The sequence below is a fragment of the Bacillus sp. GC_Bacil_1 genome, assembly GCF_026540675.1.
Lineage (GTDB): Bacteria > Bacillota > Bacilli > Bacillales > Bacillaceae_G > Bacillus_A > Bacillus_A cereus.
Map to the genome: position 1 here is coordinate 1 of NZ_JALNUG010000012.1, position 56,120 is coordinate 56,120.

The window sequence follows — 56,120 nt, forward strand, 5'->3', positions numbered from 1 at the left end:
ATGTTGGCTCGGTAGCTCAGTCGGTAGAGCAGAGGACTGAAAATCCTCGTGTCGGCGGTTCGATTCCGTCCCGAGCCACCATTTTTTTTATGCCGGCTTAGCTCAATTGGTAGAGCAACTGACTTGTAATCAGTAGGTTGGGGGTTCAAGTCCTCTAGCCGGCATCATTTAGGGGCATAGTTTAAAGGTAGAACTGAGGTCTCCAAAACCTCCAGTGTGGGTTCGATTCCTACTGCCCCTGTAAAGTATATGGGCCTATAGCTCAGCTGGTTAGAGCGCACGCCTGATAAGCGTGAGGTCGATGGTTCGAGTCCATTTAGGCCCACCATATATTATTCCGCAGTAGCTCAGTGGTAGAGCTATCGGCTGTTAACCGATCGGTCGTAGGTTCGAGTCCTACCTGCGGAGCCATGGCCCGTTGGTCAAGTGGTTAAGACACCGCCCTTTCACGGCGGTAACACGGGTTCGAATCCCGTACGGGTCATACAAAAAAGAGTCAGCATTATGCTGGCTCTTTTTTATTTTGTTGATCCTTTTTATCATGTTACTTTCCAGAAATAAATAAAGGAATTTTGGAAAAGCTATGGTATGTATAAAAAGGAGGAAATAAATAATGACACGAGTTAGAGACTTAATGAGTACCCATATTGTACATTGTACACCGCTAGACAATGTATATGAGGCAGCTGTAAAAATGAAGGAAGAATCGGTTGGGTTAATTCCTGTTGTTGAAAATGAGCAAGTTATTGGGCTTGTTACTGATCGAGATTTAGTTGTTCGAGGGATTGCTGAAAAACATCCTGGATCTAATAAAATTACAAATGTAATGACAACAAATATTATCTCAGTTTCTCCAAATGATTCTATTGAAAAAGCTACAGAGCTAATGGCACAGTATCAAATTAGACGGTTACCAGTAGTTGATAGTGGTCAGCTTATTGGCATGTTAGCACTAGGGGATTTAGCTATAAGGGAATCGGCAGATGATCAAGCTGGATTTGCCTTGAGCGAAATCTCAGAGCGGACAGAGTAAATTGAAACTTTAATTAACCGAGAGTTTAATGGTCAATCATAAAGAGCTAAATTATATATAAAGTTCAGATACATTATTCTAGTATATATGGATTAAACTAATATGTTAGCGTGATGTATCTGAGACATTATATAATAAGGATATGGTTAATAATTTCCACAGTTTTTTTAAATTTGTTATTCTTCATTTTTAATAAGAGAAAAGATGATATACTGATAGATATAAGTATTATGAGAGATTTTGAATATAACAATATTAATTTTTAGTGGTACGATAATAAATTAATATTTCCTACATAGATGAAAAGGGAAGGGGAATTATATGAAGGCTGTACAGGGCGATCCAAATTGGAATTTGGTTACAGATACATATATAGAACCAAATAATTTTGCTGAATTATTTTCTTTGCTTGTACCTTGTCACCCAAAAGGTGAGGGGAAAGAACGAACTATATTAGTATGGAAAGAGAAAGAATTTTATAAAGAAGAAAATTTAGCGGCATTTATCGTATATGGCATGAATAAAGTAAAGAATTTACCGCAGTTTCATAAAGATGAAATTCCAACTTTAGTGCGTATTCTTCGCTTATGCCAAGAGATTGGTTGGTATGAAGAGGCAAATGCTTTTATGATAGCACAAGGATTAGCTGAGTTTGTTCATACTTCATTGGAATATGAAACATGGGATCTTTTGACGCAATCAGTTGCTTTAAACTATTTAATTATTAAATATCGTATAGGTGAATTGACAGATAGGGATATTGAAATTTGGGATAGAGTTAAATTTAATGAGAAATGTATAACCGATTGTAAACATTTATTATCTCATAAAGAAGTATTGGAATTTACATTCTTTTATATGTGCAAGAGAGCGAAATCATTATCAAAAGAGCAATTAAATAGTGATATGATGAGTTTAGCAATGTATTGTAATACTTTCGTATATGATTTATATACACATGATTTATTACGGAAATATCGTAAGTGTACAGATTTCCTATCATATTATGGACCTAGTCAGGCAGTTTTAGCATGTCAAAGAGCTGTATTATCTCAAATTTCCGATCGCTTAGACCCATTAAAGACAACACATGTAGATGATTATTTATATGTAATGAAAGAAATGATGGAGCATATGACGATAGGAGTAATGGATCGATACGGTCATTTTATTGGAAAGCTACTATCTTATGTGCCATTTTTCGAGATGATACAAGTTCCACAGCATGCATATTATTGTGAAGAATTACTGTATATTTGTAAGGGCATTGAATATAAAGAAGAAACACTACGCAATTATATATTTATACAATTACATGATTGTTTACCATCATTCTTTAGGCTATTTCTTAAAAATAAGCGTTACGCAACGATTCATGATATTCTTTTCTATTGGTGCGATGACGAACAACGAATGAGCTTAGAGAAAAAATATAATCTGAGCTTTATTTATGAAAAATATGCTTGTGGATAAACAATATTTTCGATATGAAAAATTAATATAAATTAAAAAGGATCTCCAGTTTATGTGAGATCCTTTTTTGTTAGTAAAACAAGGAGAAAGTGATTAAAACAAGAAACAACATTCCATATAGGAGAAGTTGTGCAGTATAACTTCCTTGTATACCAAAAAAAGTATTGGCTTTCTTATACAAATGCAATATGTATTTTATTGGAGCATCTTTGAAAGATTGGTACACAGTGTCTCCTCTTTCTAAGCTTCTTGTTCTTGTTTTTGTTTTTGGTTATAAGGGACATTAATATATCTAGCTACAAATAATAAAACAGCCATAAAGAATACTGGAAATACAGTAGATAAATAAAAGCCATTACTAATTATATTTGTTATGAGAGCACTCAAAAGAAATATAGCGTTATAAATATGGGCAATTTTTTGTTTTAGTTGCACTTGAAATGATTCCATCATAATTTCTAATGCAACAAAAGCAATAATAATAGATAAAAATACAATGTTTGTATTGTAAATGATTAAACAACAGATTAAACCTAAAAAGGCTGCGTATTCAATTATAAGAGGTATATTGCGTGGCATACAATTTACCTAACTAAATATGGCAGTGGATTTACTGCATTTGTTTTTTCAAAATTCCATTCTCCATTATGTAATTCAAAATGAAGATGTTGCCCGTATGAATGACCTGTGTTGCCCATATGACCTACTAATTGTCCAGCTTGTACTTGATCACCAGTTTGTACAGTGCGATCCTTCATATGAGCATAAACAGTTGTATATAATTTCCCATTGATTTGATGCGCAATGAACACAACATTGCCATAGCTAGCTGAATAATAAGATTTCACAACTTTACCTGCAGCAGCAGCTTGGATAGAGACGTTCCCTGGAGCAGCAATATCTATACCATAATGCATTTGTTCCCAGCGTATATCAAAGGTTGAGCTAATTCTTCCTTGAGCAGGGAATTTGAAAGCAGCTGGAATAGATGAAGGCTGATCTGTTTTAGTCTGTGGTTGATTTTGTACTACATAGTGTTTTGCTACATATCCGTATCCTGTGCCAAAACGAATTTTATACCAAGTTCCTACAGTTTCTACTACTTGTACTTGTGTACCGTTTTGTAATGAACCGAGTAGAGCGCTACTTGTACTAGTGTTGCTACGTACATTCAGATTAGGTGTTGCAACAGTATATTTTGTATTATTTTGAACGGTGATTCCTTTTACTAAGGGTTGTGAACCATTAGTGATGAATGCTTTTTGTACGTAACCCGTTTGGCCATTATGTGATATTTTATACCATTCGCCTTGATCTTCTTGAATGGTAATAAACTTGCCATTTGGTAATACATCTAAAATGGAAGATTCTAAATTAGGTTCAGAGCGAACGTTTAATGCATTAGCATTGACGATGTATTGATCATTAGATTGAAGTTTGTTTTTTAGTAAAATAGCATCTTTTTGTACATAACCTACTTTATTATGAACAGATACTTTATACCAACCATTAGTTGTTTCAAGGATGTTCACTTTTGTATTAAAGCGAATTGTATCAATTGATGTGCTCTTTACGTTATCTTCTGTATGTAATGCTACTTGATCGACTTTGACATACCCAGTTTTAACATTAGATAATTGTTCAGCGTTTGCTTTTTGTACATTTGTTTCACCCATAGAAGGAAGTAAAGAAGCAATCGCTACAGTAGTTGCTGTTAAAGCAGTAGCTTTCATATTCATGGAATAGAGACCTCCTCTAGTTGTATAGTTGTAATTTTATTATAGTATAAAGATATAATATAGTGGGTGTATTCACATAAATGTAATATGAAATCAATATAAAAATAAATTTTTTGAGGATAATGATTCCTTTTTAAACAATTAATTGGAGTTTTATTTTCTAAAATAGAATGTATATATTGTATAACTTTAATTTTTTGTTGATAATTAAGAAAATTAAAATAGTTGATGATGTCTTATTAGGGTGTTATACTGACAGTGATAATTTTATAGTTTGCTAGGAGAGCTGGTGTTGCCAGCTGAGAGTAGGCCGTAAGCCTTTGATCCTTTTTATTACCTGATCTAGATTATGCTAGCGTAGGGAAGCAATTCGGACACTAACAATGAGTCCCCGTTTCTTTGCGTATAGAAACGGGGCTTTTTTATTTGAAAATTTCATATTGAAACCACTAGGGGTGCTTGATTTGCTGAGAGAGGAATAATCCTTAACCCTTATAACACCTGATCTAGGTAATACTAGCGAAGGGAAGTGGAACATCGAATAAATGTATAATTTTATTTGCTGTAACCACTTCTTATATATAGAAGTGGTTTTTTATTTAGATACATATATTGAAAGGGGATAGAGAAATGAAATTTTGCGATAGATTATTAGAAACTGTGCAACCGGTTTGGGAGATGAGTCATAATCATCCGTTTGTAGTGGGTATGGGAGATGGCACGTTAGAAAAAGATAAATTTCAGTATTATATTATTCAAGATTATTTATATCTACTAGATTATGCAAAATTATATGCGATTGGTGTTGTAAAAGCAACGAATCCACAAGTAATGGGAAAGTTCGCTGAACAAATTGATGGAATATTAAATGGCGAAATGACAATCCATAAACAATATGCAAAAAGACTTGGAATTTCTATAGAGGAGATAGAGTCTGCAAAACCGTCTGCTAAAAATTTAGCTTATACAAATTACATGATGTCTGTATCTCAAAATGGCACACTTGCAGAATTAATAGCAGCGCTTCTTCCATGTATGTGGAGCTACTGGGAAATTGGAAAGCGTTTAAATGATATTCCTGGAGCAAGAGATCATGAGTTTTTTGGTGAGTGGATTCAAGGATATAGTTCGGAAGAATACGGTAATCTTTGTATTTGGTTAATAGATTTATTAAATGAAATGGCAGTTGGAAAGTCTGAGAAAGAACTAGATAGATTAGAGGAGATTTTCTTATATTCCAGTCGATTTGAATATTTATTCTGGGATATGTCCTATCGTAAGGAGATGTGGGGATTTGAGGAGCAAGAACATACTACAGTTTCATAATGTTTCTTTTCATTACGATGAGAAATCAATCATCCATGAATTAAATGCTTCTATACATGAGAAAGAGTTTGTCAGTATTATCGGACCGAGTGGATGTGGGAAAAGTACTTTATTTCGCCTTATTACAGGCCTAGAGAAGGTAAGTACTGGAAAGATAGAACTGACAGAAACAAAGCACCATCTTGTAGGATATATGCCGCAAAAAGATATGCTTTTGCCGTGGAGAACAATTATTGAGAATGCTGCTCTGCCGCTAGAGTGCCAAGGTGTACAGAAGAAAGAAGCACAAGTAAAGGCAAAGGAACTGTTATATAAATTTGGTTTACAAGGATATGAGACAAAACATCCGAAAGATTTATCTGGTGGTATGAGGCAACGCGTATCTTTTATCCGAACTTTGTTAACGGGCGGGGAGATATTGTTATTAGATGAACCGTTTAGCGCGTTAGATGCTTTAACGAAGGCCTCTTTGCAAGAATGGCTGTTTGAACAATGGCAAGAGTGGGAAAAAACAATTTTATTCATTACTCATGATGTTGAAGAAGCGTTATTTCTTTCGAACCGAGTTTTAGTAGTGGAACAGCAGCCGATAACGACTTTGACTGAGCGGATTGTACCACTTGATCATAACAGAACACGAAAAGATTTATATAAACCGGAAGTATTAGCGCTGAAAGATGAGCTTCTTAGTATGTTACAAAGGCAGGTACTTGTGTGATGAACCGATTGAAAGAATTAGTTCCTGCTATTACACTTTCTAGTATTTTACTAGCTGTGTGGGAAATAGGAGCAAGAATTGTAGATGAGATGTACATTTTACCGTCACCGTCTGCGATTGTAATGAAGATATGGAAACTAAAAGACATATTATTTACGGTTCATTTACCTGCAACGTTATACGTCGTTTTAATAGGTGTTGTTATTTCTATCGTATTAGGTGTAGGGCTAGCGATGTTAATGAATGCGAGTACATGGATGGAAAGAGCATTTTATCCATTATTAGTTGCTTCACAAACGATTCCGATTACTGCGCTTGCTCCGCTATTTGTTTTATGGTTTGGATACACAATTTGGAGTAAGGTTGTTGTCACAGTTTTAATTACGTTTTTCCCGATTGCGGTCAATACGTATGATGGACTGCGTAGTACAAAAAAAGAATGGGAGGAGCTCTTAGTTACATATGGAGCAACGAAAAGAAATATTTTTCTTAAATTAAAGTTGCCGTCTGCTCTTCCTTATTTTTTCTCAGCTTTAAAAATTGCAGTTCCGCTTAGTGTTATCGGAGCAGCAATTGGAGAATGGCTCGGTGCACAAGCTGGACTTGGATATTTCAGTAAGAGAATGATGACGCAGTTAGATGGAGCTGGCGTATTTGCACCCATTGTATTGTTATCATTATTAGCTATTTTCTTCGTCGTACTTATTTCCATATTAGAAAAGAAATTCATTAGTTGGAGGAAGCATTCATGAAATTTTTAAAGCGCATCTTTGTGTTTACATTATTAATTGCAATGATTACAGGATGTTCAAGTAATTCAGCATCAGAAAAAAGTAAAAAAGAGAAAGAAATAACAGTCATGTTAGATTGGTATCCAAATGCGGTACATAGCTTTATTTATGCAGCAATTGAAAAAGGATACTTTAAAGAAGAAGGTGTAAAGGTAAATATTAAATTCCCTTCTAATCCGACTGATCCATTAACATTGGCAGCAGCAGGGAAGGTGACAGTTGGCTTGTATTATCAGCCAGATGTTGTTATGGCAAGAGCAAATGAGCAAATTCCAGTGAAATCAATTGGGGCTGTCGTACGTTCACCATTAAATCATGTCGTATCGCTGAAAGCAGCGGGTATTCAATCACCGAAAGATTTAGAAGGAAAAACAGTAGGATATTCTGGAACACCTTTAAGTGAGATGTATTTAAAAACGATGGTAAAAGAAGCTGGTGGTAATCCTGATACAGTGAAAGTAGTTGATGTTGGATTTGATTTAGTGCCAGCCTTAATTACGAAAAAAGTGGATGCGGTAACAGGGGCATACATTAATCATGAAGTACCGGTTATGCGTCATGAAGGCCATGAACCAGCTTACTTTAATCCAGCTGATTACGGAGTACCGAACTATCATGAACTTGTGTTTGTAACAGGTGATAAAACGTTGAAAAAAGATAAAGAAGCGTTGCAAGCTTTCTTACGTGGTACGAAAAAAGGCTATGATTTCATGAAGAAAAACCCAGATGAAGCATTGAATATTTTATTAAATCATCAAGAAAAAGAAAACTTCCCACTTGTGCCAGAAGTTGAAAAGGAAAGTATGAAAATTTTATTAGAGAAGATGGAAACGAAAGATGAGCCATTTTTATCAGATTCAAAAGAATCTTGGGAGAAACAAAATAAATGGCTGAAGGACAAAGGAATGACGAAAGAAACCGTTCCAGCCGATGAACTATTCGAAAATATTTTAAAGTAGGCGAATGAATATGAAAAATGAGCTCCACGTAATCTCAAATGGCCATATGCCATTCGAAGAGTTAGTGAATGTAGCGATGCAAATTGAGAGTGAGATTGATTATTTGCATATTCGTGAGCGTGAGAAGAGTACGAAGGAGTTATATGAAGGTGTGGAAAGTCTTTTAATGGAAGGCTTTCCGGCTTCTAAAATTGTCATAAATGATCGAATTGATATTGCAATTTTATTAAATATTCCTCGTGTTCAACTAGGGTATCGAAGCACAGATGTAAAGTCAGTGAAAGAAAAGTTTTCGTATTTGCATGTCGGTTATTCTGTGCATTCGCTAGATGAAGCGATAGTAGCATTTAAAAATGGAGCAGATTCACTTGTTTATGGTCATGTATTTCCGACAGATTGTAAAAAAGGTGTGCCAGCGAGAGGGCTTGAAGAAATTTCTGACATTGCAAGGTGTTTATCTATACCGATTACAGCAATTGGAGGAATTACTCCAGAAAACGCAGTGGATGTCCTTACTAACGGTGTAAGCGGTATAGCAGTTATGTCCGGAATTGTAAGTAGTAGTGACCCGTATAGCAAAGCTAAATCTTATAAGGAATCAATAAGAAAGTGGGCGGAAAAACATGTGTGAGAAGTATGATGTAGCGATTATTGGTGGTGGTGTAATTGGTAGTTCAGTTGCACATTTTCTAGCAGAAAGAGGACATAAAGTAGCGATTGTAGAGAAGCAAAGAATTGCATCGGAAGCTTCGAAAGCAGCTGCTGGTTTACTTGGTGTTCAAGCAGAATGGGATGCGTATGATCCGCTATTTGAACTTGCTAGAGAAAGCCGAGCTATATTTCCACAACTTGCAGCAGTTTTACGTGAAAAGACGGGTATTGATATTGGATATGAAGAAAAAGGAATTTATCGTATTGCTCAAAATGAAGATGAGAAGGAAAGAATTCTTCACATTATGGATTGGCAGCAAAAAACAGGTGAAAATTCCTACTTTCTAACGGGAGACCATGTGCGGGAAAAAGAGCCGTATCTATCGGAATCCATTATAGGAGCAGTATATTATCCGAAAGACGGTCATGTTATTGCACCAGAGCTTACGAAAGCATTCGCACATTCTGCGGCAATGTCAGGTGCTGATATATATGAACAGACAGAAGTGTTTGATATTCGTATTGAAAATAATAAAGTGACTGGAATTTTTACGAGCGAAGGTATTGTCACATGTGAGAAAGTCGTTATTGCAGGAGGTTCATGGAGCACGAAGTTACTCAGTTATTTTCACCGCGATTGGGGTACATATCCAGTTAAAGGAGAAGTGGTTGCGGTAAAGAGTAGAAAACAACTTTTAAAAGCACCTATTTTTCAAGAAAGATTTTACATTGCTCCAAAGCGCGGTGGGCTTTACGTAATTGGGGCAACAATGAAGCCCCATACGTTCAATAAAACTGTGCAGCCAGAAAGTATAACTTCTATATTGGAGCGTGCTTATACAATATTGCCAGCTTTAAAAGAAGCAGAATGGGAAAGTACATGGGCAGGATTAAGACCACAATCGAATCATGAAGCTCCTTATATGGGAGAGCATGAAGAAATAAAAGGTTTATATGCTTGTACTGGGCATTATCGAAACGGTATTTTATTAAGTCCTGTTTCTGGTCAGTATATGGCTGATTTAATAGAAGGAAAGCAAGAAAATCATTTGCTAGATTCATTGCTTTCTAGAAGAGTTTAGAAAGGGGATGGAAGTTTGAAGTTAAAAATTAATGGTAACCAACTTGAAGTGCCAGCGAGTGTAAAAACAGTAGCTGAGCTACTTACACATTTAGAACTAGATAACAGAATTGTTGTAGTAGAGCGTAATAAAGATATTTTACAAAAAGATGATCATACAGATACATCTGTTTTTGATGGAGACCAAATTGAGATTGTAACTTTCGTAGGAGGCGGTTGATTATGTTAAACATTGGACCATTTTCATTTCATTCTAGACTTTTATTAGGAACAGGTAAATTCCCTGATTTTGACGTACAGCAAAAGGCAATTGACGTTTCTGAAGCTGAAATTTTAACGTTTGCGGTACGTCGTATGGATATCTTTGATGCAAAGCAACCTAATTTATTAGAGAAACTTGATGTGAAAAAATATACGTTATTACCAAATACAGCAGGGGCAAAAAATGCTGAAGAGGCTGTTCGTATTGCAAAATTAGCAAAAGCGTCTGGGCTTTGTGACATGATAAAGGTAGAAGTTATTGGTGATGATAGAACGTTATTACCGGATCCGGTAGAAACGTTAAAGGCATCTGAAATGTTACTGGAAGAAGGATTTATCGTACTTCCGTACACATCTGATGATGTTGTATTAGCACGTAAATTACAAGAGCTTGGCGTGCATGCGATTATGCCAGGAGCATCTCCAATCGGATCCGGACTTGGTATTGTAAATCCATTAAATTTGAGCTTCATTATTGAACAAGCGACAGTACCAGTTATCATCGATGCCGGTATTGGTAGCCCAGCTGATGCGGCATTTGCAATGGAATTAGGAGCAGATGGCGTGTTATTAAATACAGCTGTATCAGGAGCGAAAGATCCTATTAAAATGGCGCAGGCAATGAAATTAAGTATTGAAGCAGGCCGTTTAGGATTTGAAGCAGGTCGTATTGCACGTAAGCGTTGTGCAACTGCAAGTAGTCCTTTAGAAGGAATGAGCGTAGTTGAATAATCGATATTCTCGCCAAGAACTATTTTCTCCAATTGGAGAAGAAGGACAGCAAAAGATAAGAGAAAAGCATGTGCTTATTATCGGTGCAGGTGCATTAGGTAGTGCAAATGCAGAGATGTTTGTAAGAGCAGGTGTTGGCAAGATAACAATTGTTGACCGTGATTATGTAGATTGGAGTAATTTACAAAGACAACAATTGTATGCAGAGAGCGACGTAAAGAATAATCTTCCAAAAGCTATAGCGGCTAAAAAACGTTTAGAAGAGATTAATAGCGATGTAACAATAGAAGCTCTCGTTCAAGATGTAACAGCTGAAGAGCTAGAAGAACTTGTTACAAACGTTGATGTAATGATTGATGCGACTGATAATTTCGAAACACGCTTTATTGTGAATGATATAGCACAAAAATATTCTATTCCATGGATTTACGGTGCATGTGTAGGTAGTTACGGTCTTTCTTACACAATCCTTCCTAGTAAAACACCATGTTTATCATGTTTATTACAGTCGATTCCGCTTGGCGGGGCAACATGTGATACAGCGGGTATTATATCACCTGCTGTATCTCTTGTCGTTTCTCATCAAGTAACAGAAGCTCTTAAACTGTTAGTAGAAGATTACGAATCACTTCGAGATGGGCTTGTATCGTTTGATATGTGGAAGAATGAGTATTCATGTATGAATGTACAAAAGCTTCGCCAGCATAATTGTCCTTCATGTGGAGAGAATGCATTGTATCCGTATTTAAATAAAGAGAACACATCAAAAACAGCAGTTTTATGCGGGCGAAATACAGTTCAAATTAGACCACCTCATAAAGAAGAAATGAATTTTGAACAATATAAAGAGTTGCTGGAAGGTCGCGTGAATGATTTAAATGTAAATCCATATTTATTATCATTTTCTGTTGAAGACAAGAGGTTAGTCGTCTTTAAAGATGGCCGTGTGCTCGTACATGGAACGAAACATATAAGCGAAGCAAAAACGATTTATCATCGCTATTTTGGATAGAAAAGGATGAGTGGGATGAAAGTGAATAAAGCTTTAACAATTGCAGGATCTGATAGCGGCGGCGGTGCTGGAATTCAGGCAGATTTAAAAACATTCCAAGAGCTTGGTGTATACGGAATGACGGCTATTACGGCAATTACTGCTCAAAACACGCTTGGCGTTCAAGGGGTATATCCTGTTCCGTTAGAAGGTATTACAGAACAGCTGAATTCAATTGGTACGGATTTAACACCAGATGCAGTGAAACTAGGAATGTTATTTAGTAGTGAAATAATTCAAATTGTTGCAGAACAAATTAAAAAATTTGGCTGGAATAATATTGTGCTAGATCCCGTTATGATCGCAAAAGGTGGTGCATCATTATTACAGCAAGAAGCAGTTCATGCATTAAAAGAATATTTATTACCAGTAGCAACCGTTATAACACCGAATGTTCCAGAAGCAGAAGTGTTAACTGGGATGGAGATTCATAATGTTGAAGATAGTAAGGAAGCTGCAAAAGTATTGCACGAATTAGGTGCTAAATATGTGCTTATGAAGGGCGGACATGCAGAATATCAAGGTAATGAAGTAATTGATTTCCTCTTTGATGGAGAAGAATTTATTGAGTTTAGAAGCGAGCGAATTCCTTCAAAGCAAACGCACGGAAGTGGGTGTACATTTGCTTCAGCGGTTACAGCAGGACTTGCGAAAGGATACTCAATTGAAGATGCTGTTCAAGAAGCAAAACGATTTATTAGTATAGCAATTGAAGAGCCATTGAATATTGGTAGTGGTCATGGACCGACGAATCATTTTGCGTATAAAGTGAATAGAACGCGTGTATAGGTAAGTGAAAAGCCAGTTTTATAACTGGCTTTTTTTCTGTTTACTTTTTCAAAATACAGGAGTAATATATCAGCCAGAATATATTTTTTTGTAAACGCTGAGTCCAATTATATGGAGCGGAGGAACCAATTTGTGCAGTGTCACTAGGGGTGAATCTTTCAAATTTGAAAGTAGGGCTACTCTCAAAGCCCGAATCCGACAGCTAACTTCGTAAGCGTCTTGAGAGAGGACGGTGCCATGATGGATACATCACTTCATCGATCTGATTAGTATAGGGGAATATCAATCTATGTTTGATTTCTTTTATACTAAGGAGGATGAGGTACATGGAACTAACACTTATTTGTGTTGGAGAAGAAAGCAAGGTTAAGAGTTTAAGAGAGCTAGTAGCATTTCAGCATGAGTTAATTATTTTTACAGCAAATGAAGAGGTAGCGGCTGAAGTTAGGAATTGTGGGTTTGATTGGACTTATAGTTGTAGTAAGGAGCAGGATTTTACTAGTATTTGTGAGTGCATTAAGAAGGTGATTTTACTAGGGGATGAGCTTCCAATCGTTAGTTTCTTCACAGAACACATTCGTTTTTCTTTTCAAGCACCTATTACTGTTGTTACAAGGAATAAACGATATCCAGCGAGGCTCTATGAAACAATTGGAGCTAAGTTTGTCGTGTTTACAAATTGTGATAATATTTCTTTTTTATTTTTTGAATAGGGCGGGGGAAGAAATGATGAAGGTACTATTACTTGGAGATATAGCAAATCGTTGGGCAGTATCGGTAGAGCGAGTTCAAGAATTGGTTCAGATTGATCCCCTTTTTCCCGGGCCATATATTATATTACCGTCAAAAGATGCTTTGTATTTAGAGATGGATATTACCGAGTATGAGCAGCTACATGCAGAATTGACACAAGTTTATATTCGTGGGAGAAATTTACGTGCATTTTTACGAGGAGAATAAAGGTTGAATAAAAAAGAGCGAATGCTGAGTGCAACAAGCTATGCACTTCATGTCATTCGCTCTTTTTATTTCATATTTAAAAGGTCATTTTTAAGAAAAGAGAAGAGAAATAAAGAAAATAGATGAAATAATAGTAATAATCTTCAATGTAAGCGTTTAAACGAATGTAAATATTATTATTTTCAGAAATTTAGCCCTTTACAAGTGAAATATAGAGGAGTATATTTACTCTCATAAATCATTCATAAAATTTCCAAAAAAACCTAAAATCGCTGAGTTCCAGAAATGGAGCGGGGGAACCAATTTTGTGCATCGTCACTTGGGGTGAATCTTTCAGTTTTGAAAGTAGGGCTACTCTTTAGGCCCGAATCCGACAGCTAACCTCGTAAGCGTTTAGAGAGGAGGTTTACTTTTTGTTGTTCATTTTTTGAACACTGAGTAGAGCTCAGTGTTCTTTTTTAATATTTTAATGGTAAATTTTTACAAAAAGAAGAGAGGGATAGTTATGTTAGATGTTGTAATGGTCGGGATTTTTATTTTATTAGTTGCATCGATGGCAAGTCTTGCAAGTTGGTCAGATAAAGTTGTGAAAGAAGGAAAGCAATCATGATGATTGTCTTATCGGTTATTGTCGCAGCAATTACAGTGTATTTAGTGTATGCATTATTAAATCCAGAGAAGTTTTAATTAGGGGGAATCATTCATTATGATTTGGGTTGCAGTCATTATTACAATGCTCTTGTTTATTTTAGTAGCAAAGCCAACGGGGATTTATTTAGAAAAAGCTTTTCAAGGTAGCAAAACGTTAGATAAAGTATTCGGGCCTTTTGAAAAACTTATTTTTAAAATTACGGGTGTAAAAGCATACAATCAAACGTGGAAACAGTACGCATTATCATTAGTTTTATTAAATGGATTTATGATCGTTGTCGTATACTTCATTTTCAGATTACAAGGTGTGCTGCCACTAAATCCAGCGCATATTGAAGGGATGGAGCCTACGCTCGCTTTTAATACAGCAATTAGTTTTATGGCTGATACAAACTTACAGCATTATAGCGGTGAAAATGGTTTATCTTATTTATCACAATTAATCGGAATTACATTTTTAATGTTTGCGGCACCAGCAACGACATTAGCGCTCGTTATGGCTTTTATAAGAGGACTTGCTGGAAAAGAACTTGGTAACTTTTTCGTTGATTTTACGAGAGCGTTAACGAGAGTGTTTCTTCCTATCGCATTTATTGCGGCACTAGTTTTTGTCGCACTTGGTGTACCACAAACGTTAGATGGGGCGGTTACAGCACAAACGATTGAAGGTGCAAAGCAAAGTATTTTACGTGGACCTGTTGCATCATTCGTTTCCATTAAGGAACTTGGGAATAACGGCGGTGGATTTTTCGGAGCAAACTCTACGCATCCTTTCGAAAATCCAGGACAAATGAGTAATATTTTGCAAATGATGCTTATGATGTTATTACCAACAGCACTTCCATTTACGTACGGACGAATGGTCGGAAATAAAAAACAAGGTCGCATCCTTTTCGTGTCACTATTTATGGTGTTTTTACTAGGATTTATAACGATTACGACATCTGAACTAAACGGGAATCCGGCATTAAATGGAATGGGTATCGAACATGTACAAGGAAGTACAGAAGGGAAAGAAGTACGATTTGGAACAGTATTTTCTTCACTATACGCAACAGTAACGACAGCTGCTGAAACTGGTGCTGTTAATACGATGCATGATACGTTAACACCAATTGGCGGTCTAGTTCCACTTGTAAATATGATGTTAAATACAGTGTATGGCGGCGTTGGAGCAGGCTTTGTAAATATTATTATGTATGCAATTATCGCGGTGTTTATATCTGGGTTAATGGTTGGACGGACACCAGAGTTTTTAGGTAAAAAGATTGAAGGTAAGGAAATGAAATTAATCGCGGTCACGATTTTATTTCATCCATTGCTCATTTTAGGATTTTCGGCATTAGCTCTTTCAACAAATTTAGGGACGGATGCTATTTCTCATTCTGGTTTCCACGGTTTAACGCAAGTTGTATATGAGTATACATCGTCAGCTGCGAATAACGGATCTGGATTTGAAGGATTAGGAGATAATACACCGTTTTGGAATATTACGACTGGTTTAGTTATGTTTTTAGGACGCTACTTTAGTTTAATTACGATGCTAGCTGTGGCAGCTTCGCTGAAAGAAAAAACGGTAGTGCCAGAAACAGTCGGAACGTTCCGCACAGATAATAGTTTATTTGGTGGTATCTTCATCGGAACAATTGTAATTGTCGGTGCATTAACATTCTTCCCGATGTTAGTACTCGGACCAATTGCAGAATTTCTTACATTGAAGTAATGGAGGGTAAATGATGAGACCGGTAGTAGTAAAAGAAAAACAATTAAATGAGTCACAAATACATGCTGTAGAAGATGAAGTTAGACAAGCGAAAACGATGGATCGTGATATCGTAACACATGCGATGAAACAATCCGTTGCGAAATTGAATCCGAAAGTCATGATAAAGAATCCGATTATGTTCGTTGTGGAAATTGGGTTTATCATTACGTTCATTTTATCTTTTCTTCCAAGCAGTTCTAGTAGTATACCAGGATGGTTTAATATAACAGTTTCTCTCATTCTATTATTTACAGTTTTATTTGCGAATTTTGCAGAAGCATTAGCAGAGGGTCGTGGTAAAGCGCAAGCCGATTCTTTAAAGCAGTCGAAGAAAGATGTGTTTGCAAATGTTGTAAAAGAAAATGGAGACATTGTCCAAGTTTCAGCAACTGATCTTAGAAAAGGTGACGTTGTTATCGTAAAACAAGGAGAAATGATTCCGAATGATGGCGAAGTAATCAAAGGATTAGCATCTGTAGATGAATCTGCAATTACAGGGGAATCAGCTCCTGTTATAAAAGAAGCAGGCGGTGATTTTTGTTCCGTAACAGGTGGAACGATGGTCGTAAGTGATGAAATTACAATTGTCATTACGAGTAATCCTGGTGAATCATTTATCGACAAAATGATTTCTTTAGTAGAAGGAGCTGCTCGTCAAAAAACGCCAAATGAAATTGCTTTAAATACAGTATTAACGAGCTTAACTCTTATTTTCTTGATCGTCGTTGTGACGTTGCCGATTTTTACAAATTATTTAGGGTTTCAAATTGATACAGCTGTACTCGTAGCATTGTTAGTATGTTTAATTCCAACGACAATTGGTGGTTTGCTATCAGCGATTGGTATTGCTGGGATGGACCGGGTGACAAAATTTAACGTGCTAGCGATGTCAGGGAAAGCAGTAGAAGCTGCGGGCGATATTAATACAATTATTTTAGATAAAACAGGTACAATTACTTTTGGGAATCGGATGGCTCATACATTATTGCCTGTAGGAAATGAAACGATTGAGCAAGTTGGAAAGTGGGCCGCTATTAGTTCTGTTTTAGATGAAACGCCAGAAGGTCGATCTGTTATCGAGTATGTGCAGGGAAAATCTATATCATATAATAGAGAACTTGCAGAACAAGGGGAGTTTGTTCCGTTTAAAGCAGAAACGAGAATGAGTGGTGTTGATTTACAAGACGGAACGAAAGTGAGAAAAGGTGCTGTCGGTGCCGTTATTGAATGGGTTGGGTCACAAGGTGGAACAATTCCGAAAGATGTAAATCAAAAAGCAGACTTAATTTCAAAAGAGGGCGGAACACCACTTGTAGTTGCAGTAGATAATCGTATTTACGGTTTAATTTATTTAAAGGATACAGTAAAACCGGGTATGCGTGAGCGTTTTGAACAGTTGCGCCAAATGGGGATTAAAACGGTCATGTGTACAGGTGATAATCCGTTAACAGCAGCAACGATTGCAAAAGAAGCAGGGGTAGATGAATTCGTTGCCGAGTGTAAACCAGAAGATAAGATTGCTGTTATTAAAGCAGAGCAAGATAAAGGGAAACTTGTAGCGATGACAGGTGATGGCACAAATGATGCTCCGGCATTAGCACAGGCTGACGTTGGATTAGCGATGAATAGTGGTACGACAGCTGCGAAAGAAGCAGCAAATATGATTGATTTAGACTCGAATCCAACGAAAATTATTGAGGTTGTAGGAATTGGGAAGCAATTGTTAATGACACGTGGTGCGTTGACGACATTTAGTATTGCGAATGATATAGCGAAATATTTTGCAATTATTCCAGCAATGTTTACACTTGCGATTCCGCAAATGGAAGCACTAAACATAATGAAGTTAACATCACCACTGTCAGCGATTTTATCAGCATTAATATTTAACGCTGTTATTATTCCACTACTCATTCCGTTAGCGATGAAAGGTATCGCATATAAACCGATGAGTTCTAATGCATTGCTTAGCCGAAACTTACTTATTTATGGACTTGGCGGAGTGATTGTTCCATTCATTGGAATTAAGGTAATTGATATAATTGTCGGTTTGTTCATATAAGGAAGAGGGGAAAAAGATGGAGAAGAAACAAAGTATACTATCACCAATTATCCGTATTACTTTTACATTTCTAGTGTTGTGTGGACTTGTATACCCACTTATTGTTACTGGTATTGCACAAGCCGTGATGAAGGATAATGCGGATGGAAGTCTAATATATAATGATAAAAATGAAGTGATTGGTTCTAAATTAATCGGGCAAAACTTCACGGATCCACGTTATTTTCAAGGGCGTGTTTCTAGTATTGAATATAAGGCAGAAGCATCTGGTTCAAATAACTATGCACCATCTAATCCAGATTTAGAGAAACGAGTAGAGAAAAGTATTGAAGAGTGGAAGAAACAAAATCCGAGCGTTCCAGTAACAGAAGTACCGATAGATTTAGTGACAAATTCAGGTTCAGGGCTTGATCCTGATATTAGTCCAAAGGCGGCCTCGGTGCAGGTGGATCGCATTTCGAAATTAACGAATATTCCGAAAGAAAAACTTAATCAATTGATTAAAGATCAAACAGAAGGTGCTGCACTTGGTTTATTTGGAGAAGATCGAGTGAATGTCTTAAAGCTAAATTTAGCATTACAAAAATTAATGAAATAGTAACAGTGCTACCTCAATCTAATGGATTGAGGTAGCGTTGTTTCGAATGAAAGGCAGTGTTTATTTTGTATGCGGATGATTATGAACCGAAGTTTCAAAGGCGAACGCCAGAGGAATATTTAGAATATATTCGGCAACAAAATCGGGGAAAGTTAAAGTTATATGTAGGGGCAGCTCCAGGCGTAGGAAAAAGTTATAAAATGCTCTTTGATGCAAGGGAAATGAAAAAAGATGGAATTGATATTGTAATTGGTTTAATTGAAACGCATGGAAGAAAAGAGACGGAAGAAGCAATTGCTGATTTAGAAAAAGTTCCTTTGAAAGAAATACAGTATAAAGGAAAGGTATTTTATGAGCTTGATGTGGAAGGAATAAAAAAACGCGCGCCTCAAGTAGTCGTAGTGGATGAACTTGCGCATAGTAATGTTCCTGGTTCTAAACATAAGAAACGTTATATGGATGTGCAGGAATTGTTAGAGGCTGGTATATCGGTATTATCAGCTTTTAATATTCAACATTTAGAAAGTGTTCATGATATTGTAGCTCAAATTACGAATGTAAAAGTAAGAGAACGAGTTCCAGATTTTATTTTACAAAAAGCAAATGAAATTCAGCTCGTTGATGCAACACCGGAAGTACTTCGGAAGAGGTTAATAGACGGAAAGATATATAAAGAAGAAAAAATTCAGCAAAGTTTACAAAATTTCTTTACGCTTAATAATTTAGGAGCACTTAGGGAATTATCACTTCGCGAGGTTGCCGATGATATGGACGAGAAAATTAGCCAAACAGTAATAGAACCAATTGGCGTAAAAGAAAAAATTCTTGTTTGTGTACAATACAGTTCAACAGCGGAGAAATTAATAAGACGGGGATGGCGCATGGCTGATCGGTTAAACGCTGAATTGTACGTATTAAACGTTGAGAGGGAAAATATAGATTCTATTTCAGCTAGAAAAAAGCAGACGATTGAAGAGTGGAAGTTGCTAACGAATCAATTTGATGCAAGTTTTGTATTAGAAGAAGCAAAGGGAAGAAAGCCAGCAGATGTTATTATTGAAGCCGCAAAAAGATTACAGGTAACGCAAATTTTACTTGGGCAATCGGCAAGAACTCGTTGGGAAGAAATACGAAAAGGTTCGATTGTAAATGAGATTATGAGGCAAACGAGGTATATTGATATTCATATTGTTGCGGATCAAAGAGGATAAATAGAGCCGACCTTTTTGGGGGCTCTATTTTGCTTTTTGTACAGAATGAAAACTTAGCATTTTCATTGCATATAAGATTACAAGTAAAAACATAATTGCGCCTAGGAAGAAAATCCAAAAGTAATTTTGGTTAAATAAAAGAAATCCACCTACAAGTGGCCCTGTGCTCATACCGAGATAGCGGATGAAGTTGTACATACCGATAGCTGTTGCACGTTCTTGCACGAATTCTTCTGTTAATAAAGTAGTGTGAGTTGGCATAGAAAGTCCCATACTAAAACCGTACAAAGATGTAACGATAATGATGAATGGGATATTGATGCTATATGTGAAAGAGAATAAAACGACACATATAATATTGAAGAAACTCGTAATAAATAAAGTTTGCTTTGTTGTGAGGCGTTTTTGCAAAAACTTGTAGCAAAAACTTCCTAGCATGATAGAAAGAGACATTGGTACAAACATAAGACCAATTTCATTTGCAGCTTGATGAAATGAATTTGCTAAAATGCTCGGTAAAAAAACGAGAAAGCAAAAGTAAATACAAAATTGAATGAAGCCAATAAGAGTAATAGAAAATCCAGTTTTATTTTTTAAGATAAGAGAGTAATTCTTTTGTGCTTTAGACTGCTTAATTACATTTGGCTTTGTTTCTGGAAGTAGTGAAATGTTTATAATTAATAAGATAATGCCAAGTGTAGATAAAAAGAGAAATACAGATAAGTGACCATTTATACTGCCAAGAAATCCACCTATGAGAGGAGCCATTGCAGGTGCGAGGGCAAGTAACATTTGGTATAGGCTCATCGCTTCTCCGCGTTCTTTTCCTTCAAATAAATCGCCGATAATCGTTGCTGAAACTACAGGTATAGCTTGAACAGCTCTAAAAAAGAGAAATAAATAAATGTTTGCCGAAAAGGCACATCCGATAGAACCAATTGTACTAATGACTAAACTAGGGATAAGGACAGATTTTCTCCCTTTTGTATCAATTAAAGGTCCATATACGAGCTGCATAATTGCAAGAACGAATGTGAAAAGTGAAACTGTTACATTTACAAGATAAAGAGAAGTGTGAAAAGAATTTTGAATCATCGGTAAGATAGGTGTGTAAATATTTTGAGCGAAGGAACCGAGTAAGGCACTAATACAGACAACATATAAAATGAAAGTTAGTTTAGATTTTTTCATCTTGTTAACCTCCTTGTGATTTAGTTTCCTAAGAAACTAAATTTATTTTAACATGATTTTCTTACTTGTAAAGATGAAAAAATGGTTTTAAAATGGTATATAGTTAAATTGTTTCTTTGGAAACTTAGGAGGCGAACGGATTGAAGCATGCAACGAAGCAAATGGAAATACTGTCGGACATTCGTACACTTTTGCATAAAAAAGAAGAACATTTAAAACGACAAAATGAGAAGTTTCTTCGTGAGACAGGCGTAAGTAGTATGTCTTTATCTGAGTTACATGTAATCGAATGTATCGGAAAAAATGGTTTGATGAATGTAACGGCAATTACGACAGAAATGGGCATGACGAAGGGAGCAATCTCTAAAATTTGTACAAAGTTGTTTCAAAAGCAATTCGTTGAGAAGATGCAAATGTTAGATAATCAAAAAGAAATCTTCTTCAGCTTAACGGAGAGTGGGAATGAAATATATAAAGCTCATGAAAAATTGCATAAGCAAGCTGAAGAAAAGTGGTTGTTACTTTTAGATGGATATACGAAAGAAGAGCAAGACTTTATTCAAAGGTTTATAAAGGATGTCTCCGGTCATTTGGAAATATAATTGGAAGAAAAAACTCCTTTTTCTCAAGGCTTTTAAATATAATTTCTGAAAGAACTCATATATAATAGAAAAAGATAATTAACATGGTGAATAATTAAAGAGTCAATATATATAGAGGAGAGAGTAACATGCTTGAAAATACGGGGTTAGTATTAGAAGGCGGCGGTATGCGTGGTGTATATACGGGTGGGATATTAGAATACTTTATGGAACAAGATTTATATTTTCCATATGTAATCGGTGTATCAGCTGGTGCTTGTCATGCAGCGTCGTATCTTTCCAGACAAAGAAATAGAAATAAAACGGTCAATATTGATTATGCATCACATCCGAAATATTTATCGTATAAAAACTTATGGAGAAAACGTCAACTATTTGATATGGATTTCATTTTTCATGAAATCCCAGAAAAGCATGTTCCGTTTGATTTTGAAACATACTTTAATAGCCCAGAACGTTTCCTTGTAGGAACGACGGATTGTGAAACTGGGCAATCTGTTTATTTTGAAAAAGAAGGAACGAATGATGATGCGCTAAATTTATTACAAGCGTCTAGTTCATTGCCTTTCATTGCACCAGTAGTAAATTACCGTGGTAAGCAGTTATTAGATGGCGGGATTTCTGATCCAATTCCAGTTCGTAAAGCACAGGAAGATGGATTTAAAAAATCAGTCGTTATTTTAACGAGAAATCATGGTTACGCGAAGAAAAAATCAAAATTCGGATGGATTGCAGGAAAAGCTTATAAAAAATATCCGAATCTTGTTAACACGATGTTGAATCGTTATGAAGTGTATAATGAAACACTTCACTATATTGAAAAAGAAGAGCAAGCTGGTAATTTATTTGTTATTCGCCCAGAAGTGCCGCTTCAAGTAGATCGTATGGAAAAAGATACAGCAAAACTACAAAATTTATACGAGCAAGGCTATGAAGATGCAAAGAGACAATTTGCAGATTTGCAGGCGTTTTTGCAAAAATAATAATTAGGCTGTGGAGAAGAATTTCTCTGCAGCCTTTTTATATTGCTACTTATACGTTACTTTTTAAAAATGTATGAATGTTTAAGTGTTTAAAGAGTTTGTAAAACATCGGGGTTTCTTGTTGAGGAGAATTTATTTGAAGGATATTATGATGATGTAGCGCTACTAAAATATTAAATTTATGAGGTGATTGTTAATGAAAGGAAAAGTTTTTTCAATTACGACTTTAGTATTATTAGCAACATCAATCTCAACAAGTGCATTCTATCCAACTCTAAGCGGTCACAAAAGCGGTAACCTACTATCTTATAGAGCTCAAACTACTACGAATCAAAATGCATCTCGTTGTTCAGTAGCAATTTCTTTTATTAAATCAAATGGAAATAATTCATATATTGAAAGCGCTTCAGACAAATTAGGGTCCCATGAATCTGGAAGAGCATTAAACGCAACTGTGAGTAATGGTGCATATAACGCCTTTGGTGCAAAAGGACTATACTCGGAGCATTATGCAAATGAGAATAATGACTATCAAGAAGATACACACAAAGGTACTTTTGATAGTAACGGTAACTTACGATTACAGTGGTAAAAAGCATTAAACAGTTGTCTTTATAAATATTTGGATAAGGAGAAGGGGATGTTCATCATCTCCTTCTTATTTAAAAGGAGCACAGACATGTACCTAGCTTTTAAAAATATAAAAAGCAATAAACTGTTTTTCTTAATTCTCCTTATGTCATTTTTTATTTCTTTTCTTTCTATATCAATAGCCGCACTTTTAACAGAATCTAAACGAAACTTTATATCTGCTTTTCAAATCGGTTTTCCAGAGAAGAATCAAATTTTAACTGTTCCGATAGCGAATGCAACTGAATTGGAAGAGATAATTCCTTTCATACAAGATATTTTTGTTAAAAGTGATATTTATGTAGAGCATTTAAAAGCATTAAATAGTTCAGGGGCAACAAAGATTATAGCTGTGAACTTAAAAGATGATTATTATTGGAAGCCATATATTTCTGAAGGACAATATTTTCATCGTGAAAATGTAAACGATATGGTTGTTGGCGATCAAACGAATGTAGAGGAGTTATATGAATTTGATGATACATATAAAAAAATAGGAACTATATCAAGAAAAGACAGTGACGTCGGTGTAGCAGGTATATACGTTCCACTTCAAAACTTACCTACTATATCTAAAAAAGGTATTATCGCGAGTAAACAATTACAATTAACAGTTGTTAATCCTACATCATCTATTCATAACGAAATAAAAAAGTTTATGGATAGGAGTAAAGAAGTGCTTTCGGGAGATGTTCAAATACTGAATGAACGAGATCTTCAGGAACTACATGTGACACATATAGATCCAGCAAATAAGTATTATTATAAATTTATTCTTGTTGCAATTGTTTCTGGCATTTCTGCGGTTTTATTTTGGATTTATAAAAAAGAAAGAGAGATTTCATTAAAAAAAGCAGTAGGTGCTTCTAATATATCTATTTACTGCGAACTATATATTCAAATTTTGTTTATTTCTCTAGTGGCGATGCTGTTGGTTTTTCTGGTGTTAGAAATGTTTTCTGGAACAATTCATACGTATTTTCAGACATACTTATTAAAACCGTTAACACCATATGTATTGGTATGTAATATTGTTTTTATAATTTTTCTTACAATTTTTGTTACTGTAATTCCAATCAAGCACATTATAAATATATATCCCGGAAAACATTTAAGAACGTAGGAGGTCTTCATGTTTTTTATATTTGATTCTATACGGTCTGTGAAAAAACGGTTGTTACCAAGTTTGATTATAGTAATTTCTTTAATTATTGCATTTTCTTCAGCAATAGAATTTGTTAGTAATCTTTCGGGATATCGAAAAATGATGACGGTAGCAAATAATTTATCGACTCATAAAAATTTCTATGAACTTTATGCGACGCAAGATATAACATTGTTTAGCGAAGAAAAAGCAAAAAGTGATTATCAACATTTCATGCAAGGGTTATCTAATACGATACCAATAACAAATAAAACAAATTATTTGTTCCGTAACTATTCACTTAGTTTAAAAAAAGAAAATGGAACGATAAAGACTCTTATTGTTGATAAAGATATTAATAAGTACTTTCATATACGAATTTCACAAGGAAGATATTTTGAGGAATCGGAATTTCATAAATCAGTATTTGATATTAGACCTGTTATATTAGGGGCTAATTATATAGAAAAGGTATCTATTGGTGATGTTATACCATCTGGAAAAATGAAGCTAAAAGTAATTGGCTTTTTAGAAAAAAATTCACCATTTACATATCCTCGAAGTGGTGAAATATCGGATAATCGTATTACATTATTAGATGACATGGCGATTTTACCAATTGGAACAGAAGAAATAGAGTTCTATAGTGTAGAACTTTTATACAATGGGTTAATTATAGAAACAAAGGAGCAGATAAATATAAATGAATTTCAAAAGAAAGTATTAAAGGTAACGGAAGGTAAGGGTTATTCGTATTATGTTACAAATCCGAATAAATTGTTAGAAAATGAAAAACAAGGTATTGATAATATGTCATACCCCTTATTATTAAGCGGTACAGTCTTATTTTTTTCATTTCTATCTATTGTATTGACATCAATGGCAGCACTTTATATGGAGCGTAAAAATATTTCTATTAAATCAGCGTTAGGTGCAAGCACTTTTCAAATATGTCTTCCATTTATTATTGAGTATATGTTGCTATTCGTTTTAGCGATATGTATAGGAATAATGTATTTTCAATGGGAGAATAGCGGAGTAATTGAAATTCAGAAAGGGCTAGAAAATAGTATAGTATCTTTCTTTGGAACGTTAAAAGTCTCTATAGAATCATTGGTTGTTATAGGTGCTTTATCACTTGTAATGATCCTCGTTATATATGCAATCATTTATTTCAATGTACTAAAAATAAAAAATACATATATGAAAGAGGTGTTATAGATGATTCAGCTCGCAAATGTGGCTAAGGGCTTTGGAAAGAATAATTTTAGTGCTTTAAAAGATATTAATCTTACAATAGAAAAAGGCGAAATGATAGCCATTATGGGCCCCTCTGGTTCGGGGAAGTCTACTCTCCTTAACATTATTGGCTTAATCGATAGCCCCTCTGCTGGAAAGTATTTTTTAGATGGAATGGATACGAGTACATTAAAGCAAAACTATCATAAGTATAGAAACACGGAAGTTGGATTTGTGTTTCAGAACTTTTCGCTACTCGATGATTATACGATTATTGAAAATGTAATGCTGCCACTTATATATAGAAGAATTTCTCATAAGAAACGTATGCAAATATCAAAAGAAATGCTGAAAATGGTAGGGCTTGAGAGGCATATTAACAAATATCCTTACGAGTTATCAGGAGGAGAACAGCAAAGAACAGCAAAGAACAGCAATAGCAAGGGCTTTAGCACAAGATACAAAAATTATACTTGCTGATGAACCGACTGGTGCTCTTGATCAAGAAAATGGGGAAAAAATTATGAGTATTTTACAAGAGATTAATAAAGAAGGAAAAACAGTGCTAGTTGTTACACATGATCAAAAGGTAGCTGCATATTGTCAGAGGACGATACGGTTACTTGATGGTTGCATGGTATAATATGGATAATGTTGTGCGAAGAGGTGATACATATGGAAAATGTATATAAAGGACTTAGGCATACCGGATTTACTGCTATGCTTATTTTTGGAGGGGTATTTCTACTTCGCTGGCTCATACATGATGAGATGCTACTGGATCAGCTTATTGGATTTAGTGTAGGAATGGTAATGGTTGTTTCGTCAGTTTTCATTCAAAAGTATAGTAAAGAATTACAGATGAATGAGAAATATTAATAATTTTTAACTGCTGTTATCTTTTTCATAGTTTAGTAATCGTGGAGGCTTTCGTGTGATTTTCTTATTTGTAGTATATTTTGTTTTCATTATGACGTTGGTAATTACGTTTCTTCTTTCACAAAAGTCATATAAGAAGCCTGTTATTAAATATATACCAACGTTAGTATTGTTTATTTTGGCTTTCATTTCTTCTGCTATGTTTGTATTGAATAATGGAATGGGAGAGCTGATGATATCGGTCTCTTTAGGGGTTGCAGCGATAGTGAACGGTCTTTTACTTCTTGTTTTGAAAGTAGTTCGTGTGATTGTTGCAAAGGGAAAGTAGAGCATCGAATTCGATGCTCTACTTTTTATTTACGCTTCTTTTTAATAAATGAAAAGGCTAAAGCTGTAATTAAAATGCTGCCTTTAATGATATCTTGTGCATAATAAGGGACGTTCATCATTGTGAGTCCATTTAATATAATTCCAATTAATACCGAGCCGAGGAATGTTCCGACTATATTTGGTTTCTTGGCACCGAACATTGCGTAACCGATATAGGCAGCTGCGACTGCATCCATTAATAATGGAGCACCAGCTGAAACTTGTCCTGTTCCAACGCGGCTGCATAGAATAATGCCGCCAATAGAAGCTAGTAAACCACTAATCATATAAGCATATACACGGTAACGATCAGTAGGAATACCGGCTAATCTAGCAGCTTCTCGATTCCCACCAGTCATATAAAAGAAACGACCGTACGTTGTTTTTTCTAAAAATAGATGTGCAATTAAAACGACAGTAAGCATGATAATGACAGGGACTGGAATTCCTAAGACGGAACCTTGACCGATAAATAAAAAGGATGGAACAAAATGTCCTGTTGCACCGGACATTCCTTCATAAATTGAGGATCCTTTTGAAAATGTTAAGTGTAGTCCATTAACGATATACATGATACTTAATGTAGCTAGTAAATCGGGTAGTTTAATTCGGATAACGAGTAGTGCATTTAATAATCCAACTAATAATCCGCAAAGAATAGGAACAAGGAGTGTAACTAATAGTTCTTGTCGATATAAAACGAGACAAGAAGCAGCTGCAATTGTTGCTAAACTAGCGGTAGAGCCGACTGATAAATCAAATCCATCTACAATCAATGTAAAGGTAACGCCGATTGCAAGTAACGTTACGATGGAGATAGAACGTAAAATATCACTAATATTGTTATATGTTAAAAAAGAATCATTGACGATAGAGAAAAAAATTGTAACACCTATAATAATAGCAATTGTACTAAATTGATAAAAAAGATGAGTAGGTAAATATAGTTTCTTAGTTTTCGTTTTATGAACGAGATTCAATGGAATAGCTCCCTTCAGATAAATGTAAAAGCTGTTCAGGAGATAGTTCGCTTGGTAAGTATTCACCTACAAATTCTCCGTTTGCCAGTATAAGAATGCGATCAGCAATATGCAACGCTTCATCTTGTTCTCCTGTGAAATAAATTACGGAACTTCCGTTTTCTGTAATGTTGCGAATGAATTGAAAAATGTCTTGTTTCGCAGCGATGTCTACACCTTTAGTCGGCTCGTCTAAAAGAAATAGATTAGGTTTGAATCCACTCCACTTTGCAATTGAGACTTTTTGTTGGTTTCCACCGCTAAGTGAATGAATATGTGCCTTTGGGTCATTTGGTGAAATACCGAAAGAAGAAATTGCTGTAGTAGCATCATTTAATTCGGTTTGTTTTCGTTTCCAACCTGATTGATGTAAATTTGTGTGACTTATAATATCTTCCGAAAGAAATACGCCTTGTTTTCTTCTTTCTTCTGGTACAAGTGCGATTTTCGCTTTAATCGCATCTCGTGGTGTTTTAATCGTTAGTTTTTGACCGTCTATTTCTGCGTGATAAGTATGAAGAGCACCAAATAACGTTTCAGCAAGTGTTGTTTTTCCACTTCCAATTAATCCGTATATCACAACAGTTTCTCCTTTTCGTATTGTAAGAGAAAGGGGAGAATGACCTTCGTGTAATAGAAGCTCTTGTACTTTAAATAGTTCCTCGCTCCCGGTTTTTGGTGCGGTATTAATAGGAAGTGTAAGTTGTTTTCCAGTCATTGCTTCCACAATTTGTTGATCTGTAATCGTTGTAATGGTTTCAGAAAGGGCAACTTGACCGTTATGTAATACAGTTACATCATCCGCGAAATTTCGAATCTCTGATAAACGATGAGAAACTAAAAGGATGCCAATTCCTTTTGATGTTAAATCTTTTAATAGTTTCCCGAAGGTTTCAACTTCTTTTGGTCCAAGAGAAGAAGTAGGTTCATCTAATAAAAGGTAATTTGTATTGTTAGATAAAGCTCTTGCGATAAGAAGTAATTGTTTTTCATGTAATGAACAGTTTGAAACATCTTCCGAAACATTTAAATTTACCTGTACAGTTTGCAAATGTTGTTTAGCAAGTGCGATTAATTTGGACTTTGAAAATAGTACTTTATTTTGCATTGCTAAATGATCGATTAGTACATTTTCTAATACAGATAATCCGGGAATAAGTCCGTGATCTACTTCTTGTGTTACGAAAGAAATGCCATGCTTTTTTGCATCGCGCGGTGAAGTAAAGGAAACAGACTGAGTATCAATTTTTATATCGCCAACAACTGGTTGAATTTCACCAGTTGCTATTTTTAGTAAAGTACTTTTTCCCGCACCGTTCATGCCTAGTAAAGCGTGTACTTTTCCTTTTTGAATATGAATAGAAACATCTTCTAGAACAGGTGTAGCGACATGATAAGAATGTGTAATGTTTTGAAGAGAGAACGTCATCATTTTTTCTCCTTCTCTAATTTTTTCATCCAAGGGGAATATGCATCTTTTGAGTCTCCCCAACCGTTTATATATTTTGATAACTGATCCATTGTTATATTTTCTTTTGGTAAACTATTTTTCTTTACTAAATAAGGTTCTAGTGAATAAATATCTGGCGTTTGTTCGCCAGCAATTTTTTTGTATAAAAATCGTACTTGAACCTTACCTACTTCAGCTGGATCAGTTGCAGCTGTAGCAGTCCAAGGTGAGTTTTCTTTTTGCATGAGTTGTAAATCCTCATTACTTAAGTCAATGCCATATACTTTTATATCTGTACGACCAGCTTGTTCAAGTGCTTTAACAGCCCCTTTAGCAAACTCATCCCACGAAGCGAAAATAGCTTGTAAATCGCCTTTTTTCGGATATTTCTTTAGTAAAGCTTCTACTTGTGTTTGTGTATCGAGCGGTGTGTTATTACTAGCAGTACCGAATCTTGCAACTTCTTTTATATTTGGATACCGTTTATAAAAAGCATCAATGATAACATTGCGACGTTCCATTGGAGCAAATCCGCCGACCCATACAACTGCGATATTTCCTTGTCCATTCAAATCTTCCGCTAACGTTTTTAATGATTTCCATGCAAGACTATAGTCATCTTGATCAATAATTGTCACACCTGGCAAGCGTAGATCGTTATCGAACGCAACTACGGGAATGTTCGCCTGTAACGCTTTTTCTACTCCAGGTTTTAGTGCTTCAGAACGGCCATGATCAATTAAAATACCATCCACTTTTGAATTAATAGCAGTATCTAAATTTGCAGCCATTTTTGCTAAATCGTTATCAGAATTGTAGACTTGTACACTGCCGCCAAATAGCTCAACTTGTTTTTTGACACCCTCAATATATTGAGAGGAAAAAGTTCCGATGGACATTTGCATAATTAATGCGATTTTTAATGGCTTCTTCATTTGGCTTGGAATTTCTGTATGTAATTGATTTTCTACCGTTGTAGTCGCCTTTCTCACAGTTTGTTGCTTTTGTGAAGAGATAGCATCTTGTTCATTTGTACAAGCCGCTAATGTAAATAAGAGAAAAATAAGTACGATGGAACATAATTTTTTCATAAAAAAATCCCTCCTAAACTAAGAAGAGAGAGGAGGGAGTGAAAATAAAAAACGCCTTTTCATATAGAAAAGACGCCTTATCATATTACTCTTATCTTTCAACACAATGTGTTGTAAGAATTAGCACCGTGCCCGTAAATGGGTCGGTTGCCGGGCTTCGTAGGGCTCATCCCTCCACCTGCTCTTGATAAGACATCGAATATTTAACTATTTTGAATTATTCCACAAACAAATGTTGTTGTCAAACAGTATTTATAAAAAAATCCCTCAGGAAGAGGGATTTTAATGTGGTAAGAATATCAATTGATAAGCAAACAAAATTCCAAATACATATACAAGTGGGTGAACAGCACGGAATTTACCTTTTGCCACTTTCATAAGTGGGTATGAAATAAATCCAAGTGCGATACCTGTTGCGATACTTGATGTAAGTGGCATGCTTAAGATTACTAAAAATGCTGGGAATGCTTCATCAAATGCGTCCCAATCGATGTGGCGAACTGAACCCATCATAAGACTACCAACGATAATTAATGATGGTGCAGTAATAGCTGATACACCAGAAACAGCACTTACTAATGGGCCGAAGAATGCTGTTAGTGCGAATAGAACAGCTACTGTAACAGTTGTTAAACCAGTACGACCACCAGCTGCAACACCAGCAGATGATTCAATGTAAGCTGTTGATGGTGTTGTTCCGAACATAGAACCAATAGTTGCTGAGAATGAGTCAGATAGAAGAGCTCGTCCTGCTTTTGGAAGCTTTCCGTCTTTCATAAATCCACCTTGTTGTGCAACGCCAAGTAATGTACCTGTTGTATCGAATAGTGTAACAAGGAAGAATGAGAATACAACGCCATATAATCCGTAGTTAATTACGTCAGATACAGCAGTAATTGGATTTGAAACGATAATTCCTTCTGGTAATCCAGGCATTGATGTAACACCGTTTGAGAATGTTAACTGTCCTGTGAAGAAAGCGATAATACCAGTTAAGAGCATACCAATAAATAGTGCGCCATTTACATTTAAAGACATAAGAACAATAGTAATTCCAAGTCCAGCTAGTGCTAGTAGAACTGGAGCAGAGTGAAGATCACCAAGTCCAACTAAGTTTGCATCATTTTTTGTAACGATACCTGTTAAACGTAAACCGATAAAGGCGATGAAAAGACCGATACCAGCAGTAATTGCATGTTTTAAGTTTTCAGGAATTGCTTCCATTAATTTTGTACGGAAAGATGTAAATGATAGCAAAATTAAAATCATACCTGCTACGAATACAGCAGAGAATGCAATTGCGAAAGTCATGCCTTCATGCGCTTTTACAACAGAGTAAGAGAAGTAAGCATTTAATCCCATACCTGGCGCGATTGCGATTGGTAAGTTTGTAAAGATTGCCATAAATAATGTTCCGACAACAGCAGCAATAATTGTTGCTGTAAATGCTTGTTCAAATGGAACACCTGCATCCCCAAGGATAACAGGATTTACGACAATGATATATGCCATTGTTAAGAAGGTAATAATACCTGCCATAATTTCAGTTTTAATAGAAGTTTTATGTTTTGAAAGGTTAAACATATAAACATCCTTTCTGTTTACGAATAATTTTCACAACAGTTATATATAATATTCGTTTTTAAACTATTTTGCAATAGTTTTGCATAAAAAGTTTATAACAATTCATATTTTGTGTCTTAAATTCGAATATTAATCGTAAAACGATGTGTGAATTTCAGCTTTTTATTGTGCACATGATAAGGAAAAGGAGTTGAAAGCAGCTATGCCACAGCAAAAAAACTTTATAACAATGCCTGCGCAACATCAAAATAAGCAGCCGGGGATTGAATCATTAATGAATCCACTTCCGCAGTTTGAAGATCCAAATTATAAAGGAAGTGAAAAGTTAAAAGGAAAGAATGTGTTAATTACGGGAGGAGATAGCGGAATTGGACGCGCAGTTTCCATCGCTTTTGCAAAAGAGGGAGCAAATGTTGCGATTGCTTATTTAGATGAGGAAGAAGATGCTAATGAGACGAAGCAATATGTTGAGAAAGAAGGTGTAAAGTGTGTATTGTTGCCGGGTGATTTAAGTGATGAACAGCATTGTAAAGATGTTGTTCAAGAGACCGTCCAGCAGCTAGGTAGTTTACAGGTTTTAGTAAATAATGTCGCGCAGCAATATCCGCAGCAAGGACTAGAGTATATTACAGCAGAACAGCTAGAAAAGACTTTTCGTATTAATATTTTTTCTTATTTTCACGTTGCGAAAGCCGCACTTTCTCATTTAAAGCAAGGGGATGTCATTATAAATACCGCGTCTATCGTTGCATACGAAGGAAATGAAACTTTAATTGATTATTCCGCAACGAAAGGAGCAATCGTAGCTTTTACAAGATCACTTTCACAATCGTTAGTGCAAAAAGGGATTCGTGTAAATGGTGTTGCACCAGGACCGATTTGGACACCACTTATTCCATCGAGCTTTGATGAGAAGAAAGTCTCTCAGTTTGGGAGCAATGTCCCTATGCAAAGACCTGGTCAACCATATGAATTAGCGCCGGCATACGTATACTTAGCGTCTGGCGATTCATCTTATGTTACTGGACAAATGATACATGTAAATGGGGGCGTTATTGTAAATGGATAGTTTTCATTTATAAGAGCAAAGTAAAGCTAATTACAATTATTATGGCGAGCGCTAGGGGGGATGTAGGTGAAAAGGGTATGTTTCGTTTTACTATTATTTTTCTTCCTACCGGTTAGTGCTTTTGCTGATACAGATCATTTAATATTAGTGAATCTTACGACAAATCAGTTGTCTTTTTTTGAGAATGGAAATTATACAAAAACATTTCCAGTAACGACTGGAAGAGATCGTACACCTACGCCTGAGGGTAATTTTTGTATTATAACGAAATTTAAAAATAAAGAATACCATCGAAAAAAAATAGCTGGGGGTGCACCGAATAACCCTCTCGGTACGAGGTGGCTTGGACTAGATAAGAATGAATATGCGATTCACGGGACGAACCGGGAATGGACGATTGGAAGTAGGGAATCAAATGGCTGTATTCGCATGCATGACAGGGATATACAATGGTTATATGACCGAGTACAATTACAAACAAAAGTAATCATTTCTCGTTTTCATACGAGCCCCGAATATGAAGCGAATAAGCTTGGTTATCGCGTTGTGAGCTGGAATGGTCGAAAAATAGAAAAAGAACAAATTGGAGTACTTACGTTAGTAGACCGCGCGGATATATATTGGCAAGAACCAAATGGGCAGTTAACGAAGGTAAAAACTGTATTGCCAAATGAAAGATATCCAGTGTACTCAAAACGAAAAGATGGAATATATTATATAGGAAACAATTCGTATATTATAGATGAAACAGGAGAGAAAGTTCGTTACGAGCAAATTCCTTCTTCGATTTTAAATAATATATATAAACGGAAATACAATGTTCCGTAATGGCTACCGTATTATAGACGGTAGCTTATTTATACTTGGAGTTTAACTGCAACTATTGTATTTTGCTGAATATAATACAGTACAGATAGGGGGCGGTTATATTATGAAAAGTGAATTTGCGTTTAAAGTTTTCTTAGTAACGACCTGTTTATTTATCGTGTATTTATATGCGTTTCTCGTCTTTTCTTTTTATGTTCCATATGTTGATTTAATATTGTTCTTCGGATTTATTTGGGCGTTTGTGAAAGCGAGGGAAGGAGAGAAGAGTATATATCGGCGCATTACCCTATGCGGGACGGCCGTTCTCGTTATTTTGTACTTTTTTATTATGCATGATTTTTGGAGGGGAATATAAAAAAGCATACGATGAATCGTATGCTTTTTTATGTTTAATATTTAGGCTTAAATGTATGACAACAAGTCTCTACACTCGTTGCTACAGAACTTTCTAGCGTCTCGTTTGTTAAAACAGCAGCTGTATATGAATCATTTTCAGTTTGACCAGTTTCATCTGCATCAGGCTGAACGATGATCGCACTTGCTTGACAAAAGTTACCTTGTCCCCAAAAAGAACAGTTGGAAACAGAACATCTTACTTCTGGCATAAAACCCCCTCCTTATACATTAGTGTGGGATTTTACGCCCATTTCATGTGTAGAAGGAGTTTCCTTTTCTTATTACTTTTTCGTTTGTTCAAGCCATTCTTTTAATTTGTCTTTCGGCTGTTCACCGCTAATACGGCTCACTTCTTTGCCATCTTTAAAATGAATGATTGTTGGTGTACCTTGAATTTTATATTCATCCCAAGGAACATCTAATTTTTCAATATCCATAACTTTCATATCAACGTTCAAGTCTTTAGCCATTGGCACTACGACAGGAGATAATTTTTGGCAATGAACGCAAGATGTTTGATAAAAGTATACTGTTTCTTCTTTTTTCTCTTTTAAGTTCTTTTGAAGATCTGAAAGAGAGATTTTATTTGTGTAGTAGTCAGGACCATCTGTTTGACTACCAGTAGCATTATCAATTTTTTGGCTAGTTGAAGCTTTTTTTTCTTCCATTTGTGTTACAGCGAAAATTGCCGCAAACAAGGCGATAATAATACCACCAAATATAAGCATTTTTTTCATTCTTTCATCTCCTTATTTGTTTTTGATGACAATAAAGCTACAAACAGCGATTGTAATAAAGCCGATAAGTGCTAAAAACGGGATTGTCACAAAGCCGAACCAGTTTATGTATTCTCCCGTACATGGTACACGTCCACAAGCTGCCCCAGCAGCTGAAAATGCTGCGACTTTTTGAATTGCATAGTGATATAAAGAAATACAAGCACCAATAGTTGCGATTGGTAAAGAATAATTTGCGATGCGATAGTCTTTCTTTGCCACAGCGATACCGAGCCATAAAACGAATGGATACATAAAAATACGTTGATACCAACAAAGAACACAAGGCTCAAATTTCATGATTTCGGAAAAGTACAGACTTCCTAGTGTAGCGATAAAAGAAGCTCCCCATGCGGTAAGTAAAGCATATTCTTGCTTTTTTTCTCGTCCCATATTTTATACCTCTCTTATAATAGTTACATACTAAATTATAGTATGAAGTGGTATGGAAAAGAAAGAAAAAATATGTTTATCAATAAAAGTTTTATAAGGAGAAACTTTTATTGATATAAATATTTTAAAAAAGCGCCATTCTCCGGAAGAGAATAGCGCTATAGTTTACATTTGAATTTGTTCTACTTCTTCTACATGCGACTTTTGGGATGCGTGGTCAATATATTGAAATAGGAGCTGTAATTGTTTATCAACTTCTGGTAGTTCTTTACTGTATTGATAAGCGTGTAAAAAATGCTCAATACGCTTAGAAAATAATTGATCGTTCGTTTGAACCATGAGAACGAGTAATTTATCCCAGTTACAGCAATACGTGTAATAGAGAGCTTTATCATAGTCGTTATATGTTTGCACTGTGTACCCTCCTTACCGAGAGTTATATATAGTGTGTGATAAGTAAGGAGAAATACACTTGAAAGAATTTGTTAAGAAAAAAAGTGAATGAAAAGAAAAAACGAAGAGTTTCCTCGTTCTTTAAGCTTTTGGCATTGGCGTAGGTGTTGATTTGCCATAGCCTTCTTTGTATTTATTATCGATATAGTTACGAATTTCAAGCGTTGATTTTCCTTTTTGTTTCATGGAAGCAGATTCAACTGCGATTTCTAGGCAATTGACGCAAGTCGTTGCATGGGAGTCCCAAACAACTTCACCATTCTTTTTAATTTCACGAATAAAGCAGTTTTTATTATTTTTATGTCCTACACTTTCACCGCAACCACAATAGCATGGAATCCAATCTAATAGCTCTGCATTTTGTCCAGCGACGGTGTAGATATCTTTCATTTGTGGATCAAGCTTATCTAGGAAGGTCGGAAGTGTGTCGACTCCTTTTGTTTTCTCTTGAATGTCAGCTTGCTGAGTGTGCGATGCGTGGTCATGTTCTTCTTTTTTTGATTCAGAAGATTTTTGGTCATTTGTACCAGTACTTCCGCATCCAGCAAGAATTAAGCTTAGTACTGCAAGTAAAGAAAATACATACTTTTTCATTCGCTTGTCCCCTTTACAAATGTATTAATCAAATTGTATCAGAGATTACGGTGTATCGGTTGAAGATTTTTTCGACTGATTTTTGAAGCGCCATCTTAGCGAATGGAATAGAAATAAAAGTGGGATATAAGCGTATACAATATATAAACCTGCTTGAGATAGTACGGTATTTAATGTGTTGATACTTTCACGGTTTGTGAAAAGTAGAGAAGCTGAAAATATGATGAAAATAAAAAACGGTAATGTAAATTTAAATGAAATATGAAAGGAACGCTTCATCGTTTGACATGATGACCAAATGGTTAAGCAAAGGTTTGGTAAAATAATTAAAAACCAAACGAAAATAATAATATATTCAAAGCGCTGAATAAAAGGAACTTTAATTATTTTTAACATCGTTAAAGTAGGCCAAATAGTACGGTTTAATTGTCCCTCGCTGTAATACATAAAAGATACGATAGCTAAAACTACATAAATTAAGGTGCTAAAAGCAATTCCAGCATGGGCCCATCTTTTTAAAGATTTTCCTTTTTCAATAAAGGGATAAAAGATAAGAATTGTTTCAAACCCTAGAAATTCCAATGCAGAGTGTTTTGCAGATATAAGCATGTCAAAGGGTGAATGTGTAAAAATAGGTAAAATATTACGAAAATGTGCATACTTCATCGGATAGACTAAAAAGAATACAACGAACATAGGAAGAACAATACCCCAAAAACATATCCCTGTCACAGAACGGAAGCCACCTTTTATAATGTAGTAAGTGACTAATAAAAACATAAGCGTAAGTTTCCATAACTTAATGGTAGGGAAAATCCAAACTTGTATCACTTCTATATATGTACGAAGAACAGTAAGGCAAAATAATAAGCAATAAAGAGTGAAAATTACAGAAAATATAGAGCCAACCCATTTTCCAAAGGTTGTTGTATGAATACTAATTAAATCTCCGTCTTTTTCAAGCATTTTTAACATACAAAACAGTACAATATGAGTTGCAATACCTGCAATAATAAGAGAAATCCAAGCATCATAACCTGCATTTTTCAAAATTACACGTTGATATCCGAGAATTCCTATACCAACCTGGAGAGAATGCAATAAAATAAATGCAAAATATGGAGATACGGTCTTTGTTTTATTCATTGTATTCATTGCTTATTTCACCTCACTATTCTCCGATTCCAGATTGTACAATATTAAGATCTAAATTTATATCTACCGCTATATTTTTATACATATTTCGAAGTTGTTTTATATTCCATTTTCTCGTATGGCTTCTAATTTCATCTCGTATTCCTAAAGGATCAATTTCTTTTTCTTGAAATTGTTTTATTAAATCTTCACAGTCTTTTTCGACATTTCGTTCAATTTGTTTTTTTATATAGTTGATATTTGTTTTTTTTCTTAGATCAATCCAATTAGGAGAGTTTTTAATTAATCCATTTAGTTTTAAATGGATTTTTACTTTTGGTATGTCGCCAGTTTGATCTATATCATACTTATTTTCCCCAGCTAAGTTTTGTATAACAACCATACCTTTATGTTTATCCTTTTTTATTGCTGCTTCGTAACGTCCATTTTTCGTAGGATTAATAAGTAATTTTGCTAAAACAGAATGTCTTTTATCCGTATACATGACGACTTTATCGCCTTTTAAAAAGGCAAGTCCTTTGACAGCGACAGAATGATTATCGTCCATTTTAATATAAGGAACATAGGCATCACATACAGAAGAGTAATAATTATATAAAAAAATGTTTAATTCAGTTTGTGGAATGTTCTCATTTCTTATATTTTGCTCGAGTAAATCAGCAATATATAAAGACCCATTTTTTTTTCCGTAATTTAAAAGCTCTTCAGCCGATCCATCTACAATTGCTAGTTGTACATCACGCCCGATATTTGGGTCACGTTGTAAGTTAGTAATAATCTCTCCCATTCCGCGTTCCCCTAGAGCCTTTCCAAATAGGACGACACGCATTTGACCTACAACAACATTGTGAGGAGATTTCGCATTTAATCGTGAAGCAATTGTTTCAAGTGAACGGGCAGATGTTGTTTGCGTCTCTGGTTTAGACTTTACACCATGTGTGTACTCTGGGAATAGAATAGTTCCTTGGAATTTTTTGTTTTTTGTGATGTCAAATCCAGCAATATGAATAATACGCTGTGCATCCACTATATACGTTTGTGTACAGCCAGTTTGTAAAACGAAGAAGATAATGATAAGGTGCAATAAAATTTTTTTCATTCATTCTCACCATCACGTTTTTGCTTCGATTTGTTTGGATTGTAGCGCCATTTTGATTTTGGTCTAAGAAAAGAAGGTCTTTGTGCCGTTTGACTAAATGGTAATCGAAGAAAACCTTCTGCTGTACCTAAACCACGAAATGGATATAAAGGTAATAAATAAGGTGATCCAAGTGATTTTAATTTAATTAAATGAGCTAAAATAAATACAAATCCGACAATAAGGCCTAATCCTCCGAATGCACCGGCTAAAAGAATAAGCGGAAAGCGTAACAACCGGATAGTAGAAGACATCTTTACAGTCGGTGTTGTGAAAGATGCAAGGGCGGATAAAGCAACTGCAATTAATAAAATTGTACTTGTTAAAGCTGCTTCAACAGATGCTTGTCCAATTACAATCCCCCCAACAATCCCAATCGTTTGTCCGACTTTTGTCGGTAAACGTGCTCCTGCTTCACGAAGCAATTCAATTGTAATTTCTAAAAAGAGTGCTTCTAGAATAGGAGGGAAAGGTACGTTAGCTCTCGAGAAAATAATAGGACCTAGTAAATCGGCAGGAATCATTTGATAATGATATGTTAAAGCCGCTGTATAAATAGCGGAGGAAAACAGAGAAAATATAGCTCCGAAAAAACGAATAATACGAAAGAACGATCCAATCATCCACGGTAAATAATAATCTTCTGGTGAAATGAAAAAATCCAGTAACGTTGTTGGTCCTGATAAAGCATATGGAGAGCCATCTGTTAAAATTAAAACTTCCCCGTTAATTAATGCAAATACAGCTCGATCTAATCGTTCTGTAGGTAATAGAACAGGAAAAGGTGAATTGCTATTATCACTAATAAATTGCTCAATCATAGTTGAATCAAATGGGACATCAAAGTCAATGTCTTCTAGCCGTTGAATTGCGGTGTTGACAAATTGTTCATTTGTAATTCCTTCTATATAAGCAACTGCTACTTTTGTTTTTGATATAGATCCGACGGTAACTTCTTTAAAAATGAGTTGCTCCGTTACGATATTTCGGCGTAATAAGTGGATATTTGTATCAAGGTTTTCAACGAAACCGATTTTAGGCCCGATTACGCTATACTCATTTTCTGTATCGTTATATAATCGTTTTCCTAAAACAGTACTTTCGGCACGAATTAAAGCATATTGATCAGGATTCGAATTGTTTTTTAAGCGTATTAAAATATATCCACCTAATAATTTTTCACGAATATCATCAATAGAAGGGGAGGTAATAATGTCTTCAATAGAGATAATATTACATAAATCAGAGATGTTTTGGATTTGTTCCGATTCCTTTTTTATAGGAGTTAAAATGAATTGTTTAATAATAAGTGCTTCCACGACAGATTTATAATAAAACAAGCACAACGTTTCATCTTTAAGTATGTTATAAGAGACAAAATCGCTTGATTCTTTCATGGTTTGTATAAATTCTGGGATAGAACAAAGTGTTTTTGTATTAGTCTTTTTTGATTTCTTAGATGATAAACCGAACATTTTCTCACCCCTAACTTACATCATTTACTTGTGTTAGTTTTTGGGAAAGACGGGAATTTATACTTAAAAATTGAAAGTTCATAAAGAAAAGGAAGAGTGGTGAATGGCTCTTCCTTTTTAGCATTTTAATTTGTTTTTTGTTCTTTAATAGACTTCACTAATTTCATCATTTCCGCTCGTATATCTTCTTTTTTTACATTTAATTTTTCGGCAATTTGTTTAATGTCCATTCCATCTTTTTTCATTTTTAATACATCGTCAAGAGAGGTATTGCTTTTTTGAGAGATGATTGTTAACACAGTAAGATGACGCAATTTGATGTTATATTCTTTCATTTTTTGCTTTAGCTGATCCGGTGTGGATTTTTGCATAGTTGCTAACTGTTGTAGCAGTGCTTGCTTTGTTTCTTTACTCATATGATGCTTTTTCAGCTTACTTGGATCTACACCGAAATGCTCGGCTGTTTTCTCCCAAGATTTATTTTGCTTATAGTAAGATAAAACATCTTTTATTTCTTGTTTACTGATTCTTGCAATGTGAGCAGCTTTCCAAATTTCATGTTTGTTATAGCCGAGTTTTTCTAGCGATTGCACTTCTTCTTCTGGAATTGGTTTATGGTGATGCATTGTTACTTCTTTTGGTGTGGCAGCGGAAGCGGGGAAGGTGGATATCCCGCATAATAATGCTGCCATAGTCATACAAACAGCGATTTTTTTGTACATGTAAACTCCTCCTAGATGGATAATGTAGAAAACTGTACACATATCATTTCCATAAAATGTGAAATACTTGTGAACAAATCAAGTTTTTTTATTCACAGTATGAAATGACGTTTTTAGAAGTTTTCCAACATAAAACATTGATTAATAGTAAAAAACTAAGGTATAATCGAAATTGAAAATCAATATCAATGATGACGATAAACTTATACATATAGATAAAAATAAGGGAGAGATAAATATGACTACATATACTTCCATCGCTAATGTGATTAAAGAAAGACGCTCTGTTCGTACATTTACAGACAAAGCAGTAGAAAAAGATTTATTAATTGAACTATTAAACGATGCAACATGGGCACCAAATCATAAGCACCGTGAACCATGGAATTGTAAACTATACATCGGAGAAGGCCGCAAGAAATTAGTAGATGCAGTATTAAACTCTTTCACGGAAGAAGAAAGAGCGAAACGCGGTAAAATTTTATCAGATCGTTTTTTAAGCACGCCTGCACAAATCGTTGTATATATAAATGAAGATCCGCGTCAAATTCAACGTGATGAAGATTATGCTGCAACATGTGCATTCATGCAAAACTTCCAACTTCTTGCTTGGGAACGCGGATTAGGTTGCGTTTGGAAATCAGGCGGATTAAACTACAATCCATTATTTATAGAAGGAATCGGTTTAACAAGAGGCCAACGTATCGTTGGAATTCTTCATATCGGCTATTTCGATAAAGCGCCAGAAGGAAAAGCACGTACTCCGATTACGGAGAAGATGGAGATTATTGAAGGTTAATAGATGAGACATTCTCGTTTTTGCGGGGGTGTCTTTTTATTATGCAATCAATCCTCATGAAAGCTTGTTCTTCATCATACACTTTCTTAAGGGAAAGTGTAAGGAGGGAAAATAATGAGAGCAAGTGACGATAAAGCACTACAATATGCGATTGCGGAAATTACGGAAATTGCGACTGGATTTGGGCTTGATTTTTATCCGATGCGTTATGAAATATGTCCAGCGGAAATTATTTATACATTTGGTGCATATGGGATGCCGACAAGGTTTTCACATTGGAGTTTTGGAAAACAATTTTTCAGAATGAAATTACAATACGATTTAGGACTTAGTAAAATATACGAACTCGTTATTAACTCTGATCCATGTTACGCCTTTTTATTAGATACGAACTCTTTAATTCAAAACAAATTAATTGTAGCGCACGTTTTAGCACACTGTGACTTCTTCAAAAATAATATTCGTTTTTCAAATACGAAGCGAGATATGGTAGAGAGTATGTCAGCGACAGCTGAACGGGTGAAAGCATATGAGCATAAGTACGGAAAAGAAGAAGTAGAAACATTTTTAGATGCCGTACTTGCCATTCAAGAGCACATTGACCCGTCGCTCATGCGTCCCAAACTTGCGTGGAGTATTGATGATTTAGAAGAAGAAGTAGAAAAGAAAAAGGTATCACAATACGATGATCTATGGAATTTAGATGATCGAAACAAAAAGAGAGAACGATCCAATATACGCAAAAAGAAGAAGATCCCACCGCAACCAGAGAAAGACTTGCTCCTCTTTATTGAAGAATATAGCCGTGAGCTAGAAGATTGGCAGCGTGATATATTAACGATGATGCGTGAAGAAATGTTATATTTCTGGCCGCAGCTTGAAACGAAGATTATGAACGAAGGCTGGGCGTCCTATTGGCATCAACGCATACTTCGTGAAATGGACTTAACATCTGATGAAGCAATTGAATTTGCGAAATTAAATGCGGGTGTTGTACAGCCATCAAAAACAAGCATTAACCCATACTACCTTGGGATTAAAATGTTTGAAGATATTGAAGAACGTTACAATAACCCAACAGAAGAAATGAAACGCCGTGGTGTAAAACCTGGGTCTGGTCGTGACAAAATCTTTGAAGTACGCGAAATTGAATGGGATGTATCGTTCTTAAGAAACTACTTAAATAAAGATCTCGTTATGCGAGAAGATATGTACTTATTCCAGCGCCAAGGAAAAGAGTATAAAGTAATAGATAAAGAGTGGGAACATGTGCGTGATCAACTCGTAAATATGCGTACAAATGGCGGCTTCCCGTACTTAGTAGTAGAAGACGGAGACTACTTAAAGAACGGAGAATTGTACATTAAACATAGTTACGAAGGAATCGAGCTCGATTTAAAATACTTAGAAAAAGTATTACCATATCTTCATCAACTATGGGGAAGAACGGTGCATATGGAGTCCATTGTGGAGAGTAAGGGTGTTGTGTTTTCTTATGATGGAAAGATGGTGCATCGGAAGTATGTGTGAGGGGAAGAACGGACATAGGATACTGTGTCCGTTCTTTTTTATTTGGAACAAGGTCAAATATGCTATTCTTTAAAAAAGGGAGTTACATAGAGAAATGGAGCGATTCAAATGAGCAAAATAGGGGTATGTAAGGTTGATATTACGCCGCCTGTAGGTATTGATTTTGTCGGATATCATAGAGAGGCAGGCATAAATAATGTTGAAGAACGTATTTACGGGACAGTTTTTGTATTTGAAAAAGATGAAATGAAGACTGTGTTTATAAGCATTGATAATATCGGTATGTTAGTAGAAGATACGAATATGATTCGTGAACGAGTAGCGAGTGAGGTTCATGTGCCAGTTGAGCGAATAACTGTTGTTTATACTCATACGCATTCCGGTCCAGAGACAGTCGGTGATGATCCGCTAGTGCAGTCGTATAAAATGATTTTAGTAAATAATGTAGTACATGGTGCTGTTACTGCAAATAACAATTTAAAGCGATGCGAAGTTGGATGGGGTGTTACGACAGGTGATATTGGTGTAAACCGACGAGAGAGAACATCTGATGGAAAAGCAAAGATGGGAACAAATATAGAAGGTGTTGTAGATAAGCGAATTGGCATGTTGGCAATAAGAGATGCTGAAACGAAGGAGCTATCTGGGATTATAGTATTTTGTACGGCGCATCCGAATGTTTTAAAAGGTGATAGCGATGAATTATCAGCAGATTATCCTGGAATAACGAGAGAGATTCTAGAGCAGATAGTGAACTGCCCTGTTATTATCGTTCAAGGTGCCGCTGGAAATGTGAATGCGAAGTATCGCGGTTCAAGTGAAGCCTTAAAACAAATGGCTTACATACTTAGTGGACATATATTAACGATGTTGCCAGCAGTTACATATAGCCCAATTTTAAATTTAAGGACAGTTTCAAGTATGATGCAAATGAAGTTGAATGATATTCCTGAAATTGATGAGATACGAAGCATGGCTCGATTAGCCGAGAAGCAGTGGGGCGTGAATACGGATGAATGGGTTGCTATCGTATTAGAGAAATATAGGCAAGGTATTCGGAAGTTACGTATAGATTTAGAAGTTCAACTGTTTCAAGTTAATGATGGTATGTTTTCAGGTATACCGATGGAACCTTTTTCAGAAACTGCCTTAGCAATGAAAGAGAGCCTTCAAAATGAATTGGCTTTCTTTGGTGGATATATGAACGGATATCTTGGTTATTTACCGACAAAAGACGAATATGCATATGGCGGATATGAAGTAGAATTAAGTCCTATTGTGTATGGAACAGTTACAAATTTGTTAATGCCACCGGGAGAGAATACTGCGGAGTTGATTGTGAAAAAGGTTATGGATTTATGTAATATGGTGAAACTTTAATGAGACAGGTTTTTGAACGCAGAGTAAAGAATATGACTCATTGTTTGATTTTGTTAAGTCAATGTAATTAATAATGATAATCATTATTAATTACATTGACTTCTAAAAAAAGAAAAACTAGAATTTATAAAGGGATCTTCAATTGTTCGCTATCATTTGTATAGGAGGTAAGTTATGTTGGATAGCTTTATTTCTATAAGATGTAGGTTGGCTCTTTATAGTTTTGGTGTTCTTTTTATCTTTTTTTGTACAGTATTTTTGGTGAATCAGAAGGTGTATGCAGAAGATGTACCGTGGACATCAGTTTCAAATGAGGGAGAACGTGTACTTTTTCAAGAACAATCTTTGTATAGTAATGATCGAAGGGGAGAAGATCTTGTTTCACCTTCATTTGAAGGGCGTAAACATGGTGGGGAAGATTGGGGAGCCTTCTTAGAAAATACGAAGTTAAATTATTCACCTAACATTCTTACCTATTCTGTTATAGGAATAGATGATCGAATACGGGTTAATGATACAACTTCATATCCGTATAGTGCTGTAGTCCATATAGCAACTCAGTATAATAGTGGAGAAATTTATGGATGTACAGGAGCACTAATTAGTAAAGATACAGTGCTGACAGCTGGACATTGTATTTACAATAAAGAAATTGGTGGATGGGCGACAAATGTTATTGTAACTCCAGGACGTAATGGAGGACAAGCACCGTATTTACCTTATAAAGGAACAAAACTTTACTCGGTAAGTGGATGGACTGATAACGAAAATTCAAATTATGATTATGGAACGATTAAATTAAATGGGTCTCCAGGAGATTATACGGGTTGGTTTGGATATAGAACTACCTATGTAGAATCACCAAAAGGTTTACTTGCGGTGATTCCTGGATATCCAGCTGATAAAATAGGAAATGAACGTTACACAATGTGGAGAGATTATGGTCCAATTGAAGGTGTTAATCCTAGCAGACTAACATACAAGATTGATACTTATGAAGGGCAAAGTGGATCACCTGTATATCATTATTTTGATACAGGTATCAAAATAATAGCCATTCATACAAGAGGAAATAAAAATATGAATTTTGGAAATCGGATAACAGACAATGTGTTTAATAATATTAAAAGATGGTCTGAATAAATATAGTAAATCCATTTGGAGTCATTTTCTTAGATTGTGGTATTTAAGAATTTTAAGCGAAATATATTTAACTTCAAGTGAAACTATTGAGTTTGGAAATTTAAATGTAGGTGTAGTTCAGTTATCTAAAACAAGTATTCCCTCATACTACACCATCTTTAGGTATTGATGTAATAGTAAAGAAAGTTATAGAACAGAACTATATGAAAAAGAACTTGGAAATATCTAAGTTCTTTTTTGTTTCAAATTTGTGAAAGAAAGACATATTGATTGAAATTAAATTTTTTATACCCTATTATATACCCATACAGGTATAGGTTTTTGTGTGATTCATGAAAAAATTAAATAATAAATAACATGGAGGTTTGAAATATGTCTAGAAAAATTGTTGTAGTAGGCGGAGTTGCTGGCGGGGCATCAGTAGCTGCAAGGCTTCGTCGTTTAAGTGAGGAAGATGAAATTATTATGGTTGAACGCGGTGAATACATTTCGTTCGCAAACTGTGGATTGCCATATTATATTGGCGGTGTCATTACAGAAAGACAAAAGTTATTAGTACAAACTGTTGAAAGGATGTCAAAACGTTTTAATTTAGATATACGTGTATTGAGTGAAGTTGTAAAGATTAATAAAGAAGAGAAAACAATTACGATAAAGAATGTAACTACAGATGAAACATATAACGAGGAATATGATGTTTTGATTCTTTCACCAGGGGCGAAACCAATTGTTCCACCTATTCCGGGCATTGAAGAAGCGAAGGCGTTGTTTACGTTACGAAATGTACCTGATACAGATCGTATAAAAGCGTATATTGATGAGAAGAAACCACGTCATGCGACGGTTATTGGTGGAGGATTTATTGGAGTGGAAATGGTTGAGAATTTAAGAGAACGCGGGATTGATGTTACTCTTGTAGAGATGGCGAATCAAGTAATGCCACCAATCGATTATGAAATGGCAGCATACGTACATGAACATATGAGAAATCACAATGTTGAGCTTGTTTTAGAAGATGGTGTAGATGCGTTAGAAGAAGACGGGGCTATTGTACGTTTAAAAAGTGGCTCAGTTATAAAAACAGATATGATTATTTTAGCAATTGGTGTACAACCAGAGAGTAGTTTAGCGAAAGAGGCAGGATTAGCATTGGGAGTTAGAGGAACGATAAAGGTAAATGAGAAATTTCAAACATCTGACCCATATGTATATGCAATTGGTGATGCGATTGAAGTGAAAGATTTTGTTACAGAAATAGAAACGATGATTCCTTTAGCGTGGCCAGCTAATCGTCAAGGTCGCATGTTAGCAGATATTATTCATGGTCATACGGATTCTTTATATAAAGGTACGATGGGAACTTCTGTGGCTAAAGTTTTTGATTTAACAGTTGCTTCGACTGGAGTGAATGAGAAAATATTAAAACGACTAAATATACCCTATGAGGTAGTACATGTACAGGCAAATTCTCATGCAGGATACTATCCGAATGCTACGCCAGTGCTAATAAAATTAATCTTTAATAAAGAAAGCGGAAAAATTTACGGAGCACAGGCTTTAGGGCGTGATGGGGTAGATAAGCGTATCGATGTTATTGCAACGGCAATGAAGGCAAATTTAACTGTAATCGATTTACCAGATTTAGAATTATCATATGCCCCGCCGTATTCTTCTGCAAAAGATCCAGTAAACATGGTGGGGTATGCTGCAAGTAATATAGTAGATGGTTTTGTGGACACAGTGCAATGGCATGAAATAGATCACATTGTTGAAAATGGTGGGTACCTTATTGATGTTCGAGAACCTAATGAACTAAAACAGGGAATGATTAAAGGCTCTATTAATATTCCATTAGATGAATTACGTGATCGATTGGAGGAAGTACCAATGGACAAAGAAATATATATCACTTGCCAACTTGGTATGAGAGGGTATGTTGCAGCGCGTATGTTAATGGAAAAGGGATATAAGGTAAAGAATGTAGATGGTGGTTTTAAGTTGTATGGGACAGTATTGCCAGAACGTGTTGTATATTGATATTTTTCATCTTCTACTTAAAAATTTAGTGGAAGATGAAAATCTATAGATTAAGGTTTTATTTTTTGGTTTGCGAACATATAAGACAAAAATTAAAAATAGGGGTTTACAAAATACCCTATAGGGTATAATATATTGTCATAGGTTATAAATGGTGACATAATGGTAATGAGGTGATTATAGAATGGAATATAATCAAGATATGAAAAATAGATTGAAACGTATTGAAGGTCAAGTTCGTGGTGTGCTTCGTATGATGGAAGAAGGAAAAGATTGCCGAGAAGTTATTACACAGTTAACAGCATCTCGTTCTGCACTTGATCGTACAATTGGACTCGTTGTTGGAACGAATTTAGAGCAATGTTTGCGTGAACAGTTTGAAAGTGGTAATGGTTCAAATGAAGAGTTAATTAAAGAAGCTGTTCAATTACTTGTAAAAAGCCGATAATCTGTCAAACGTAAGTGTTGACAGATTTTCAAAAACGCTTTAATATACCCCTACAGGTATATGTATATAAATTGTGGAGGAATCGATTATGAGTATAAAAGTGGATATGAGTTTAGATTGTAAAGGTTTGGCTTGTCCGATGCCTATTGTGAAAACGAAGAAGGCAATAGAAGGGTTAACACCAGGGCAGGTGATTGAAGTTAAGGCAACAGATAAAGGATCTACGGTAGATATAAAAAGTTGGGCGGGTAAAGTAGGACATCAATATATCGGGACGAAACACGAGGGTGATGTATTGGTGCATTATGTTAGGAAAGCAAACGAGCATGAAGTGAATGAAATTGTGAAATATCCTCATACAATTATGAATGCAGAATTACAGTCTATATTGTCTAATGGAGAAGAGAACATTGTATTAGATGTTCGCGAAGCAGCGGAATTTGCTTTTGGCCATATTCCATCCGCCATTTCGGTACCATTAGGTGAATTAGACAGCGCAGTATTAGATAAGACGAAGCAAATTTATGTTATTTGTCGAACTGGTAACCGTAGTGATGTAGCTTGCCAAATGTTGAATGAGAAAGGTTATTTAAATGTGAAAAATGTCATTCCAGGTATGGTAGAGTGGCAAGGGAATATAGAGAAGTAAATTTTTTTGAATAAAAATATACCTATGGGGGTAATGAAATGAATGTTAAACCGTTACAAGCAAAAGATGTGGCAGAGAAAATTTTATTCGGAGAGTTATTCATTTTAGATGTTCGTAATGAGACGGATTATGAAGATTGGAAAATTGAAGGGAAACAAGTTTCTTCTATTAATAGACCTTACTTTGACTTATTAGATGGTGTAGATCATATTGTAAGTGAATTACCTAAAGATAAAGATGTTTTAGTAGTATGTGCAAAAGAAGGGTCTTCTATATTTGTGGCAGAGCAATTAACAGAGGCGGGATTACAAAATATTTATTATTTAGCTGGTGGCATGAAAGCTTGGAGTGAATATGTGAAGCCGTTAAAAGTAGGGGATGTACAGGGCGGAGGAAGTATATATCAATTTAATCGCCTTGGAAAAGGCTGTTTATCTTATATGGTTGTTTCTAACGATGAAGCAGCAGTTATTGATGCAGTAAGAACGGTTGAAGCATATGAGGAGTTTGCGAAAGAGCATGGTGTTACGATTACGAATGTAATGGATACACATTTACATGCAGACCATATTTCTGGTGGGCGTAAGTTAGCAGAAAAGGTAGGTGGTACGTATTGGTTACCGCCAAAAGATGCCGAGGAAGTCGTTTTCTCATATGAACCACTTGTAGAAGGATCTGTTATTACGGTGGGGGGTACAAAGATTGAAATTGACGCGTTATACTCACCAGGGCATACGATTGGAAGTACGTCATTTATTGTAGATGATTCTTATTTATTATCAGGCGATATTTTATTTGTAGATTCAATTGGACGTCCTGATCTTGCTGGTAAGGCTGAAGATTGGGTGAGTGATTTAAGAAATACGTTATATACACTTTATAAGGAACTGTCTCAAGATTTAATTGTTTTACCAGCTCATTATTCAAAAATAAGTGAAATGGATGAAAGTGGTATTGTGAGTGCGAGCTTACAAGATCTATTTAAAGAGAATGTAGGGTTAAATATTGCTGATGAAATAGAGTTTCGTAAAACTGTGACAGAGAACTTACCGCCACAACCAAATGCATACGAAGAAATTCGTCAAACGAATATGGGGAAAATTCATCCGAGTGTGGAAGAAGAGGGTGAAATGGAGATTGGCCCAAATCGTTGTGCAGTGCATGAGTCATTATAAAAATAACAAATTGGGGGAATTGATGATGAATATAAAACAAGTATTAGATGCGAAAGGTTTAGCATGTCCAATGCCGATTGTAAGAACGAAGAAAGCGATGGATACTTTGCAAACTGGAGAAGTGTTAGAAGTACATGTAACGGATAAAGGATCAGTTAAGGATATTCCAGCGTGGGCAAATAAAGGTGGTCATGACATCGTAAAGCATGTAGAAGAAGCTGATGTGCTAAAATTTTGGATTAAGAAGGCGTAGGAAAAAATATTGTTATAAATGCAGAGAGGGTGGTTATATGAACACAATAGTAAGTACGCTTTTCATTGTACTTGCTACATGGTTTGTTATTTCACGATTTTTACCAGTGAAAGGTGTGCAAAATATCAGTGGAAAAGAATTAAAGAATATAGTGGAAAAAAAGGGGAAACAACTTATCGATGTTCGTACAGTAGGTGAATATAGAGGAAATCATATGAAAGGATTTCAGAATATCCCGTTAAATGAGTTAGCTAGTAGAGCAAGTCAGTTAGATAAAAATAAGGAAGTAATCGTTATTTGCCAAAGTGGAATGAGAAGTAAGCAAGCTGCAAAGATGTTGAAAAAACTAGGGTTTCAGCAAGTAATAAACGTTTCAGGTGGTATGAATGCTTTGTGAGGAGGGACTTTAAAATGAAAGAAATGACAGCAAAAGAATTAGAAGAAAAATTGTTACGTAAAGAAGCAGTAAATATCGTAGATGTCCGTGAAGTAGAAGAAGTAGCAGAAGGAAGAATTCCAGAAGCATGTAATATTCCGCTAAGGCTATTAGAGTTTCGAATGCATGAATTAAATAAAAATCAGGAATATATTATCGTTTGTCGTTCAGGCGGGAGAAGTGCAAGAGCTGTTCAATTTTTAGAAAGTTACGGTTTTCAAGTAATCAATGTGGTAGGTGGTATGTTAGCGTGGGAAGGTAAAGTCATATAGTGAAGTAAGTGATTTGGGCCTTTTTATAAACAGATAAATACCCCTATAGGTAATTGGAGGGAGAACAATATGGAACAACAGAAGAAAACGACAATCGTGTTATTTAGCGGAGATTACGATAAAGCAATGGCTGCTTATATTATTGCAAATGGTGCAGCGGCGTATGACCAAGAGGTAACTATTTTTCATACTTTCTGGGGATTAAATGCTTTAAGGAAAGATGAACATGTGAATGTAAAGAAAACATTTATAGAAAAAGTATTTGGAAAAATGATGCCACGCGGTGCCGATAAGATGGGATTATCCAAAATGAATTTTGCTGGCATGGGGCCAAAGATGATTAAAGGCATTATGAAAAAACATAACGCAATGCCTTTGCCAGATTTAATTGATTTGGCGAAAGAACAAGGAATTAAACTTGTAGCTTGTCAAATGACAGTAGATTTATTAGGGTTAAAAGAGGAAGAGATTATGGAAGGGGTAGAGTTTGCAGGCGTAGGGGCATATTTAGCAGATGCTTCGGATGGGAATGTAAACTTATTCATTTAAATCACCTTCTTTTTAGAAGGCGGGGGATGTAAGATGAGCTTAGTCGTATTACTTTTTATAATTGGGTTTATAGGATCGTTTATATCAGGAATGGTTGGGATTGGTGGCGCGATTATTAATTATCCAATGATCTTATACATTCCAGTATTGCTAGGATTTACTGGCTATACGTCACATGAAGTGAGCGGTATTACAGCGGTACAAGTATTCTTTGCAACTTTTGCAGGCGCGTGGGCATACCGGAAAAGTAATGACATGAATAAAACATTAGTTATGTATATGGGAGCTAGTATATTAATAGGAAGCTTCATAGGGAGTTTCGGTGCTAACATATTAGAGGAACATACAGTCAATGTTGTTTATGCAGCATTAGCTACAATTGCAGCTATTATGATGTTTGTACCGAAACAAAATAATAGTGGAGATGTGAAGTATAATAAATGGTTAGCAAGCTTGTTAGCGTTCGTTGTAGGGGGAGCTTCAGGCATTATAGGAGCTGGAGGTTCGTTCCTTTTAGTTCCCATTATGCTAGTTATTTTAAAATTACCACTGCGCATGACGATCGCGACATCTATCGCTATTACGTTTATTTCCTCAATAGGGATTACTACAGGAAAAGTGATTACTGGGCAAGTAGTTATCATTCCAGCTCTAATTATTGCGGTTGCCAGTATATTTGCTGCGCCACTTGGAGCACGAGTCGGGAAGAGGCTAAATCAAAAAGTACTGCAATATGTATTGTCCACTTTAATTGTAGGCACTGCTGTTAAAATGTGGATCGATATGATATCAAAATAAAAGGATGGTGCTGCTTACAGCCCATCCTTTTATTTATTGCCCGTAAACCTAACGGATTATAGTTTTACTTTATGCCCAAATAACTTTCATTAAGTTTTTATATTCGTCATTTGCTAATTTATATAGCATTCTCGTATGTTCAAAGACAAGTGCTGGATTAAAGTTTGGTTCTGAGAATGCAAGAGATGCTGAAATATCAATTGCATTTTGCTTGTTTAATGTGAATTTTGCAAAGCGATAAGATGTGTTTAATTCATTAATAACATGTAAAATATCATTTGTTGATGTTGCATCAGGCACGTGAGCAACATTGAAGCAGTATATATCTACCGTAGGATGTTCGTTTTGGAAAGCAGCGATAAGTTGAATTTTTGCGCCAGCTTCTGTCTCTAATCCTACTGAAAAATGAACAGAGCCATCATTTTCATCTATATTTTCTTCCATGTATATATCGTTGGATTTTAAGTAGTCTTTAAAATCTGAGATGTTATGTTTTACTGCAGCTTTCATATGTATGAGCCCCCCTGATAATTGGAATAGATTGCTACTATTTATTATAATTTAAAAATATTAAAAAAGATAGTTAGAAAGTTCTGATTTTTGATTCTGAAGAAATAAAAAGAAGCAGTACTCTACCTCCATAGAGTACTGCTTCTTTACTATTCATTGTCGTTAGACGATGTTTCTGTATCTTCACTGCTATTTTTGTTCTTATTTTTCACTTCATTGTTACTTGATTCGCGTTCACTTGAATTTTCAGACTTAGATTCTTTTGTCTTTTTCGAATCAGAGTCTGAGTCAGACTTTGTATATGCAGGTAGCCCAAGATGAGTACGAAGTTCATTTGTAACATTAGCTAATTCTTTTTTATCTGGATTGTAGTAGTAAGTTCGACCACCACCAGCAGATTTGCTACATGTATCGTCACCTTTTGCCATATAGCAATCATCACCTTGGATTTGTAATTTCTCAATTTCCGAATCCGATCCATATTTATAGAATGAAAGCATATCATCAAATGTTAAGTTTGTAACGAATTGTCCGTTAATATCATCAATGATGTTGCCAACTTTTGTTACAGAACCAACACTTGTTAGTTTCTTTAAAATAGCCTCGATAACGAGTTGTTGACGTTGTCCACGCATTGCATCACTATCGATGTGTCTTGTTCTAGCAAGAGCAAGAGCTTCTTCGCCATTTAACTTTTGAACACCTTTTTCTAGGTGAATTGCCTCAGCATTATCATTGCTATCTTGCTCAGTAAATTCAACTGGTACATCAACTTCAACACCGCCCAAGTCATCGACGATTTTTATAAATGATTTAAAGTTAAATTTCACAAAATAATCGACAGGAACATTCATTAATTTTTCAACTGCATCAATGCTTGCTTGTGGTCCGCCATTTTTTCCGTTTTTAGCAGAACCGAATGCATGAGCGTGTGTAATTTTATCTTTTTTCTTTTCTATTGGAATATAAGTATATGTGTCACGTGGGATACTCAATAGTTTAACAGTTTTGCTATCTTTATTAAATGTTGCAAGTAAAAGCGCATCTGTTCTTATAGCTTCACCATATTCTTTTCCTCGGACATCGCTTTCATCAACACCCATTATTAAAACAGAGACGTTATTTGTAATAGGTTTTACAGCTTTATCTCGTAAATCAGATTTATCACCGCGTGCTAAATCGTGTGCGGCATTTCGAACAGCAGAAGATGCTTTATTTACTAAAAACCAAGTATAACCGCCGCCTATTAATAAAACGAATAGTATAGCGCTTATAATAATTTTTATTTTTTTCTTATTTTTTTTCGGTTTACTGCGTGTATTTTCTTGCAAAGATGGGTTTTGCTCCATTTCTTGTACTCCTTCATTTGGATTGAAATACGACACTCATATCCACTTATTATAATGAAATTTAGCGAAAAAAAACATTACAAATCATTTACATTTCGTAAAAATTCAATTTATTTATAAAAAGTCAGATTTTCTATATATTATTTTGTAGATGTAGAATAAGTATAAGGGCTATTAGTAGAAATGAAAATATATATTATGAGAAAGTGATAGGGAAGTAAGATTTGTTGAAATATAGCCAAGAAGAAATGAGTAAGCTTACTTATTTTTTCTATATAATAAAGAAGAATTTGACGGATAAAGGAGAGAGCATAATGAAACATACATCATTCCGAGCAATCGTTGTGAACGAAACGGAAAATCATCAGTTTGTAAGAAAAGTTGTTGAGAGAGAAGTAAGTAGTTTACCTGAGGGAGACGTACTCATACAAGTTCATTATTCTTCATTAAATTATAAAGATGCCCTTTCAGCTACTGGTAATAAAGGTGTTACGAGAACGTATCCTCATACGCCAGGAATTGATGCCGCAGGAGAAGTTGTGAGTAGTGAAGATAACTCCTTTAAGGTAGGAGATCAAGTTATTGTAACGGGATATGACTTAGGTATGAATACCTCTGGTGGTTTCGGAGAATATATTCGGGTCCCATCATATTGGGTCGTGCCTTTACCAGAAGGAATGTCATTAAAGGAAAGTATGATGTATGGGACAGCGGGTTTTACTGCTGCTTTGTCGGTATATAAGCTTATTGGAGCAGGAATCAAGCCTAGTATGGGAGATGTTTTAGTAACGGGTGCTACAGGCGGCGTAGGGAGTGTAGCTGTTAGTATATTAAGTAAGTTAGGGTTTAACGTAGTAGGAGCGACAGGGAAAATGGAAGAGGAACAGATGCTACTACGTCTAGGAGCGAAAAAAGTGATTCATCGCGCGGAATTGAATGATGAATCAGGAAGACCGATGTTAAAAGGGATATACGCCGGAGTTATCGATACTGTAGGTGGACATATGTTAGAAACAGCTTTAAAAACAGTAAAGTATGGTGGTTGTGTAACGACATGCGGTAATGTGGCAGGCCAGGAACTACAAACAACAGTATATCCATTTATTTTACGAGGCATAAGCCTTTTAGGGGTAGATTCCGTGCAATGTCCAGTGGATGTGAGAAGAGATGTGTGGACGCTTTTAGCGAAAGAATGGGGAAATAAAGAATTACTATCTTATACAGAAGAATGTACATTAGAAGAATTAGAGAAGAAGTTTACACTTATATTGCAAGGAAAGTTAAAAGGAAGAACAGTTGTTAAAATATAATGAAAAAAGAGACGCTTAAGTTAGCGTCTCTTTTTTCATTATAATGATTGTTTTAAATTGATTTTTCCTTGTTCGCCTAAAACACCGTCAGCGATATTTACAGCGTGATCGCCAATGCGCTCTAAGTTACTTACCATATCGACGAAGATGATACTTGCATCACCTGAACAGCTGCGTTCGTTTAGACGTAATACGTGACGTTTACGAAGAACACGTTCCATTTGGTCGATTTTGCGTTCTTTTGCAATAACAGTTTGAGCTAGTTCAGTATCGAAGTTTGTTAAAGCTTCAACTGAGTCTTGCAGTGTTGAAATCGTTAATTCTAGCATTTCGTTTAATTCAGCTAATGCTTCGTCTGATAGTGAAACACGGTTTGAAATTTGGAAATCTACAAGTTCTACAAGGTTTTCTACATGATCACCGACACGTTCAATATCTCCAACAACACCTG

General features: G+C 35.4%; 64 protein-coding genes, 6 tRNA genes, 1 pseudogene and 5 riboswitches (1 of these 76 running past the window's edge). Of the genes and pseudogenes, 52 read left to right on the forward strand and 19 right to left on the reverse strand.

What is annotated here, in order from left to right:
* The first annotated feature begins 5 nt into the window (after positions 1-5).
* The 8 genes from OXT04_RS18330 to OXT04_RS18365 all read left to right on the forward strand — a co-directional run bounded on the left by OXT04_RS18330 (position 6) and on the right by OXT04_RS18365 (position 2,506).
* Positions 6-81 (forward strand) — tRNA-Phe (locus tag OXT04_RS18330).
* Positions 82-91: 10 nt separating this feature from the next.
* Positions 92-164, forward strand: a tRNA-Thr gene (locus OXT04_RS18335).
* Positions 165-170: 6 nt separating this feature from the next.
* Positions 171-241 (forward strand) — tRNA-Trp (locus OXT04_RS18340).
* 10 nt (positions 242-251) lie between these two features.
* Positions 252-328, forward strand: a tRNA-Ile gene (locus OXT04_RS18345).
* Positions 329-336: 8 nt separating this feature from the next.
* A tRNA-Asn gene (locus OXT04_RS18350) sits at positions 337-411 on the forward strand.
* A gap of 1 nt (position 412) precedes the next feature.
* Positions 413-484 (forward strand) — tRNA-Glu (locus tag OXT04_RS18355).
* A gap of 129 nt (positions 485-613) precedes the next feature.
* Complete coding sequence (locus OXT04_RS18360; RefSeq protein WP_016513712.1) at positions 614-1,033, forward strand: CBS domain-containing protein; 420 nt, start codon at positions 614-616, stop codon at positions 1,031-1,033.
* A 321-nt stretch (positions 1,034-1,354) separates the two neighbouring features.
* The gene (locus OXT04_RS18365; protein ID WP_000648915.1) at positions 1,355-2,506 is read left to right on the forward strand and encodes a DUF3965 domain-containing protein; all 1,152 of its coding nucleotides are present in this window, start codon (positions 1,355-1,357) and stop codon (positions 2,504-2,506) included.
* A gap of 240 nt (positions 2,507-2,746) precedes the next feature.
* Here the strand turns inward: OXT04_RS18365 and OXT04_RS18370 are convergent, their stop codons facing one another.
* Both OXT04_RS18370 and OXT04_RS18375 read right to left on the reverse strand, forming a co-directional pair.
* Entirely contained in the window at positions 2,747-3,085 is a 339-nt protein-coding gene (locus OXT04_RS18370; RefSeq protein WP_001137818.1) for a hypothetical protein, read from the reverse strand.
* 5 nt (positions 3,086-3,090) lie between these two features.
* A complete protein-coding gene (locus tag OXT04_RS18375) occupies positions 3,091-4,245 on the reverse strand; it encodes an SH3 domain-containing protein (RefSeq protein ID WP_267416512.1) in 1,155 nt (384 codons plus the stop codon).
* 269 nt (positions 4,246-4,514) lie between these two features.
* Positions 4,515-4,626: riboswitch (TPP riboswitch) on the forward strand.
* A 60-nt stretch (positions 4,627-4,686) separates the two neighbouring features.
* Positions 4,687-4,790: riboswitch (TPP riboswitch) on the forward strand.
* 85 nt (positions 4,791-4,875) lie between these two features.
* Between OXT04_RS18375 and tenA the strand changes: the two genes are divergently transcribed.
* The 19 genes from tenA (at position 4,876) to kdpDN (ending at position 19,851) form a co-directional block, all read left to right on the forward strand.
* Complete coding sequence (tenA, locus tag OXT04_RS18380) at positions 4,876-5,571, forward strand: thiaminase II (protein ID WP_000666826.1); 696 nt, start codon at positions 4,876-4,878, stop codon at positions 5,569-5,571.
* On the forward strand, positions 5,540-6,289 hold the full coding sequence (locus OXT04_RS18385; protein ID WP_097821455.1) for an ABC transporter ATP-binding protein: 750 nt from the start codon (positions 5,540-5,542) through the stop codon (positions 6,287-6,289). Before tenA ends, OXT04_RS18385 begins: the two co-directional genes overlap by 32 nt.
* Positions 6,289-7,041, forward strand: a complete 753-nt coding sequence (locus OXT04_RS18390; RefSeq protein ID WP_097821454.1) for an ABC transporter permease — start codon at positions 6,289-6,291, stop codon at positions 7,039-7,041. Before OXT04_RS18385 ends, OXT04_RS18390 begins: the two co-directional genes overlap by 1 nt.
* Positions 7,038-8,039 carry an ABC transporter substrate-binding protein gene (locus OXT04_RS18395; RefSeq protein WP_098570425.1) on the forward strand — a complete coding sequence of 334 codons (1,002 nt, stop codon included), beginning with the start codon at positions 7,038-7,040 and terminating at the stop codon, positions 8,037-8,039. The genes OXT04_RS18390 and OXT04_RS18395 overlap by 4 nt, the downstream gene beginning before the upstream one ends.
* Before the next feature lie 10 nt (positions 8,040-8,049).
* On the forward strand, positions 8,050-8,670 hold the full coding sequence (tenI, locus tag OXT04_RS18400; protein WP_000787167.1) for a thiazole tautomerase TenI: 621 nt from the start codon (positions 8,050-8,052) through the stop codon (positions 8,668-8,670).
* The gene (thiO, locus tag OXT04_RS18405) at positions 8,663-9,772 is read left to right on the forward strand and encodes a glycine oxidase ThiO (protein WP_097821452.1); all 1,110 of its coding nucleotides are present in this window, start codon (positions 8,663-8,665) and stop codon (positions 9,770-9,772) included. The genes tenI and thiO overlap by 8 nt, the downstream gene beginning before the upstream one ends.
* A 15-nt stretch (positions 9,773-9,787) precedes the next feature.
* On the forward strand, positions 9,788-9,991 hold the full coding sequence (thiS, locus tag OXT04_RS18410; RefSeq protein ID WP_016082796.1) for a sulfur carrier protein ThiS: 204 nt from the start codon (positions 9,788-9,790) through the stop codon (positions 9,989-9,991).
* 2 nt (positions 9,992-9,993) lie between these two features.
* Entirely contained in the window at positions 9,994-10,764 is a 771-nt protein-coding gene (thiG, locus tag OXT04_RS18415; RefSeq protein WP_043936747.1) for a thiazole synthase, read from the forward strand.
* Positions 10,757-11,776, forward strand: coding sequence for a thiazole biosynthesis adenylyltransferase ThiF (gene thiF / locus OXT04_RS18420; protein ID WP_267416527.1), 1,020 nt, complete (start codon positions 10,757-10,759; stop codon positions 11,774-11,776). The genes thiG and thiF overlap by 8 nt, the downstream gene beginning before the upstream one ends.
* Positions 11,777-11,791: 15 nt before the next feature.
* Complete coding sequence (gene thiD / locus OXT04_RS18425) at positions 11,792-12,604, forward strand: bifunctional hydroxymethylpyrimidine kinase/phosphomethylpyrimidine kinase (protein WP_029441655.1); 813 nt, start codon at positions 11,792-11,794, stop codon at positions 12,602-12,604.
* Positions 12,605-12,689: 85 nt separating this feature from the next.
* Positions 12,690-12,837, forward strand: a riboswitch (cyclic di-AMP (ydaO/yuaA leader).
* A 93-nt stretch (positions 12,838-12,930) separates the two neighbouring features.
* The gene (locus OXT04_RS18430; RefSeq protein WP_016082793.1) at positions 12,931-13,317 is read left to right on the forward strand and encodes a hypothetical protein; all 387 of its coding nucleotides are present in this window, start codon (positions 12,931-12,933) and stop codon (positions 13,315-13,317) included.
* Positions 13,318-13,330: 13 nt separating this feature from the next.
* Positions 13,331-13,564: a hypothetical protein gene (locus OXT04_RS18435; RefSeq protein WP_002025339.1), complete on the forward strand. Its 234-nt coding sequence runs from the start codon at positions 13,331-13,333 to the stop codon at positions 13,562-13,564.
* Between the two features lie 3 nt (positions 13,565-13,567).
* A complete protein-coding gene (locus OXT04_RS18440) occupies positions 13,568-13,690 on the forward strand; it encodes a hypothetical protein (RefSeq protein WP_001034421.1) in 123 nt (40 codons plus the stop codon).
* A 134-nt stretch (positions 13,691-13,824) separates the two neighbouring features.
* Positions 13,825-13,970: riboswitch (cyclic di-AMP (ydaO/yuaA leader) on the forward strand.
* 99 nt (positions 13,971-14,069) lie between these two features.
* On the forward strand, positions 14,070-14,174 hold the full coding sequence (locus tag OXT04_RS18445; RefSeq protein ID WP_000887894.1) for a SipW-dependent-type signal peptide-containing protein: 105 nt from the start codon (positions 14,070-14,072) through the stop codon (positions 14,172-14,174).
* Positions 14,174-14,251 (forward strand): K(+)-transporting ATPase subunit F, encoded by a 78-nt coding sequence (kdpF, locus tag OXT04_RS18450; RefSeq protein ID WP_223153441.1) that lies wholly within the window; start codon positions 14,174-14,176, stop codon positions 14,249-14,251. Before OXT04_RS18445 ends, kdpF begins: the two co-directional genes overlap by 1 nt.
* 19 nt (positions 14,252-14,270) lie before the next feature.
* Positions 14,271-15,938 carry a potassium-transporting ATPase subunit KdpA gene (gene kdpA, locus OXT04_RS18455; protein ID WP_000638330.1) on the forward strand — a complete coding sequence of 556 codons (1,668 nt, stop codon included), beginning with the start codon at positions 14,271-14,273 and terminating at the stop codon, positions 15,936-15,938.
* A gap of 13 nt (positions 15,939-15,951) precedes the next feature.
* Entirely contained in the window at positions 15,952-18,042 is a 2,091-nt protein-coding gene (gene kdpB / locus OXT04_RS18460; protein ID WP_043936749.1) for a potassium-transporting ATPase subunit KdpB, read from the forward strand.
* A gap of 16 nt (positions 18,043-18,058) precedes the next feature.
* A complete protein-coding gene (kdpC, locus tag OXT04_RS18465; protein ID WP_000412607.1) occupies positions 18,059-18,640 on the forward strand; it encodes a K(+)-transporting ATPase subunit C in 582 nt (193 codons plus the stop codon).
* A gap of 56 nt (positions 18,641-18,696) precedes the next feature.
* Positions 18,697-19,851 carry a KdpD-like non-kinase potassium sensor gene (gene kdpDN, locus OXT04_RS18470; protein WP_267416541.1) on the forward strand — a complete coding sequence of 385 codons (1,155 nt, stop codon included), beginning with the start codon at positions 18,697-18,699 and terminating at the stop codon, positions 19,849-19,851.
* Between the two features lie 24 nt (positions 19,852-19,875).
* On the opposite strand, the gene OXT04_RS18475 is transcribed toward kdpDN, so the two are convergent.
* Positions 19,876-21,042, reverse strand: coding sequence for an MFS transporter (locus tag OXT04_RS18475; protein WP_267416542.1), 1,167 nt, complete (start codon positions 21,040-21,042; stop codon positions 19,876-19,878).
* A 140-nt stretch (positions 21,043-21,182) separates the two neighbouring features.
* On the opposite strand from OXT04_RS18475, the gene OXT04_RS18480 reads away from it, so the two are divergent.
* From OXT04_RS18480 to OXT04_RS18515, 8 genes and pseudogenes are all read left to right on the forward strand, one after another.
* A complete protein-coding gene (locus OXT04_RS18480; protein ID WP_000679681.1) occupies positions 21,183-21,644 on the forward strand; it encodes a MarR family transcriptional regulator in 462 nt (153 codons plus the stop codon).
* A gap of 128 nt (positions 21,645-21,772) precedes the next feature.
* Positions 21,773-22,627, forward strand: coding sequence for a patatin-like phospholipase family protein (locus tag OXT04_RS18485; RefSeq protein ID WP_000892676.1), 855 nt, complete (start codon positions 21,773-21,775; stop codon positions 22,625-22,627).
* Positions 22,628-22,823: 196 nt separating this feature from the next.
* Complete coding sequence (locus tag OXT04_RS18490) at positions 22,824-23,219, forward strand: hypothetical protein (RefSeq protein ID WP_000676983.1); 396 nt, start codon at positions 22,824-22,826, stop codon at positions 23,217-23,219.
* 87 nt (positions 23,220-23,306) lie between these two features.
* On the forward strand, positions 23,307-24,380 hold the full coding sequence (locus OXT04_RS18495; RefSeq protein ID WP_016513708.1) for an ABC transporter permease: 1,074 nt from the start codon (positions 23,307-23,309) through the stop codon (positions 24,378-24,380).
* A 9-nt stretch (positions 24,381-24,389) separates the two neighbouring features.
* Positions 24,390-25,622, forward strand: coding sequence for an ABC transporter permease (locus OXT04_RS18500; RefSeq protein ID WP_000465078.1), 1,233 nt, complete (start codon positions 24,390-24,392; stop codon positions 25,620-25,622).
* Positions 25,623-26,283: pseudogene (locus OXT04_RS18505) on the forward strand (ABC transporter ATP-binding protein).
* Between the two features lie 8 nt (positions 26,284-26,291).
* On the forward strand, positions 26,292-26,519 hold the full coding sequence (locus OXT04_RS18510; protein WP_072939990.1) for a hypothetical protein: 228 nt from the start codon (positions 26,292-26,294) through the stop codon (positions 26,517-26,519).
* Between the two features lie 55 nt (positions 26,520-26,574).
* Positions 26,575-26,847, forward strand: coding sequence for a hypothetical protein (locus OXT04_RS18515; RefSeq protein WP_000576483.1), 273 nt, complete (start codon positions 26,575-26,577; stop codon positions 26,845-26,847).
* 25 nt (positions 26,848-26,872) lie between these two features.
* Here the strand turns inward: OXT04_RS18515 and OXT04_RS18520 are convergent, their stop codons facing one another.
* From OXT04_RS18520 to OXT04_RS18535, 4 genes are all read right to left on the reverse strand, one after another.
* Positions 26,873-27,868 (reverse strand): ABC transporter permease, encoded by a 996-nt coding sequence (locus OXT04_RS18520; RefSeq protein ID WP_086422283.1) that lies wholly within the window; start codon positions 27,866-27,868, stop codon positions 26,873-26,875.
* Entirely contained in the window at positions 27,852-29,339 is a 1,488-nt protein-coding gene (locus OXT04_RS18525) for a sugar ABC transporter ATP-binding protein (protein ID WP_002093884.1), read from the reverse strand. The genes OXT04_RS18520 and OXT04_RS18525 overlap by 17 nt, the downstream gene beginning before the upstream one ends.
* Positions 29,336-30,448 (reverse strand): sugar ABC transporter substrate-binding protein, encoded by a 1,113-nt coding sequence (locus OXT04_RS18530; RefSeq protein WP_000732062.1) that lies wholly within the window; start codon positions 30,446-30,448, stop codon positions 29,336-29,338. The genes OXT04_RS18525 and OXT04_RS18530 overlap by 4 nt, the downstream gene beginning before the upstream one ends.
* A gap of 88 nt (positions 30,449-30,536) precedes the next feature.
* Positions 30,537-30,642, reverse strand: a riboswitch (SAM riboswitch).
* Positions 30,643-30,730: 88 nt separating this feature from the next.
* Positions 30,731-32,032, reverse strand: a complete 1,302-nt coding sequence (locus OXT04_RS18535; RefSeq protein ID WP_000482717.1) for an NCS2 family permease — start codon at positions 32,030-32,032, stop codon at positions 30,731-30,733.
* 202 nt (positions 32,033-32,234) lie between these two features.
* Between OXT04_RS18535 and OXT04_RS18540 the strand changes: the two genes are divergently transcribed.
* The 3 genes from OXT04_RS18540 (at position 32,235) to OXT04_RS18550 (ending at position 34,284) form a co-directional block, all read left to right on the forward strand.
* Positions 32,235-33,101, forward strand: a complete 867-nt coding sequence (locus OXT04_RS18540; RefSeq protein WP_072939959.1) for an SDR family oxidoreductase — start codon at positions 32,235-32,237, stop codon at positions 33,099-33,101.
* A gap of 66 nt (positions 33,102-33,167) precedes the next feature.
* Entirely contained in the window at positions 33,168-33,929 is a 762-nt protein-coding gene (locus OXT04_RS18545) for a L,D-transpeptidase (protein WP_267416556.1), read from the forward strand.
* Between the two features lie 103 nt (positions 33,930-34,032).
* Positions 34,033-34,284, forward strand: a complete 252-nt coding sequence (locus OXT04_RS18550; protein WP_267416557.1) for a hypothetical protein — start codon at positions 34,033-34,035, stop codon at positions 34,282-34,284.
* A 34-nt stretch (positions 34,285-34,318) separates the two neighbouring features.
* Here the strand turns inward: OXT04_RS18550 and OXT04_RS18555 are convergent, their stop codons facing one another.
* From OXT04_RS18555 to OXT04_RS18595, 9 genes are all read right to left on the reverse strand, one after another.
* Entirely contained in the window at positions 34,319-34,534 is a 216-nt protein-coding gene (locus OXT04_RS18555) for a DUF1540 domain-containing protein (RefSeq protein WP_001115481.1), read from the reverse strand.
* Positions 34,535-34,606: 72 nt separating this feature from the next.
* Positions 34,607-35,062 carry a thioredoxin family protein gene (locus OXT04_RS18560; RefSeq protein ID WP_000738432.1) on the reverse strand — a complete coding sequence of 152 codons (456 nt, stop codon included), beginning with the start codon at positions 35,060-35,062 and terminating at the stop codon, positions 34,607-34,609.
* A gap of 12 nt (positions 35,063-35,074) precedes the next feature.
* Positions 35,075-35,494: a disulfide formation protein C gene (locus OXT04_RS18565; RefSeq protein ID WP_000532261.1), complete on the reverse strand. Its 420-nt coding sequence runs from the start codon at positions 35,492-35,494 to the stop codon at positions 35,075-35,077.
* 165 nt (positions 35,495-35,659) lie between these two features.
* Positions 35,660-35,908: a YhdB family protein gene (locus tag OXT04_RS18570; protein WP_001195459.1), complete on the reverse strand. Its 249-nt coding sequence runs from the start codon at positions 35,906-35,908 to the stop codon at positions 35,660-35,662.
* 120 nt (positions 35,909-36,028) lie between these two features.
* Positions 36,029-36,541, reverse strand: a complete 513-nt coding sequence (locus OXT04_RS18575; protein ID WP_267416559.1) for a PCYCGC domain-containing protein — start codon at positions 36,539-36,541, stop codon at positions 36,029-36,031.
* A gap of 45 nt (positions 36,542-36,586) precedes the next feature.
* Positions 36,587-37,696, reverse strand: a complete 1,110-nt coding sequence (locus OXT04_RS18580; protein WP_267416561.1) for a GerAB/ArcD/ProY family transporter — start codon at positions 37,694-37,696, stop codon at positions 36,587-36,589.
* Positions 37,697-37,712: 16 nt separating this feature from the next.
* Entirely contained in the window at positions 37,713-38,795 is a 1,083-nt protein-coding gene (locus OXT04_RS18585) for a Ger(x)C family spore germination protein (RefSeq protein ID WP_000722246.1), read from the reverse strand.
* Positions 38,792-40,309: a spore germination protein gene (locus OXT04_RS18590; RefSeq protein WP_000467491.1), complete on the reverse strand. Its 1,518-nt coding sequence runs from the start codon at positions 40,307-40,309 to the stop codon at positions 38,792-38,794. The genes OXT04_RS18585 and OXT04_RS18590 overlap by 4 nt, the downstream gene beginning before the upstream one ends.
* Before the next feature lie 125 nt (positions 40,310-40,434).
* Complete coding sequence (locus OXT04_RS18595) at positions 40,435-41,031, reverse strand: hypothetical protein (RefSeq protein ID WP_267416568.1); 597 nt, start codon at positions 41,029-41,031, stop codon at positions 40,435-40,437.
* A 238-nt stretch (positions 41,032-41,269) separates the two neighbouring features.
* Between OXT04_RS18595 and OXT04_RS18600 the strand changes: the two genes are divergently transcribed.
* The 13 genes from OXT04_RS18600 (at position 41,270) to OXT04_RS18660 (ending at position 52,500) form a co-directional block, all read left to right on the forward strand.
* Positions 41,270-41,830, forward strand: coding sequence for a nitroreductase family protein (locus OXT04_RS18600; RefSeq protein WP_000214819.1), 561 nt, complete (start codon positions 41,270-41,272; stop codon positions 41,828-41,830).
* Between the two features lie 114 nt (positions 41,831-41,944).
* Positions 41,945-43,360, forward strand: a complete 1,416-nt coding sequence (gene spoVR / locus OXT04_RS18605; protein ID WP_001202717.1) for a stage V sporulation protein SpoVR — start codon at positions 41,945-41,947, stop codon at positions 43,358-43,360.
* A 108-nt stretch (positions 43,361-43,468) separates the two neighbouring features.
* Positions 43,469-44,740, forward strand: a complete 1,272-nt coding sequence (locus OXT04_RS18610; protein ID WP_000034536.1) for a neutral/alkaline non-lysosomal ceramidase N-terminal domain-containing protein — start codon at positions 43,469-43,471, stop codon at positions 44,738-44,740.
* Positions 44,741-44,914: 174 nt separating this feature from the next.
* Positions 44,915-45,883: a trypsin-like serine peptidase gene (locus OXT04_RS18615; RefSeq protein ID WP_000887279.1), complete on the forward strand. Its 969-nt coding sequence runs from the start codon at positions 44,915-44,917 to the stop codon at positions 45,881-45,883.
* 372 nt (positions 45,884-46,255) lie between these two features.
* A complete protein-coding gene (gene cdr / locus OXT04_RS18620; RefSeq protein WP_016513702.1) occupies positions 46,256-47,920 on the forward strand; it encodes a CoA-disulfide reductase in 1,665 nt (554 codons plus the stop codon).
* A 184-nt stretch (positions 47,921-48,104) separates the two neighbouring features.
* The gene (locus OXT04_RS18625; protein ID WP_000456206.1) at positions 48,105-48,368 is read left to right on the forward strand and encodes a metal-sensitive transcriptional regulator; all 264 of its coding nucleotides are present in this window, start codon (positions 48,105-48,107) and stop codon (positions 48,366-48,368) included.
* A gap of 88 nt (positions 48,369-48,456) precedes the next feature.
* Positions 48,457-49,017 carry a sulfurtransferase TusA family protein gene (locus OXT04_RS18630; RefSeq protein ID WP_016513701.1) on the forward strand — a complete coding sequence of 187 codons (561 nt, stop codon included), beginning with the start codon at positions 48,457-48,459 and terminating at the stop codon, positions 49,015-49,017.
* Positions 49,018-49,055: 38 nt separating this feature from the next.
* Entirely contained in the window at positions 49,056-50,192 is a 1,137-nt protein-coding gene (locus OXT04_RS18635) for an MBL fold metallo-hydrolase (protein WP_267416582.1), read from the forward strand.
* A 22-nt stretch (positions 50,193-50,214) separates the two neighbouring features.
* Positions 50,215-50,445, forward strand: coding sequence for a sulfurtransferase TusA family protein (locus OXT04_RS18640; RefSeq protein WP_016513699.1), 231 nt, complete (start codon positions 50,215-50,217; stop codon positions 50,443-50,445).
* 37 nt (positions 50,446-50,482) lie between these two features.
* A complete protein-coding gene (locus OXT04_RS18645; RefSeq protein WP_016513698.1) occupies positions 50,483-50,842 on the forward strand; it encodes a rhodanese-like domain-containing protein in 360 nt (119 codons plus the stop codon).
* A 14-nt stretch (positions 50,843-50,856) separates the two neighbouring features.
* Complete coding sequence (locus OXT04_RS18650; RefSeq protein ID WP_016513697.1) at positions 50,857-51,153, forward strand: rhodanese-like domain-containing protein; 297 nt, start codon at positions 50,857-50,859, stop codon at positions 51,151-51,153.
* 69 nt (positions 51,154-51,222) lie between these two features.
* Positions 51,223-51,702, forward strand: coding sequence for a DsrE/DsrF/DrsH-like family protein (locus OXT04_RS18655; RefSeq protein ID WP_000437741.1), 480 nt, complete (start codon positions 51,223-51,225; stop codon positions 51,700-51,702).
* Positions 51,703-51,735: 33 nt separating this feature from the next.
* Positions 51,736-52,500, forward strand: a complete 765-nt coding sequence (locus tag OXT04_RS18660; RefSeq protein WP_000060742.1) for a sulfite exporter TauE/SafE family protein — start codon at positions 51,736-51,738, stop codon at positions 52,498-52,500.
* Between the two features lie 69 nt (positions 52,501-52,569).
* Here OXT04_RS18660 and OXT04_RS18665 read toward each other — a convergent pair whose 3' ends face one another.
* Positions 52,570-53,010, reverse strand: a complete 441-nt coding sequence (locus OXT04_RS18665) for a hypothetical protein (protein WP_000642361.1) — start codon at positions 53,008-53,010, stop codon at positions 52,570-52,572.
* A 149-nt stretch (positions 53,011-53,159) separates the two neighbouring features.
* Entirely contained in the window at positions 53,160-54,359 is a 1,200-nt protein-coding gene (locus tag OXT04_RS18670; protein ID WP_000437406.1) for an LCP family protein, read from the reverse strand.
* Positions 54,360-54,673: 314 nt separating this feature from the next.
* Between OXT04_RS18670 and OXT04_RS18675 the strand changes: the two genes are divergently transcribed.
* Positions 54,674-55,669 (forward strand): YhdH/YhfP family quinone oxidoreductase, encoded by a 996-nt coding sequence (locus OXT04_RS18675; protein ID WP_098400877.1) that lies wholly within the window; start codon positions 54,674-54,676, stop codon positions 55,667-55,669.
* Between the two features lie 38 nt (positions 55,670-55,707).
* Here OXT04_RS18675 and OXT04_RS18680 read toward each other — a convergent pair whose 3' ends face one another.
* Positions 55,708-56,120 carry the 3' portion of a Na/Pi cotransporter family protein gene (locus OXT04_RS18680; protein WP_000456276.1) on the reverse strand. It continues 1,243 nt past the right edge of the window, so 413 of the gene's 1,656 nt are visible here — the last part of the coding sequence; the start codon falls outside the window, past its right edge; the stop codon is at positions 55,708-55,710.

Excerpts from the sequence above, each read along its gene's own strand:
- OXT04_RS18375 (WP_267416512.1), bottom strand. The coding sequence starts at position 4,245 with ATGAATATGAAAGCTACTGCTTTAACAGCAACTACTGTAGCGATTGCT.
- OXT04_RS18565 (WP_000532261.1), bottom strand. The coding sequence starts at position 35,494 with ATGGGACGAGAAAAAAAGCAAGAATATGCTTTACTTACCGCATGGGGA.
- OXT04_RS18525 (WP_002093884.1), bottom strand. The coding sequence starts at position 29,339 with ATGATGACGTTCTCTCTTCAAAACATTACACATTCTTATCATGTCGCT.
- OXT04_RS18535 (WP_000482717.1), bottom strand. The coding sequence starts at position 32,032 with ATGTTTAACCTTTCAAAACATAAAACTTCTATTAAAACTGAAATTATG.
- OXT04_RS18370 (WP_001137818.1), bottom strand. The coding sequence starts at position 3,085 with ATGCCACGCAATATACCTCTTATAATTGAATACGCAGCCTTTTTAGGT.
- OXT04_RS18495 (WP_016513708.1), top strand. The coding sequence starts at position 23,307 with ATGTACCTAGCTTTTAAAAATATAAAAAGCAATAAACTGTTTTTCTTA.
- OXT04_RS18435 (WP_002025339.1), top strand. The coding sequence starts at position 13,331 with ATGATGAAGGTACTATTACTTGGAGATATAGCAAATCGTTGGGCAGTA.
- OXT04_RS18580 (WP_267416561.1), bottom strand. The coding sequence starts at position 37,696 with ATGAATACAATGAATAAAACAAAGACCGTATCTCCATATTTTGCATTT.
- OXT04_RS18555 (WP_001115481.1), bottom strand. The coding sequence starts at position 34,534 with ATGCCAGAAGTAAGATGTTCTGTTTCCAACTGTTCTTTTTGGGGACAA.
- OXT04_RS18550 (WP_267416557.1), top strand. The coding sequence starts at position 34,033 with ATGAAAAGTGAATTTGCGTTTAAAGTTTTCTTAGTAACGACCTGTTTA.
- OXT04_RS18430 (WP_016082793.1), top strand. The coding sequence starts at position 12,931 with ATGGAACTAACACTTATTTGTGTTGGAGAAGAAAGCAAGGTTAAGAGT.
- OXT04_RS18600 (WP_000214819.1), top strand. The coding sequence starts at position 41,270 with ATGACTACATATACTTCCATCGCTAATGTGATTAAAGAAAGACGCTCT.
- OXT04_RS18360 (WP_016513712.1), top strand. The coding sequence starts at position 614 with ATGACACGAGTTAGAGACTTAATGAGTACCCATATTGTACATTGTACA.
- kdpF (WP_223153441.1), top strand. The coding sequence starts at position 14,174 with ATGATTGTCTTATCGGTTATTGTCGCAGCAATTACAGTGTATTTAGTG.
- thiD (WP_029441655.1), top strand. The coding sequence starts at position 11,792 with ATGAAAGTGAATAAAGCTTTAACAATTGCAGGATCTGATAGCGGCGGC.
- OXT04_RS18395 (WP_098570425.1), top strand. The coding sequence starts at position 7,038 with ATGAAATTTTTAAAGCGCATCTTTGTGTTTACATTATTAATTGCAATG.
- OXT04_RS18610 (WP_000034536.1), top strand. The coding sequence starts at position 43,469 with ATGAGCAAAATAGGGGTATGTAAGGTTGATATTACGCCGCCTGTAGGT.
- OXT04_RS18675 (WP_098400877.1), top strand. The coding sequence starts at position 54,674 with ATGAAACATACATCATTCCGAGCAATCGTTGTGAACGAAACGGAAAAT.
- thiG (WP_043936747.1), top strand. The coding sequence starts at position 9,994 with ATGTTAAACATTGGACCATTTTCATTTCATTCTAGACTTTTATTAGGA.
- OXT04_RS18665 (WP_000642361.1), bottom strand. The coding sequence starts at position 53,010 with ATGAAAGCTGCAGTAAAACATAACATCTCAGATTTTAAAGACTACTTA.
- OXT04_RS18485 (WP_000892676.1), top strand. The coding sequence starts at position 21,773 with ATGCTTGAAAATACGGGGTTAGTATTAGAAGGCGGCGGTATGCGTGGT.
- OXT04_RS18530 (WP_000732062.1), bottom strand. The coding sequence starts at position 30,448 with ATGAAAAAATTATGTTCCATCGTACTTATTTTTCTCTTATTTACATTA.
- OXT04_RS18500 (WP_000465078.1), top strand. The coding sequence starts at position 24,390 with ATGTTTTTTATATTTGATTCTATACGGTCTGTGAAAAAACGGTTGTTA.
- cdr (WP_016513702.1), top strand. The coding sequence starts at position 46,256 with ATGTCTAGAAAAATTGTTGTAGTAGGCGGAGTTGCTGGCGGGGCATCA.
- OXT04_RS18625 (WP_000456206.1), top strand. The coding sequence starts at position 48,105 with ATGGAATATAATCAAGATATGAAAAATAGATTGAAACGTATTGAAGGT.
- OXT04_RS18640 (WP_016513699.1), top strand. The coding sequence starts at position 50,215 with ATGATGAATATAAAACAAGTATTAGATGCGAAAGGTTTAGCATGTCCA.
- OXT04_RS18590 (WP_000467491.1), bottom strand. The coding sequence starts at position 40,309 with ATGTTCGGTTTATCATCTAAGAAATCAAAAAAGACTAATACAAAAACA.
- OXT04_RS18475 (WP_267416542.1), bottom strand. The coding sequence starts at position 21,042 with ATGAAAAAATCTAAACTAACTTTCATTTTATATGTTGTCTGTATTAGT.
- OXT04_RS18635 (WP_267416582.1), top strand. The coding sequence starts at position 49,056 with ATGAATGTTAAACCGTTACAAGCAAAAGATGTGGCAGAGAAAATTTTA.
- OXT04_RS18585 (WP_000722246.1), bottom strand. The coding sequence starts at position 38,795 with ATGAAAAAAATTTTATTGCACCTTATCATTATCTTCTTCGTTTTACAA.
- OXT04_RS18615 (WP_000887279.1), top strand. The coding sequence starts at position 44,915 with ATGTTGGATAGCTTTATTTCTATAAGATGTAGGTTGGCTCTTTATAGT.
- OXT04_RS18510 (WP_072939990.1), top strand. The coding sequence starts at position 26,292 with ATGTTGTGCGAAGAGGTGATACATATGGAAAATGTATATAAAGGACTT.
- OXT04_RS18655 (WP_000437741.1), top strand. The coding sequence starts at position 51,223 with ATGGAACAACAGAAGAAAACGACAATCGTGTTATTTAGCGGAGATTAC.
- kdpC (WP_000412607.1), top strand. The coding sequence starts at position 18,059 with ATGGAGAAGAAACAAAGTATACTATCACCAATTATCCGTATTACTTTT.
- spoVR (WP_001202717.1), top strand. The coding sequence starts at position 41,945 with ATGAGAGCAAGTGACGATAAAGCACTACAATATGCGATTGCGGAAATT.
- OXT04_RS18575 (WP_267416559.1), bottom strand. The coding sequence starts at position 36,541 with ATGAAAAAGTATGTATTTTCTTTACTTGCAGTACTAAGCTTAATTCTT.
- thiO (WP_097821452.1), top strand. The coding sequence starts at position 8,663 with ATGTGTGAGAAGTATGATGTAGCGATTATTGGTGGTGGTGTAATTGGT.
- OXT04_RS18365 (WP_000648915.1), top strand. The coding sequence starts at position 1,355 with ATGAAGGCTGTACAGGGCGATCCAAATTGGAATTTGGTTACAGATACA.
- kdpA (WP_000638330.1), top strand. The coding sequence starts at position 14,271 with ATGATTTGGGTTGCAGTCATTATTACAATGCTCTTGTTTATTTTAGTA.
- OXT04_RS18445 (WP_000887894.1), top strand. The coding sequence starts at position 14,070 with ATGTTAGATGTTGTAATGGTCGGGATTTTTATTTTATTAGTTGCATCG.
- OXT04_RS18490 (WP_000676983.1), top strand. The coding sequence starts at position 22,824 with ATGAAAGGAAAAGTTTTTTCAATTACGACTTTAGTATTATTAGCAACA.
- OXT04_RS18645 (WP_016513698.1), top strand. The coding sequence starts at position 50,483 with ATGAACACAATAGTAAGTACGCTTTTCATTGTACTTGCTACATGGTTT.
- OXT04_RS18650 (WP_016513697.1), top strand. The coding sequence starts at position 50,857 with ATGAAAGAAATGACAGCAAAAGAATTAGAAGAAAAATTGTTACGTAAA.
- OXT04_RS18630 (WP_016513701.1), top strand. The coding sequence starts at position 48,457 with ATGAGTATAAAAGTGGATATGAGTTTAGATTGTAAAGGTTTGGCTTGT.
- OXT04_RS18390 (WP_097821454.1), top strand. The coding sequence starts at position 6,289 with ATGAACCGATTGAAAGAATTAGTTCCTGCTATTACACTTTCTAGTATT.
- OXT04_RS18540 (WP_072939959.1), top strand. The coding sequence starts at position 32,235 with ATGCCACAGCAAAAAAACTTTATAACAATGCCTGCGCAACATCAAAAT.
- tenA (WP_000666826.1), top strand. The coding sequence starts at position 4,876 with ATGAAATTTTGCGATAGATTATTAGAAACTGTGCAACCGGTTTGGGAG.
- tenI (WP_000787167.1), top strand. The coding sequence starts at position 8,050 with ATGAAAAATGAGCTCCACGTAATCTCAAATGGCCATATGCCATTCGAA.
- OXT04_RS18560 (WP_000738432.1), bottom strand. The coding sequence starts at position 35,062 with ATGAAAAAAATGCTTATATTTGGTGGTATTATTATCGCCTTGTTTGCG.
- OXT04_RS18660 (WP_000060742.1), top strand. The coding sequence starts at position 51,736 with ATGAGCTTAGTCGTATTACTTTTTATAATTGGGTTTATAGGATCGTTT.
- kdpB (WP_043936749.1), top strand. The coding sequence starts at position 15,952 with ATGAGACCGGTAGTAGTAAAAGAAAAACAATTAAATGAGTCACAAATA.
- OXT04_RS18670 (WP_000437406.1), bottom strand. The coding sequence starts at position 54,359 with ATGGAGCAAAACCCATCTTTGCAAGAAAATACACGCAGTAAACCGAAA.
- OXT04_RS18595 (WP_267416568.1), bottom strand. The coding sequence starts at position 41,031 with ATGTACAAAAAAATCGCTGTTTGTATGACTATGGCAGCATTATTATGC.